This window comes from Geomicrobium sp. JCM 19038 (genome assembly GCF_000698125.1).
Classification (GTDB): domain Bacteria; phylum Bacillota; class Bacilli; order Bacillales; family Marinococcaceae; genus Geomicrobium_A.
The window spans coordinates 1-57,671 of record NZ_BAXA01000004.1 but is presented as its reverse complement, the minus strand read 5'-3'; the positions used below and the strand labels follow the sequence as shown (position 1 = coordinate 57,671).

The following is a 57,671-nucleotide window of genomic DNA, read 5'->3' as shown; positions in this document are numbered from 1 at the left end:
ATCTCCGTACCGACAGGGGATTGATCACTCCAGGCAACCTTTAACATCCCTAATGGATTCTTAGAATCTTCTAAATATTGACCTTCGAATAACGGGATTTGAAACGCCGCTTCTAGTTGAAATGTTTGCAATTCATCTAGAACCGCTGCACTGTCTCTCACTGAGCGACTCAAAACAAAGTCAATGGCAGCCCCTTGCCATTGTCTTCCTACACCAGGACCAACAGGGATTCTCCCTCTCGTTGGCTTTAGCCCTACGAGCCCTGTCCAAGATGCAGGAATTCGTATCGAACCACCGCCATCGCTCGCCGCTGCGATCGGAACAATCCCAGAAGCAACCGCTGCTGCTGCCCCACCACTAGACCCTCCGGGTGAATAGTCCTTGTTCCAAGGATTCCGTGTTGGACCATGAATCATAGGTTCAGTAATGTTCTTAATGCCAAGTTCAGGAGAGTTCGTGAAGCCAGTAAATAAAAACCCTGCGTTTCTTAAACGATTGACATAATAACTGTTTCGCTGTGCGACACGTTTTTTTAATAACGTCGATCCTGCATCAATGACTTCTCCCTCTAGCATATGTGAAAGATTTTTGAGCAGTAACGGCACTCCGGCAAAACGTGTGTCTCGCCTCGCATACTTTGCTTCCGCTCTCACTTTGTCATAACGTTCATGAACAATCGCATTTAATTCGCCATTCTGTTGCTTTGCACTCGCAATGCTCGCTTCTATAACTTCCTTAGCACTCCAATCACGACTTTTTAGCTTTTCACTCAATGCAATGGCATCCATTTGCCTAAACTCTTGCTCCATTCTTTGCCCCTCCCAACCGAATTCTTAACTTGTTATTCTTTACCCGAAAGCGTACAAGGGGGAACCTTTAACTTCTGTTGTTTTAAAGTTACCTACACAATTCGCCAATTGTTTACGTTATCCTCTGTCTTAGCTTCAGTCATAAAAAATAAGAACTCTACTCGAAATACATTCAAGTAGAGTTCTTATAATTATGCCGTGACTGCCTGACCTGGATCGGCTTGTTGGTCTTGTCGTTTCTTTCTCATCTTATTGATGATAATTAAGAGGACAAACAATCCAATTCCAAGTAAGTCTGTATAAACCGAAACGTGGATAAAGACAAGTGAAGACGTTAATGCAATGATCCACTCATACCAACGATAATTCGTGAATAGGTAACGCTGAATAACCGTTACGAATACAAGAATACCGATAAGCGCGGTAAAGATCGCCCATACAATTTCATACCATGTGTATAGACCTGCGTTTTCTGGAAGCAATAGAATAATTGTGTTTGTTGCAAAAATAAACGGCAGGAGCAAAGCACCTGTATCGTATTTGAAACCTTGCACCCCTGTAATGATTGGATCGCTTTTGCAATTCCAGATATTGCATATGCCGGTAAGTTTACAGGTGGTGTGTCATCGGCAAGAACGCCATAATAGAGTACGAATAAGTGAGCTGCCATAATCGGCACGTTCATCTCAATGAGTGCCGGCGCAACCATGGCGGCTAAGATGACATAGGTTGCAGTCGTTGGTAAACCAAGACCAACAATTAAACACGCAATAAATGTAAAGAACAGTGCAAGCAATAAGTTGTCCCCTGCAAAGCCTACAATGATTGTAGGAAGTTTACCAGACAACCCTGTAAGGTTAATAACCCCAATTAGGATACCTGCAGTCGCACACGCTGTCACAACAGTTAGTGATTTACGCGCTGACATTTCAAAACTTACAACGAGCTCACGCACACCGAATTTAACAGGTGCTGAATCAATTTTGTATCGCTTTTGGAACAGCACAAAGAAAATACATACAAAGATTCCAATTGCAATCATAATTGAGATTTCAATATGCCACCCGAGTAATACGTGCATAAGATAAGAGATTCCAGCGAGAACGGCTGCGATTAATAATCCTGCACCAAATCGCTCACGTAGACGATGTGCAAACACGGCAACGGTAAGCAACATAACAATTGAGAAGAATGCCGCATTAAAGACTGTATTTCCAACGAGAACAAAGAATACGAGTGCTAGAATCGGAAAAATTAAGTACCCTTGTTGCAATAAACTTCTCTTGGCTGGAACAAGCGTTGACTTATCTAAACCTCTAATGTCGTTTTTCACCGATTCAATGTGGACCATCCAAAGAATGGCTATATACGTTAATACGGCTGGGATTAAGGCTGATACCATAATCTGAGCATAACTATACGGTGTATACTCAATCATTAAAAATGCGGCTGCACCCATTACTGGTGGTAAAAGCTGTCCACTCGAGGATGATGCAACCTCAATCCCTCCGGCAACTTGCGGTTTAAATCCTACTTTCTTCATTAAAGGAATCGTAAACGTTCCTGTCGTTACAGCATTAGCTACGGAACTACCTGAAATCGAACCCATAAAACCAGAACCTACAACGGCAGCTTTGGCTGGTCCACCACGATAGTGACCGACCATTCGAAGCGCAAGGTCAATAAACATCTTACCTGCACCCGTTGCTTCTAAAATCGCACCAAACATAACGAAAATAAAAACGTAGTTCGCTGATACAGAAAGTGGAGTACCGAGAATACCTGTGCTTGTGTACATCATTTCATAAATGAACGTATCAAAGTTTGCACGGCTATGTGAGAAAGGTGGTGGTAATAGGTTTCCAAAGAAATAATATGCTATAAAACAGAGCGCAATAATAAGTAGTGGTTTACCGACAACTCGACGAGTTGCTTCAATAATTAAAAGAATCATGATGACCCCAGCGATCATATGAATCAGATCCATACGACCTGAAAGAATTGCTGGTGAAGTCTGACTGTACATAACAAACAGACCGACAACAAGCGCAACACCCGCTAATAAGAAGTCATACCATACGATGGTTTGCTGACTTAATCCTTTTTTCCGTGGGAAAATTAAGTATACGAGAACTAACCCTAAAATCAAGTGAATAAACAAATGTTGCCTTGTTCCTACAATTAGACCAAACCCTGCAGTATAAAGATGATAAGCGGCCATCCCAACACATATTACTAAGATTAGTAATGCTTTCCAGCCGAAGACTTTCCGGTCACTACCTTCGATCTCTTCTGTATCTGGAAGGTCTGCGGGGATTTCGACCTCTGTCGCATCAATATTGCCTTTGAATTTTTTCCTATCCAAATCTGACATGGTCATCCTCCTATAACCTCAATTGTTAACTTCCGTACATCCTCCGGCAATTCTGATAACACGATGATCTCTTCATCTTCATATTGAAAGGTATGCTCGTACATGTTCGAAGGCATTAAATGAATCGAATCAATCTCTCGACTTGAACTCGGAACGATAAAATAACCATCGACCATTTCCATTTGCTCTACTTCAGCATAAGGAATACCCGCACCAAAAGACTTCGTCCACGTTTCCTTCGGAACAATGATGTAGTCTTCATCAATCATAAAAATCTCGCGAATCGGTGTTTTCATGACAGAATGGATGTACTCATGATAAAACTGGGTACCCGGCGACACCTCATAGCTATAAAGCACTTCACCGGTTTCATTTGCAACAATTTGTAGCCTTGGTTCACGCTGACTTATCATCATATATAAAACGACAATAATCAGACTAGAAAAAACGAGGAGAAGAGCTAGTAATCGCCCTCCTCGTTTAGAAACCTTATTATTGATTTTCATCGTAGAACTGTTGTGCACCTGGGTGCAATTCAATCGACATTCCATCTTGAGCACTCTCTAAGCTGATGAAGTTACCGGCATTATGCGCATTTGAAAAGCTTTCTTCATTTTCAAAAATCGCAGTTAAAATGTCATAAACCACTTCATCTTCAAGTTCAGCTTGTGCAATTAACATTGCTTGTACTGCAAGCGTATTAACTGGAGCATCTAAGCCGTATGAATCTTCAATTGTATACTCTGTATAGAACGGATACTCATCAAGTAGACCTTGAGCTGCATCTGCTTCTACATCAACAAGTGTGATGTTGGCTTGTGCGGATAATGCTTCAATCGCTCCTGTTGGTGTACCGGCAACGATAATGGCTGCATCAATATTACCATCTTGTAAGCTGTCAGCTGCATCACCAAAGTCTTGGTATTCAACACTAAAGTCATCATACGTAACACCGTGTGCTTCTAGAATTTGGCTTGCTACGACCTCTGTACCTGATCCAACGTCACCAACAGCAACGCTCATTCCGGCTAGGTCGCTAACTGTTTCAATACCTGATGCTTCAGTTGCAACAATCTGAATGACTTCTGGATAAAGTGTTGCCAGACCAAGAACACCTTCAACTGGCTCTTCGAAGAAATCGTTTCCACCTTGTTCTGCATAATAAGCCGTATCATTTTGCGAAAAGGCAATGTGACCGTTTCCATCTGCAATGTCGTTAATGTTAACAACGGACGCACCTGTTGAGAAATGTGCGGCATCGTGACTATCCACATGGTCGTTAATCACTGTTGATACTTGAGCACCAAGTGGGTAATAAGCCCCTTGCTCTCCACCCGTGAGGATTTCCAGTTCATCTTCAAAGTCTCCACACGCTGCAAGTAATGCAACAGACGCGCCAGCGACTAAAGTCGTACCAAATAACTTTTTCACAATAATGACCCCCATCATGTAGTAATTCGGAATTTTTTCTAAATAGATACAAATAGATTCCTCATTAACCCTACCATGATCTTTATCTGCTTTTAATTAAGTATTTGTTATAGATTTATAACTCTTAATTATAAATATTGACTTGTTATACTAGAAAACTCATATTTAGCAATAGTGACAACTTCCCTTGTGACTTGAGGCGTATAGGGAGTATCTTCCCAGATCATTGTTATTGAGCTCATTAATGCCTGGTCTGAAAGTCTCACCGATTTAACCGACTCATTTCTAAGAAGTTGTACCATATCTTCTGGCATAAGCGTTACACCTAATCCATGGCTGATTAACGTTCCAATCGTCATAATCTCAGGGCCACTACAGATTGTATTCGGTACAAACCCAGCCTGTAGACAAGCTCTTTCTAATAAATAATAAAGCTCTGGTGAGTTTTTTGGGTGATAATGGATAAATGATTCGTCTTTTAGCTGTTTTAAATCCAGTATGTCATCATTTGCAAAACGATGGTCTTTTGAGACCACTGCCATTAATGGATGTTGACTTAACTCATAAGTACTTAGATTTTCTTGATCTAGCTCGCTCGATTCAGGTGACATGCGCACGAACGCGATATGGCTTTTTTGTTTCTTGATTGACTGAATTGCCACTTTAGAAGTTGTTTCATCTAAGTAAAGTTCAGCGTCAGCATTTGTCTCTCCTATCCGCTTCACGAGACTTGGTAACCAAAGGTTCGCAGCAGACGGTACTGTAGAGATATGAATGATCGCTTGTGGCACTTTTTTTAGTGTTGCAATTTCCTCAATCGTGTTCTCGATCTTATTAAAAGATGGCTTTAAATTTTCATAGAGAAAAGCACCTTCATCGGTTAAGGTTACACGTCTTGTCGTTCTTTTCAGTAATTTAAACCCTAACTCTTTCTCCAATGATGAGATCTGCTGGCTAAGCCCAGGTTGACTCACATGTAAATACCTCGATGCCTCACTGAAATTTAACGTACGAGCTACTTCAAGAAAATATCTAAATCCTAATAAGTTCATTTCCTTAATCACCCTTTATAACGATATCTCGGCAAGCCCCCATCCATCATTGTTACAAGACCTACTTGCTCTTGCCACGCTAGAGACTTTCCTACATTTACAATCATTGATGCGGTTGCCGTATCACCAAATATTCCATTAGGAATAAGTAATTGCACATGATCATTCCCTTCGACAAAAATTGCGTCTTGAGCCTCTAAACCTGCTGCCATTTTTAATTCTAGTTCGAGTGTTATTCCTTCTTCTGTGACTGCACTCATCTTCTGAAGCTGCCCTGCGACATCTCCAATTTCCAGGTCAATCCAAGGAAGAGACAGTTTTTGCTCAAGTAAAACAGGTTGTAATGATGCGTCAATGTCTTGGATCGTAACGCCAAGACTGCCGCCAACATTCTTAATGATTCTTCTAAGCCGACATGCCCAATCGCATTGTCTTTGGCAAGTTCTTCAAACGCTTTAACCGTCTTGCCGATCCCTACTTTCTGTTGAAGAGGTACGCGACGCTTACTCGCATCAACGTGACGTTTGATTTGAATACGTGTAATTCCATCGGTTACAGTACTCGCAACAAGCGGGAGTGTATCCATAACAAAACCAGGGTTAATACCAGTTCCAATGACTGCTTTCCCTTTACGTTGCGCATATTGATCAATTTCTGCACTAAGCTCTGGATAACGATGCCAAGGATAGAGAAGCTCTTCACACGTAGATACGACATGAAAACCGTGATCAAGAAGCTCTTTAATTTGAGGCCAAACTGAGGGGAGGTGCGAACCCGTAGCATGAACTGCAACTTTATGTTCGTAAGCACTTACAATATGTTGTAATTTCGAAATATTATCATGAATATGACGATTAGTAGGGGCTTCACTGACAAGTTCAGACAGTGGCAATTCTAATTTTTGTGGATCAACATCGACACCACCAACAACCTCTATATGTTCTTCCAGACTGCACTTCTTAAGAATTTCTACTCCAATCGGACCTAAACCAAATGAAACAACCGCAATCTTTGACATTTAACAAGCACCTCGTATTCTTTAAAGTAGTACGAGGATAGCATATATTAGTATTAAGTATAAATTACTATTAATTATAACTCTATAACAGAAATCATTTTGTTGCAAATGCTCACAAAACTACGAATGCTCAACTATATTTGTTAGAATTTGTTAATGGGGGTGATTCCATGACGATTACGAGACTGGATCATATCATTTTCTTAGCATCTGTGTTTTGCTTTTGGTTAGCAACTTACATATACGTTCCGATCTTTAGCTTGTATTTAGAACAGATCTCTTTTCCATATGCAGCGATCGGAATCATTCTCGGGAGCTATGGGATTTTGCAAGTTGCTTTGCGTTTTCCGTTAGGGGTTTTATCCGATCGGCTACGATCGATTCGTAAAGGGCTTTACGTTAGTGGATTTGTGATCGCTGCGATTAGTGGCTTAATTCTCGTCTTTTTTGATTCCTTCGTAATGGTGTTAATCGGTCGTCTGCTCTCTGGTGTTACCGCAGCAATGTGGGTGATGGCGACGATCCTTTATGCTCAATATGTTCATCAAGACCAATCAGGTAAAGCGATGGGGGCAATGCAACTTTTTACTGTTCTCCCACAGTTTGCGAGTATGCTAACGGCAGGCTTGCTCGTGGAATCTTTCGGTTGGCTCTCGCCATTTTGGGTGGGCGTGATCGTGTCAATCATTGGACTAGTTCTCTCATTATTCGTCAAAGTTGTAGACCATGATGCGACTCAAATTCAAACACTACAAACACATGAATATTTCACCCGCACGCTTAAAACAAAGTCTTTAATGCCTCTTGCAACCATTGCTCTTATTACACACGGTCTTATGTTTATTTCGATTTTTGGCTTCACGCCAAATTATGCTGCTACACTTGGAATCAATGAACAACAAATGGTACTTCTCATGACGGCTTTCTTTCTACCTCATGCACTTTCTTCGTTAATGGTAGCTACCATACAACTCACAAAAAAAGTAGAATTGGCCATTGTTATGAGCAGCCTTTTTCTGTCAGCGATTGCTTTTCTTACTGTTCCTCTGTCTACAGGTCTACTTTCCATTAGTATCGTTCATGCGATTATTGGACTTGCATTGGGGTTTGTATTACCAATCTGTTTGTCGCAAGCAGCCACCCTCGCTCCGCCATCGATGAAAACGACCATTATGGGGTTTTATCAGTCATACTATGCAGCTGGAATCTTCTTAGGCCCTTGGCTGGCAGGTCTCATTGCTGAACACTATTCATTACCAGCAGTCTTTGTCTTTGCAAGTTTCACAGCAGTTGTTGGTGGAATTCTTACGATCTATTTAATCGTTCAATCAAAACAAAACACGTGATTCGTTAGAATCACGTGAGTGTTAGTTGCGGATGCATCAACTTCAAATTCACTGTCTTTTTTAGGAAATACAGCGCATAGTCGAGTTGGCCAAGATCTTCATAGTACCTCGATATGAAAACGGTCGTATCATAATACACACGCTCAAGACCAGGTTCAGATAAGAGCTTAAGGCCTTCTTCTACATACGTATGATCTTTATAATCATGCAACCCACGCAAGATCAAACAAATCGCTAGTAGATTCTCATAATTGTTCGCTTTTGCCTCATATTCTGCATGATTTAATAACAAGCGAGCATGATGGTCTTGCTCTAAGAAGAAGTACGTTACAGCTAGAAGTATTTTTGATTGGACACCGTCAATCGTTGTTGCGTATTCATCATCGCTAATCGCACGTTCAAAATGCTTAAGAGCCTCTTCATAATTCATAGACTTCATCGCATGAAGACCTGAAACTCCTAATACCCTCGGTTTCAGATCACCTAAGTTCTCTTCAACTCGTAACACCTCATTGATTAACTGACTTGCTCTGTTTGTTTCTCCTAGCCAGTTTTCAACATCAGATAAATAAATCTTACAACTTGCTTGGGCACGCTCATACCCATATTGTTGCTCATAAAGCGTTAGCGCTTTTGTTAATTGGAGGTGCGCTTCTCCATACAAATGAAGGGAATAGCAGGCACGTCCAAACCGAAAGAAAAATTCTGCACGTTCAGCCGGATCATCAATTTCATTTATCATATCTTCTGCACGGGAGAAATATTTAAATGCATTTCGATAATCCTTGCTCTCCATAAGTGACTCCGCATGAAGATAATACGAGAAAAAATCTAAAAGACAATCCATTTCATCAGTTGGTTGAGGAGCATTGCTATAATACGGTAAGTTGAGCCAACGCTCATCGAGAAACTTATCGTGCTTAAACGAAACAAGCTGATAAAACGTGACAACCTTATGATCCGGGAGCATTTGCTCAAGCATTCCAGAAACTTTATCCTTCAGCTGGACCGCCAGTTCACGATGGTTATGCTTTACCGCTTCATACCAGAGGTTAATTTCACCCCCAACCGTTGCCGGTGAATATTCATGCAACATTGATGTACCCTCCATGCCACAAATGTTTAGAATATTATAACACAATGAGGAGATACACTCGCATTAAAACCTTGATTTATTTATTGCAATTGTTCGACATATCTTTTCAAAACTTTTACACCAGTAACACAATCAGCTAATGTCGTCCATTCATCCGGATGATGACTAATGCCTTTCACACTTCGCACGAAAATCATAGCCATAGACATTTGTGTTCCCATTAACATCGCATCATGTCCCGCACCACTAGGAATCTCAATCGATGTAAATCCTTCTGCTTCTATGACTGAGTGCAATCGCTCCTTCGTTTCTTGTGATACTGGTACTGGCGCCACATTAATTGTTTCTTCACACTCCAATGACACATTCCACTCTTGAGCAATTGTGTTAGCAACTTCTTTTATTTCTTCAAATAATACATCTCTTGTCGGAGCTGTAATATCTCTTACATCCACAACAAGTGTTACTTTACCAGGAATGACATTCGCACCGTTCGGTTCAACCGTTAATTTCCCAACAGTTGCTACCGCTGTCTCACTGTGCCGAATAGGTAAAGAAGCAATAGAATGTACGAGTTGTGATGCTGCGACGAGCGCATCTTGCCTTTGATTCATCGCTGTATTACCTGCGTGTCCTGCAACTCCTGTGAACGTCATTTTCCAATACCTCGGCCCTGCAATACCTGACACAACACCTACCGGAAGGTTATGCTCTTCTAATACTTTACCTTGCTCAATATGTAACTCAATGTAGTCACTTCCAGATAGGAATTCACGCTTTGCTTGTGTGAAGGTTTGTGCGTCCAGTTGAATGGCTGCCAACACTTCCTCAAACGAATCACCTGTTGCATCACGTAGAGCCATCTGTTGAGTAAGATCTACAACGCCTGTCATTGCACGGCTTCCTGTTAAACCACTATTAAATCGACTTCCTTCTTCATCAGTAAAAATCACCACTTCATATGCACGCTTTGGCGTATACCCTTCTGTTGCCCAAGCCTCAACGACTTCCAAAGAAGATAACACACCTAACGGACCATCAAAATGTCCTCCGTTCGGAACGCTATCAACGTGCGAACCACTAATTACGGGTGGTAACGATGGATCACTTCCTTCTAATCTAGCAATGACGTTTCCAGCCTCATCTGAGCGTACGCTCATGCCGGCATGTTCCATCCAACTTATGACAAGTTCTTTTGCTCGCTTTTCTCCTTCTGAAAAGCCGACGCGATCACTCCCACCATCAGCTGTTAAACCAATTTCGGCAATCTTACTAAGTCGTTTGGCAAGTCGTTCACCTTGAACACCGAGAGCATCTTGGCTCTCAGCGTATTCAGATAATAAACGGTTATACAGTTGATCGTACATTGTTACTTCAACTCCCTATCTTCTTCGTTATTGGCACTAGGTTATTCTGTAGGACGTGGTCCAGCATCAAGACCTTCAACACTCGCTAGACGAATAGGGTTTACAGTTAAATCAGACTCAACTCTAATCTGACAAGACAAACGTACGGATTCATCGTCTACTCCTCTTCGCTCACGAGCTTCCTTTTCAGGCTGCTCCATGAGACCTGGATCACCGCTAATAATTTCACAACGACATGTCGTGCATTTTGCGTTCCCACCGCAACGATGCAAAATATCCACGCCGTTATCTTTTAGAGCCAGTACTAACTTTGTTCCTGCTTCTACTTGAAAGCTCCCTTTATCTTTTACCGTAACTGTTGGCAATCAAATCATCCCCTTTTTATGTATAGGAAAAATTCTATCATTAGATCAAAACATTGTATAACCGTTCTTTACCCTTATTGCTCTAATTTCATATCACCAAATTTAATTAAACGCATCTTACGCATAAGTTCTGAAAGGAAAAATGCGAGCAAAGCTGGCAATACAAAGTGAAACAACAATATGAGAATAAACACATCCATTGTGAACCCCATTGATGTTAACGTCATGATTTGTCCTACAAAACCACTAGTCCCCATCCCAGCACCTTCTGCATTGTTAATCATCCCAAAATAAATGACAGCAATGGGTGCAAGTAGAATCCCTGTGACGGTTGGTGGCACTAGGATCCATGGGTTTTTAACGATGTTCGGTACTTGCAGCATCGACGTCCCAATTCCCATCGAAATAAGGCCGCTCGTTCGATTTTCTCGAAAACTACTTACGGCAAATCCAATCATCTGGCGCAACAACCAATCGTGGCAGCTCCAGCAGCAAGACCATTTAAGTCAATCATTATGGCTATTGCTGCACTAGAAACCGGTGCTGTTAGTGCCAATCCCATAAGCCCTGCCACGACCATACTCATAATTAACGGTTCCTGTTCTGTTGCCCAGTTAATGAGACCGCCAAACTCCCGCATAGCCGAGTCAATCGGCGGACCAATTAGCACAGCCACTGTATACCCGACCGCTACCGTCACAAAAGGCGTAAGTAAAATATCGAACTTCGTTTCCTTGCTTACGATCTTCCCGCACTCTACTGCAAGAACTGAAGCTAAAAACGCTCCGGCAGGACCTCCTAGTTCAACACCGGCGGCTCCACTAACAATCGCTGCAAACAATACCAGTGGCGGTGCACCAAGACCATAAGCGACTGCAGCACCAATTGCTGGACCTAACAGTCCCATCGCAAGCGTCCCCATATCAACGAGGAACTCAATGCCCAGTTGATTTCCGAGCGTCTGGATGATCAATCCAATCAATAATGACGCAAACAACCCGAGAGTCATATAACTAAAAGCTGTAATAATGTACGTACGCCAAGAAAGGTCAATTCCTTTTCTCTTTAAAAACGCCCGCATAATTCATTACTTCCTTTCCAAATAGCTATTCTTTCTCTATCATAACGAAAACTTCTAAAAACTATTATATAAATTTGTTAAATACTTCACAAAGTAGCTTATTAATCGTCGTTCGATGCACTTATGAGACTTGCGCATCCAACACATACTACGATTAAAAGCGCCTTAGTAAGCCTAAACATACGATTCATAACGGTTTATCTGTTATTGTCTACACCATAAGCATTACACGAGGAGGCTACAATAAATGATACACATTAAGCTAGATGACAACCATATAGAGGCCATGGATTGGGCAGAAGACGACCAATCGATCCACTTTACATTTCAAGTGCATTCAAATGACTATCATGCTGTAACAACGCTTTTATATCGCCAACGTTTTCTTGTTACAATTCCCGATCAAAATCGTTCATTTAATGGGAGCATCATCAATTATTCAACGTCAATTACGAACTTATACGAACCCGACCAAGTCGGTACATTTTCACTCACACTGCAGAAAGAAGGAGATGTTCATGAAGCTTAGCGTACTCGATAGCTCCCCAATCGCGGCTGGAAAATCGTCACAAGAAGCTCTGATAGACTCTGCCACGCTCGCACAAGCTGTCGAACAACTAGGGTATACACGTTTTTGGTTAACCGAGCACCATGATTTGAATGGACTAGCTTCTTCTACTCCTGAAGTGTTACTTGCCTGGATTGGCGGTAAAACCTCTCGCATCCGTTTAGGCACTGGCGCCATCCTCTTGCCACACTATAAGCCTTTAAAGTGGCAGAAATTCATCATACACTCGCTACGCTCTTTCCAGATCGAATTGATATCGGCCTTGGTCGCGCCCCAGGTGGGAGCGCCGAAGTAACCAATGCACTTAATGATAATTTCTTACAAGCCGTTTATAAAATGCCGGATCTTGTTCAAGAATTACTAGCATACATTGATCAAACGGTTTCACACATTCACGCATCCCCTGTTCCAAACACACCACCTTCAACTTGGCTTCTTGGGACGAGTAAAAAAAGTGCTGAACTGGCTGCTAAACTGGGGATGAGTTACGCCTTCGGTCAATGGATGAGTGATACAGATGGAACAGAAGCAATCACTCTTTATCACGACCAATTTACACCGAGAACAAAAGGATCACAGGCAAACTCAATGATGACCATTGCTGCCCTTTGTGCTGAAACGATCGAAAAAGCGATGCTCCTTGCAAAAAGCCTCTTCCTTTGGCAACAACAAGTCAATCACGGTCATGGAAACGACGGGATCCCTTCAATTCAAGTAGCAAGTCAATACACGCTCGAATCCGATGAGCAAAAAAAAGTTCGAAGAATATGTACAAAAGATGATTGTCGGTGACCCTGCTGTTGTCGCAAAAAAAATTGCTGAACTTCCTACTGAAGAAGTGATGATTCACACTCCTGCTCATAACGTTAACGATCGCATTCACTCCTATAAATTGATTGCAGATGCTATGAATGACTTATCCTTAGGCCGTCTAAACTAAGAACTATAGCCATATCATTAACAAAAGATATTCTGTGGCAAGGGGGATGAGATGAAAAAAACGTATTTAATTTTGGGGGCAATCATGGCAACGCTTGCCTTGTGTATCGCTGGATTTCTTTTCTATTCCTACGGTGCACTCACGAAAACGACTGACGACATTTACCGCCCCATTGAACGTACTCACCCTTCCGTCCACCGCCCAGAACCTGCTCTTGTTGAAGAGCATGACCCCATCTCGTTTCTACTCCTCGGCTTGGACGCTGAGGATGAAACGTTAGGTAGAACAGACACACTAATCGTTGCCACAGTCAATCAAACAACATCCTCCATTCAAATGCTTAGCATCCCAAGAGACACTCTCACAGAGATTATCGGTCACAACACCATCGATAAAATCAATCATGCTCATGCATTCGGCGGGCTGATATGACAGTTGAAACGGTTGAAAGCTTACTCGATATACCGATTGACTATGTCGTAACAATTAATATGCAAGGCTTTACAGATCTAATTGACGCAGTTGATGGGATCACGGTTACCAACTCATTTTCTTTTGAATATGGTGGATTTGAGTTTTTAGAAGGTCCAACTGAATTAAGCGGAGAAGAAGCTTTGGCATACGTTCGTATGCGCTACGAAGATCCTTTAGGTGATTCAGGGCGTAACATTCGTCAACGGCAAGTCATCGAGAGCTTTCTAAAAGAAATCGTTCAGTTTCCATCGATATCAAAAATAAATGAGATCTTCACTACCGTTCGCGATAACGTTGAAACGAATTTAACACTTAGTGATATGATTGATTTATTCGCCTATGAACCTTCTAGGCATCATATTGAACAGCATACATTACAAGGAACTGGGACGTATAAAGATGGGATTTACTATTTACTCGTCTCAGATGAAGAACTTGAAAAACAATCCAATAAACTAAAAAAACATTTAGAGCTTTGAAGCTTTTCTAGCTCCAAATCCCAGCAAGGTCACCCCCATACACAGATGATTCATGCTATAATACTTTTTAATATTTCCTTTGAGGCAGGTGAGTGAAGATCTAGAATAATGAGTTGCACGTTTTTACAGGGGTGATGTTCCTGTTTATTTGTGCATAACATAATTGTCTATTTTGCTGTTCATTATTCAACATCTACAACAACATACTGCATAACAGAGGAGAATGTTTCGTTGAGTATAGGGATTAGCGCGACGCTGTTTGTATTGTTATTAATCGCCACTGCTTTTTTTGTGGCGTCAGAATTCTCGATTGTTAGAATTCGAAACAGTCGTCTCGATCAAATGATTGATGAAGGAAGTAATGTAAAGGCTTCTTTAATGAAAGACACCGTAAAGAAGTTAGACGGATACCTTGCCGCATGTCAGCTTGGAATTACGATTACTGCACTCGGTCTAGGTTGGTTAGGTGAGCCGGTCGTCGAACGTATTTTACACCCTGTGTTTGAAGCAGTGGCGTCTCAGATACACTGATTACACCTTTATCTTTTGTTCTAGCTTTTGCAATTGTGACGTTTTTGCACGTCGTTTTCGGAGAATTGGCACCTAAAACCGCTGCCATTCAGAAGCCTGAAGCCATTGGCTTTTTCTTGTTACGACCACTAAGAATCTTTTATAAATTAGCTTATCCAATTATATTTGTACTCAATGGTGTCGCAAACCGATTTGTACGACTGTTCGGCATACAACCTGCTGCAGAGCGGGAAGAAGCACACTCCGAGGAAGAGTTACAAATTTTACTTACCGAAAGCTTAAAGCACGGTGAAATTAATCAAGCAGAATTTGGCTACGTAAATAATATTTTCGCCTTTGACGAACGAAAAGCACATGAGATTATGGTACCTAGGACAGATATGATCTGTTTGTCGGTCGATGATTCTTTCAAAGATTCAATGGCGATTATTCAAGATACAAGGTTCACCCGCTTCCCAATCATTGGTGAAAGCAAAGACGACATGATCGGCTTTATCAACACCAAGCAGTTTCTACTCTTGAACGTTGAAGAAAACCTTGTGAATCTAAATGAAATCATTCGTCCAGTCTTAACCGTCTCAGATCAAACACCAATTAAACGTCTACTACGTAAAATGCAATCAGAAGGTGCTCACTTAGCAGTTTTGATTGATGAGTATGGCGGTACTTCTGGGATGATTACCATTGAAGATATTCTTGAAGAAATCGTTGGGGACATTCGCGACGAGTTTGATGAAGAAGAGATTCCAGAGATTGAACAGATTGCTGACTCCCACATTCTTGTAGATGGAATTGCACTCATTGACGACGTAAATGAGTTTCTCCCAACAAAAATTGATGAGGATGAATTTGATACGATCGGGGGCTGGCTATTCGCTAAAAACCCTAACATCGAAGAAGGACAACGATGGCGCACCGAGGAGCTTGAAATAAAGGTTCTAAAACGGGACGAATATCGCTACCGCAAACTTGAAATCATCTTCACAGAACAATCCATCGAACAATCATAATCATACACAATGTAATAAGCTCCCTCCATTTGGAGGAAGCTTATTTTTTGTTACCCTATGAAAAAGCTATGCGAGTGACTCTGAAGGACAGTAATCTCCACATGCTCTGCCCGTTTTTATTTACAGGCGGTTGGACGTCTTTTCTAGTAATGTTTGTCTCTCACTACTTTGCATGAGCCGCTCTTGTTGCTCGAACCACACAGCAAACACGTAAATGACCCACAACTTCCTACTGTTATCCTTCTTGCCTAGTTGGTGTTCACGTAGAAGTTGCTCTATATAATGAATGTTTACATAATCACCTATATTCGATGCTACAATCCGTTCTACCATCTCCGTTCCTCGATTACCTTTCAGCCATTTGCGTAGCGGGACCGGAAAGCCAAGCTTCGGACGGTGAAGAACATGCGCAGGTACTATATCTGCAAATGCCTCGCGTAACAACCTTTTTGTTGTCCCTTTGTCGACCAGCCATTTTGTTGGTATTGCGCGAGCAACGTTGTACACTTCCTTGTCTAGAAAAGGAACACGCAACTCAAGGCTATTCGCCATAGACATCCGATCCCCTTTTACTAAAATATCTCCCGGTAACCAAAAGTTCATATCAATATGTTGCATCTTTTGAACGTCGTTCCAATTACTTGCTTCTTCATAAACGTTACACATTTCTTCATACACATCGTAATTAATCAAACGTTTGTTTAAAACAGATGATTTATCCCCTTGGAATACTTTCGCATTACCAACAAAACGCTCGTTAAGTGGCGTACACGCGCGTTGCAAATAATTGATCCCATACATCGCTGGTAGTTTAGACAAGACTTGGCGCAAAGGTCTTTTTAGCATACGAGGTAAACTCGCTATCGCTTTTAACGCTTCTGGCTCCTGGTAAATTCGATAACCTGCAAACAGCTCGTCCGCTCCTTCCCCTGATAATACGACGGTCACATTCTCCTTTGCCATTTTACAAAGGGCATATAAAGGAACTGCTGAAGGGTCAGCAATGGGTTGATTCAGCTTAGAGATCACTTCATCAACGAGTTCAAAGTACGTCTCCTCGGATAACGTTTGTTCATGATGAATGGTATCTAGTTGCTTTGCGGTTTCCCGAGAAATCTCACACTCATTCTGCTCACCTTCAAAACCAATCGAAAACGTATGCAGCGGACCATGCTGACGCATTAATGCGGTAATAATCGTCGAATCGATTCCACTTGAAAGGAAGCTACCAACAGGTACATCACTTTGCATATGTACATTCACCGAATCCTCCAAGCTTTCGCGAATTTTTGTTTTCCAATTCTCTCGATCGGTTTGCTCGACTGTTGAAGGTTGAGTGCTCCAATACGTCTTGGAGAGAACCTTCCCGCTAGTCTCTATACACAAATACGACCCTGGACGAACAGATTTAATCCCTTCAATCATCGTATTTACACCAGGAACATATTGTAAGGTTAAATAGTGCGCATAGCTTTTCGCATCAACCTTTGAACACTCTTTTCGTACCCTTACCAAACTAGAAATCTCAGAGGAAAGAAGTATCCTACCGTCATCGATACAATAATGTAGAGGCTTAATACCAAAAGGGTCGCGTCCTGCAATAAGACGCTTTTGATGCTCGTCCCATAAAAGAAATGCGAACATCCCTCGAAGCTCATAAATGAACGCTTCTCCTAATTCTTCATACAGGTGAAGAAGAACTTCTGCATCACTCTTCGTCGTAAACTGATGTCCACGAGCGATTAAATTCATACGTAATTCTTGATAGTTATAAATCTCACCATTACAGATGAGGCGAAGTGTTCCATCTTCATTCGTGAGCGGTTGCATGCCTGTTGAAGGATCGATAATCGCAAGTCTACAAAAACCAAGACCGATGTGATCATCACTCCAGATCGCTTGATCATCAGGTCCCCGATGAATCATTTGCTCATTCATATGTAGTAAATCTTCTTGTTTCATTGAATGAACGCTTGTGTTAACAATCCCGTTAATCCCACACATCTTACAATTCTCCTTTTCCAACAGCCTACGAATTTGACTTTCTAATCTTCGTAGTTTGCTACGCTTTGACGTAAAACATGTATAGAAAAAAGGAATTCCCATCTTTAATTCCACTCGATCACTTTTGAAAAACGAGATACTTTCCTGTAATAAGTTATGGTAAAATACTAATTATACTTTTTAGAAGATTAATACTTATACATAGAGGTGAAGGAACATGATGGAATTCGATCAGTATTATCAGCCTTACGCTTCAAAGCGAACGCCAGTATACAGCAACAAAAGGGATGGTAGGAACTTCTCAACCACTGGCAGCTGAAGCTGGCCTTACGATGCTCAAAAAAGGCGGCAATGCCGTTGATGCAGCAATTGCAACCGCTGCAGCCTTAACCGTTGTTGAGCCGACATCAAACGGGATTGGCGGCGATTCTTTCGCAATTTTATGGCTAGACGGAGAACTTTACGGCATGAATTCAAGTGGCCGTGCTCCTGAAGGCATTTCAATTGAAGCTGTAAAAGCGCTTGGACATGAGGATATGCCCCAAAAGGGATTAATTCCGGTCAATGTTCCTGGTGCACCTGGTGGTTGGGCAGCTCTTTCTGAGCGATTCGGAAAACTGCCACTCAGTGAAACCCTCGCTCCTGCCATTGATTATGCGGAGAATGGGTTCCCCGTCAGTCCAGTCGTAGCTCATCATTGGAAGAAAGCCGTTAACACGTATCCTGCTGAGGAAGCTGTCTTTAAGCCATGGCACGATACATTCACAAAAGACGGACGTGCTCCTGAGGCTGGTGAAATTTGGACATTACCTGGTCATGCAGAAACACTGAAGAAAATTGCAGATACGAACGGGAAAGCTTTTTACGAAGGTGAGTTGGCCGAAGCCATTGATGCCTTTTCTAGAGAGTACGGTGGATTTATCCGCAAAGAAGACTTGGCGAAATTCCAAACCGATTGGGTGACGCCACTTAGCGTAAACTACAAAGGCTATGATGTCTGGGAGTTGCCTCCGAACGGACAAGGGATTGTTCCTCTTATGGCGATGAACATTTTAAACGGGTTCGACTTACCAGCTAAGGAAACAGTAGAAACGTATCACACACATATCGAAGCTTTGAAACTCGCCTTTGCTGATGGTTTTGAATACATTACAGACCCTGAACACATGTCCATTGACCCGAAAGACTTGCTTACAGAAGAGTACGGAGCAGAACGTCGTGCCCTTATCACCGACCAAGCCATTGATCCTAAAGCGGGCGATCCTGCACGTGGTGGAACAGTCTACATGACCGCAGCTGATGGTGATGGCAACATGGTTTCATTAATTCAAAGCAACTATGCAGGCTTTGGATCAGGCGTTGTGATTCCAAACACAGGAATCTCATTACAAAATCGTGGTTGGGAATTCAAATTAGATGAAACGGCTGCTAACGCGCTAAAAGGTGGCAAACGTACGTATCATACGATTATTCCTGGATTTTTATCAAAAGACGGTGTCCCTGTCGGACCATTCGGTGTAATGGGCGGATACATGATGCCTCAAGGACATCTACAAGTATTAACCAATTGCATCGACTACGGCTTTAACCCACAAGCTGCTCTAGACGCCCCTCGTTGGAAATGGGTTGGAGGAAAAACTGTTGAAGTTGAAGCAAGTTTTCCAGCTGAAATCGCTCGACAGTTAGAACGCAAAGGGCATACAATTAAACCGACGCTCGAATCTGGAAGTTTCGGAAGAGGGCAAATCATTTGGCGTGATCCAGATACAGGTGTACTTGTCGGTGGTACTGAACCACGCGCAGACGGACACATCGCAATTTGGTAATTTAAAGGGCAAGGGGCCATCCCCTTGCTTTTCCTCGTTTATTACTAACATGGAGGCTACTCATGAACGCACAAACACAGCTCAACATCTTTATTGCGATGTTTCGAGCGAATATCCTCGGTTACGGAGGCGGTCCTCCAACGATCCCTCTCGTACATAAAGAAGTAGTAGATAAATACAAATGGATGAGTGATGAAGAATTTAGTGATGCAGTAGCGCTAGGCAACACGCTTCCTGGACCAATCATTACGAAGCTTTGTGGATACATCGGTTATCAAATCGGGGGCACGCTAGGTCTCATCAATGCAATTATCGCAGCAATCATGCCTACGGCAATCTTAACGATTATTCTCGTTGGAACATTATCATCGTTTCGGGACATTCCCTTTGTACAAGGAATGACGTATGCCATTGCCCCTGTTGTCGGGGTATTGCTAATCATCATGACGTTTAACTTCTTGAAGCAATCGAACAAAAAAGCAGGGTTTCTAGGAACAGTACTCTTAACATTCATTAGTTTGATTGTACTCGAGTGGTTAAACGTACACCCTGCAATTCTTATCGTCACTTTAATCGCCATTGCACTGATCCGCAAACCAAAAGAAGAAAAGCAACAAGAAAGGGGCGATCACTAATGCTAGAGTTATGGCACTTATTCCTCGCCTTTTTCATTCCTGGAATTGTCGGTTACGGTGGGGGACCTGCTTCCATTCCCCTTATCGAACATGAAGTTGTCAATCGCTACGGTTGGATGAGCACGCAAGAATTCGGTGAAGTCCTTGCTCTTGCCAATGCATTACCTGGACCTATTGCGACGAAGATGGCTGCATTTGTCGGTTGGGAAGTTGCCGGTGTACCTGGTGTCATCGCCACACTATTTGCTACAGTAGGACCAAGTCTAGCAGCGATGTTACTTCTAATGTCCGTCTTACTAAAGTACAAAGATCACCCACGCATGAAAAAAATGACGTCTTACATTCAAGCACCCATTGCTGTATTACTAGGTGTACTTGCTTTTCAATTCTTCTTTATGTCTTGGGAAGATGCCGGATTGATTCAGACACTGTTTATTGCAATCGCTGCTTTACTTCTATTAGAGAAGTTCAAAGTACATCCTGTCATCGTTATTATTGGCTCTCTTATATACGGGGCTATCTTCCTATCATAACTGACATAAGACGCAGTTAATTAGAATTATATTTTTATATTTAATGGAATATAATGCATGCGGAATTCTTTTTGATTTTCTGACTTTTTTATGGTTTAATAAGTATTAGTAAGCCATTCTTGAATATATTTTTTTATTCACTAGGGGGGCCATTCGGCTGAGAGAAGCGTTGCTTTAACCCTTTGAACCTGATCTGGTTCGTACCAGCGTAGGAAAGTGAAGCTTGTTACGAGAACGCTCTGTGCAATGCATCAGGGCTTTTTTTTAGGTTCAAGAGTAGTTCTTTAAAACTAAAACCCTCCATTTGAACATTATCAAATGAAGGGTTTAATTTGACCTATTTCTTTTTCCTTCTATATAACCAAAACCAGACAATGATCCCAATAGATACTGGTACAAGAACTGGCGATAATCCCACAACCGTTACAACAATAAATGAGACGACAGACAGTAATGCATTAATTGTACCCGTAAACAAGTTCGTCGCATTTTGCCACGTATTCAAGGTGCTTTGATCTTGTAGTGCGGTTGAACTTTGCTCGTAGATATATAAATTCACCGTAGCAAAATCCACTTGGTTTTCTAAAAAACTCATCCTTCCTTCAATCGTTTCGATTTCTTGTTGAACATTAGCCAAATCATCAGAAATCGTTAATAAATCTTCTGTGTTCTCAGCGGCTTCTAGAAAGGTGAGCAATCTCTCTTCAACAACCTCTTGAGAACGAATCCGAGATTCGAGATCGATATATTCTTCGGTCACGTCATTTCCATACGTTGAGCGATGCACTAATTCTGTGCTCATTGATACGACTTCATCCAAAAACGATTGGAAACCATCTTCTGGAATTCGTACGAGTAATGAACACTGCGCTCGCCTTCCTCGCTTCCTTGAACACTCGTTTCAACAACATAGCCATCCAAATTCATCACTTTATTTTCAATTTCATACATCATCTCATCAAATTCTTCGACGACAACTTCAAGATTGCCATTTTGCACGACCATACGCTCCGTTGCTTCTACACCGCTCTCTGTCTGATCAGTCTCTTCTTCAATATCTAGAGCATCTTCTTCAACTTCTACAGCTTGGTCTGCCATTTCATTTGTCCCGCTCATCTGTCGAGCTGAATCCGTTGATTGACTTTGATTGCAACCTGCAATAATTAAGAGAATAAACAGTAACGATATCATTCTTAGTTTCAAGACGACCCCTCCTTCTCTCTACCTTTGTAGTCGTGATTCGCGCTTATATGTTTCATATTTCTGAAAATAATAATAAAAACATCATAATGCGTGCTACTTACCTTTCTGAACATAAAAAAACTGAGTAGAACGATCAACTACTCAGTTTATACTTATCAACTTATGGTGCTGGGAAACGTAGGAGACGGTCATCTTCTTCAATTGGGTTCACTCAACCATTTGTGTTATTCGTGATCACATACAACATGTCCTCTGACTCATCGTACGCAATATCACGCCAACGCCCTCATCTTCCAAAACGGTCGTTATCGTGTTGTCGTCCACGGAAAATTGCATAAGTTGCTAACCAGCCAAAGCTGCTACAAACCATTCATCTTCTCCTTTAAACGCAGCTCCAGATGGCGCCCGCGTATCATCACCAGAATTAAAGACAGCTGTTTTCTATGCCTTCTTCTGCTTCATCACTAAACAGCTATCCCCCCTGTAGAGAATAGTAGACGATAGAAAGGGGCGGTCGAATGAAGAAATACGCATATGTTTTGGACGGTCTTAATCTAATGAACCTATTGATAATAGTACCAACGCCCTTGATTTTCTCTGCGTTTAATTTCACCCTTATGACGCAAGTATTCAAGGTGAGCAAGCGTCTCACCGATCGCAAACCTAGACTCGTGTACGGTTAACACTTTAGGGAACAACAAATCACACACTTCAAATACCGTCTGATCGCTCTTCACATGGGTTAATACTTTTTCAAGACGCTCATCATGGTGTTCACGAATTTCTTGGATTCTCGTATTCGCATCATAAAATGGCTTGCCATGAGAAGGAATCACATACTCAGCATTTAATGCTTCAATCTTCTTTAACGATTGTAAGTAATCATGCAATGGATCTTTACGCCCATGGAACCAATAAGAGATGTTCGGCGTAATCTTCGGTAAAATGTGATCGGTTCCAAGCAATACCCGCTTTGATTTATTAAATAAAACGATTAAGCCATCTGAATGGCCAGGTGTAAAGATCGCTTCATACTCTTCCTTTCCAAACTGGAATGTTTGCCCTTCTTCAATGTAATGATCAATCGTCGGTAATGGACTGATTCTTGGCACAAAGGAGGCCGTATTGTCTCTCATTTCCCGTGCTTGCTTTTCTGGAATACCTGCAAATTGATAATTTCGATACATCTCGTCTAAGAATTCAGCAGTCCAAGCTCTCAACCCCGCTTCTGCATCCGTCTTTGTCATCCATACTTTCGCATTTGTCTTCTGTTGCAAACCACCCGAATAACCAAAATGATCAGGATGGTAATGGGTAATGATGATATTTTTCACATCTTTGCCCTTTAAGGCACTGTCCCAAGCTGCAACCGTATCTTCTTTGTGTAAGCCCGCGTCAATTACAGACCATCCGGTCTCCCCTTCTGCGTAAAACACATTCACATGATTCAATCGAAAAGGTAATTCCAATCGAATCGTTTCAATGCCTAATTCTTCAAGCATATCATCAACGTCCTCTCATCAATTCTATAGATTGAGCGCTTGCTCAGATTCTTAACTAACAGAAAGGCTCAAAGAGTGTCACTTTGAGCTTCAATGCTTGTCGTTCCTCATTTGTAAACACCCGAGAACGTACGAGAAAACGTCTCCCTGTGGGGTTTTCAAGTGAAAACATTCCACCACGCCCTTTGACAACATCAATAATGAGCTGTGTATGCTTCCAATAGTCATATTGATCTTTAGAAATATAAAACGGTGCGTGCCCAAGATCCCCTAAATAGTAGTCGTGTTTTCCTGGTTTAAACTCTGACTGCGAGAAGCACATCGGTGAACTTCCGTCACAACAACCACCTGACTGATGAAAAATAACAGGTCCATGCTTCCTTTCCAGCTGACCAATCAATGCAACGGTCGCATCCGTTGCAATCACTTTATGAATATCCACGAGCAAACAACTCCTTGCTTTAGAATAAGCCAGCAGGTGCTTCACTATAGCTCACGAGCAAGTTTTTCGTTTGCTGATAATGCTCGAGCATCATTTGATGATTTTCCCTTCCAATTCCAGATTTCTTATACCCTCCAAATGCCGCATGAGCAGGATACACATGATAGCAATTCGTCCAAACACGTCCAGCTTGTATTGCACGTCCAAACCGATACGCAGTATTCATATCACGAGACCAAACCCCTGCCCCGAGGCCGTATAGCGTGTCATTTGCAATTTCTAGAGCTTCTTCTTTCGTCTTAAACGTCGTTACAGAAACGACAGGTCCAAAGATTTCCTCTTGGAAAATCCTCATGTTGTTCTTACCTTTGTAGATAGTCGGTTCAACATAATACCCACCATGATCTGCGCTTTTACGGCGCTTTCCACCCGTAATAAGCTCCGCACCTTCTTGCTCTGCAATATCAAAGTAAGACATGATCTTCTCAAGTTGCTCTTCTGACGCTTGCGCTCCAATCATTGTATTCGTATCTAACGGATCACCAGCAACGATTTCCTTTACTCTCTTTAATGCCCGTTCCATAAATTCATCATAAATCGATTCTTGAATTAACGCTCTTGAAGGCACGTACACACTTCACCTTGATTGAGCGCAAACATCACAAAACCTTCAACTGCCTTATCTAGAAATCCATCTTCCTTATCCATGACGTCTTCGAAGAAGATATTTGGTGATTTCCCTCCAAGCTCTAAAGTAACGGGAATAATATTCTCAGATGCATATTGCATAATTAAACGCCCAGTTGTCGTTTCACCAGTAAAAGCGATTTTATCGATTCGATCACTCTGCGCTAATGGCTTTCCTGCTTCAAGACCAAAACCTTGAACGACATTCAACACACCTTTTGGTAATAGATCTTGAACGATCTCTAACCAAATCGTAATGGATGCAGGCGTTTGTTCTGCAGGCTTTAAAACGACACAATTTCCCGCTGCAAGTGCCGGTGCTACTTTCCATGTCATCATTAACAGCGGGAAATTCCATGGAATGATTTGCCCAACAACACCTAACGGTTCATGAAAGTGATAAGCTACAGTGTCTTCATCAATTTGTGAGATGCCACCTTCTTGCGATCGAATTGCACTTGCAAAATACCGGAAATGATCAATCGCAAGTGGCAAATCAGCGGCTAATGTTTCTCGAACAGGCTTACCGTTGTCCCACGTTTCGGCAACCGCGAGCTTCTCGAGATTCTCTTCCATACGATCGGCGATTTTCGTGAGTACAAGCGCACGGTCTGCAACAGACGTTTGCGACCAAGATGCTTTTGCTTCATGCGCAGCATCAATTGCTCGTTCAACATCAGCTTCAGTAGAACGAGCAATCTGAGTAAACGCCTCACCAGTTACTGGTGAAATCGATTCAAAGTACTCACCTTCCACAGGTGCCGTCCATTCTCCCCCAATAAAATTGTCGTACTTGGATTTAAACGCAACTACAGCTCCATCTTGACCTGGTTGAACATAACGCATGAAAAAACCTCCCTATATTGTAATCGCTTCCATTTTCCTATTACATTACTTCTTCTTTCATTACTAGATTCCTGCACGTAGATAAAAATCTATATATTTATCTGTTAATGTTCGTCTCAAATGACCAAGTGATTTACGCTTTCCTTCTCTATTGACCTAGTTTTTGCTAAAGTAGATATATATTCTACCCTGATTTCGAACCGTTTTCGCACATTATGAAGACGCAATTAACCCTAAACGATCGGAAAGCTTGGGTAACACCGGTGATTACAACAATAGAAAACACACGAAGGTGAGGTGAGACTGTTACTAATCACAAGCGATGATTGCCTATAACCTCTAAAGAATTCCAAGACTTACACCGCATTTGTGCGGTTTATTTAGAAGGTACAGGTTCGTTGTGGCAAGAAGAGATTAGTAACAGCGTTGGACGATGGTTAGCTTATTATTAGAAGGAGGAGGAAGCCGAGGCGTTTATACGTCTGGTGTTTTGCGCTATTTCATGGAGAATAATGTGCAATTCCCCTATGTTATTGGCGTTTCCGCTGGTGCATGCAGCGGCTCTTCTTATATTTCAAATCAAATCGACCGCAATCACACCGTAAACGTTACGTATGCTTCCCACCCGGAATACCTTTCACTACGTAACTATGTAAAAAATCGACAGTTGTTCGGGATGGATTTTCTGTTTGATCGCTTGCCCAATGAATTAGTGCCTTTTAATTTCGGTGCATACGAAGATTCGAGCCAAGAGTTTGTCATCGTAACAACCGACGTGTCAACGGGAGAAGCCGTCTACTATCGTAAATCACACTTCCCTAAAGACGTATTAACCCTGTTACGAGCGTCAAGCTCCTTGCACTCGTTGCACCCGCTGTCTCATTTCAAGATCGCCTATTAATGGATGGCGGCATTGTCGACCCAATCCCAATTGCTAAGTCCATTCAAGATGGCAACAAAAAGCATGTCGTTATTCTTACCCAAAAGCGAGGGTACTTTAAGAAGCGACAATCATTCTTATGGTACATAAAAAGCAAATACAAACACTACCCTCACCTGTTACGGGCGATTGAAAAGCGACATGATGTTTATAATCAATCGTTACAACAACTAAAGACAGAAGAAGAAAAAGGAAATGTTCTCGTCATTAGTCCGTCAAGGGATTTAGACATTGGGCGTGTAGAGAAGTCCGTAACCAAGTTGCAGTCCGTCTATGATCTTGGTCTTAAGGACGCCAAAGGCTTGCACAAGAAGTTAGAAGATTTTATAGCTTACTCTTAAGCTTTTACGTAGATCACGAGAGTTGTTTGTCTTTTGTTTAATGGTTTGAGTCTAGAATTAGGATGGAAATGATTATGGACGTTGCAACGATTACACTCACGATCTCGATGATGGGTATCATTATTTTATTCGGGGCGCTCGTTTCTTGGAGGAAAACCGTGACACCTTCTTCCAAGAAATTAGTCATGAGCCTCGTCATTAATATCGCTGTTCCGTTTATCATTTTGAATGGCGTGTTTAATACGCCCATCACTGACGATGTCTTACAACTTATTTTTCTCGTTTTTGTTATAAGTCTAGGATTTAATTCAACTGCGATCGTTCTGAGCATCTTGATTGCTCGACTTCTTGGATTTCAACCAACAACCGCTAAGAAGTTATCGTTACTTTCCGCCATCGGCAATACTGGATTTATTGCCATTCCTTTGTGTGCGGCTGTATTTGGTCCCATTGGGGGGTTACTCGCGGCGATCTTTGACGCTGGTCTTGATGTGGTCTTGTTCACACTTGGCGTTGCCATTTTACAAAGTGGCCACCAACGCTTCACCATGAAAAGCTTAACTGCACTCATTAACATGCCATTAATTGCAATCGGTGTTGGACTGACCTTTGCCGTTAGTGGTTTACAAGCTCCATTGCTTTTACAAGAATTATCTGCAATGCTTGCTGGATTAGCTGCACCATTGGCAATGCTTTACATCGGGCTATTGTTACCACCATTTTTCAAAGAACAAAAAACCTTTTTTTACCGATCCATTGGTTTTCCGCTCACAATGCGACTGCTCATTTTTCCAATGACAACAATTCTTATTGTCGGATTCTTACCTATTGATCTTTTTTTGAAACAGTTTTTAGTCATCGTAACGGCCATGCCAACATTCCTCGTTGCACCGGTTATTTACGGTAGTTACACAGATTTTGAAGATGAAGCAGCCATTACGACAATTAGCTCTACGTTGTTATCATTACTGACGATCCCACTCGTATCTAGTTTTGCAAGTTTTTGGTTTACGTAATCAAACCGAACAAAATCAGCTCGAAACAATCGTTTCGCGATGGATTGATGGGTCGCTAAAAGGAGGAAACGTGTGGCTAAGCGAAGTCTTAACAACGAGGAAATTTATGAAGCTGCTGAAGCGGTCTTACTTCAAGAAGGCTACAAAGCCTTTCACTTTAAATTATTGGCGGATCGCCTACAAGTTGGCCGTAGTACGATTTACGAATATTTCACGAACAAAGAAGAGCTTGTAACCTCCTATATGGTTCATAAAATGTCTCGCTTTTATGAAGAAATAAAGAGCATCAACGTGCATGGTCACGCTTCTGAACGCTTAGAAGAAATCATTCGACTGCTGATGAAGTTTACACAAATTCATTTGATTATTGAAACGACACCCCACGTGAATGCAAACATCTCAGAAAAAGTAAAAAAGAATCTAATGATGTTATGGCGTGCACGAAATGATATTTTCCAATTAATCGAAACAGCAATTGTTGAAGGTCAAGAAGCTGGTGAAATCAAACAAGAATTGTCTGCTACGATGATTACAGATTTAATCTTTAATGCCGTGAGGCTAAACCAGCGTTACTACGACCACCCTTTAGAGGTTGGTACATTGCTGTATCACGTCATCTTTAATGGGATTGGCACAGAGAAGTAGCCACTTGTTTGGCTGCTTTTTTAATTTATTCATAACGTGCACGTTAACGACATACAATGCCTATGGTGTCTCAAAAGGAGGGATTGTTATGTCCGCTTTTTTCTATTGATGGAAGAAATGGTGATGTTGTACATCATGCTTGCCATTGGCTTTATAGCTGTACGCTTTAACCTCATACCCTTAACAAGCAAAACCATTCTCACCCGATTGCTACTTTATCTCACATTACCCGCTTTAATTGTTTCTTCGATGCATATTCCATTTCAATATGAACGAGCGCTAGCTTTCATCGTGCTAATGCTTCTTTCATTTTCCTTTCTATCTTTAACACTGTTATACGGAAAAGTAATGACCCGCAGATTAGCTGTTTCTTCAACACAAAGTGGTGTTTTTCAGAACTTATTACTCTTTGGAAACCAAGGCTTTATCGGCGTGTCGGTCGTCTTCTTGCTATTCGGACACGAAGGGTTGTTCTATGCCGTTGCGTTTAACTTACTTTACTTCATCCTCATTTGGACTTATGGCATTGCAATCATGAAAACAAAGCCACCAAAGCTATACCTTAATCCAGGGTTATTGGCGACATCAATTGGAGTAATTCTATTTTTATCACCTATAAAATTACCAGATTTAATGATGACTCCAATCAATACGATCGGACAAATGACGATCCCATTATCGATGATTCTTATCGGAATCTTACTTTCAGAAAATACACTGCACGGGTTACGTAAATTACTGACGTTACCACTCACATGGTTTGTCATGGCACATCGCTTATTTTTACTTCCTCTTATTATTTTTGTACCGTTTTTATTTCTACCGATTCCATTTGAGTGGCTTGCAATTGCAGTAATTCTCTCTGCGACGCCTTGTGCACCTACAGTTAGCTTTTACAGTGAACAATATGGTGGAGACACAGCCTTCGCCTCAGTTTCTGTCATCTTATCTACATTTCTCGCCATGTTCAGCCTGCCATTACTTTATAGCTTATTTTCCACCATTTCAGCAATGACAGGCTTAATGTTGTAGAAAAGCGGGTAATAAATAGACAAATTACACGCTATACCCTTACCCCCTTATCCTAGAAAGAAGGTTATGTATCTTGGCGATCTTAATATCCGTTACGCTAGGAGCCTTTCTTACCTTTGGTTTACTACTTGTCTTAAGAAATGCATTACGTTCGAGAACGGTACCTAAACATAAGAAAAGCTCTCTAGCAACACTTCTGCTTCCTATCTTAACTTTTGGTTTTATCGGACCAGTTATGTTATTAAGCGTGTGGTTGTTTGGTCTTGATGAAGATGCTTCTTCTAGTCAAAGACCCCTACAGCATGATACTCAAGCTTCTAACAACTCCCTTTTCAGCAACGATTCTGCATACAGCGAAGAAGTTGCCAGCCGCTTCACCCCAGCAGAAGCTGGTGAGACGGTGAGAGTCATTACGGCTCATTCACTGTATGGTGAACTTACAACGGAGATAACTTTACTTTCCGTTGAACGAGGCGACCGAGCATTCCAACGAGTTTTAGATAAAGATCGTGATTTCACCTTACACGAAGATATGGAATTACTACTCGCTCACGTTCACATCTATACTGAGGACATAGAGAACAAAGAGCTTTTTACGATTAGCCCGGATTATTTTCAAATGGTTACTTCTACAGGGAAGACACATCAACCTGTTGATCTTTCGTTAGCCCAACCGCTTTGGCATGAAATGGAAGCGGATACGAATGCAAATGGTTGGCTTGCTTTTTTAATCAATAAAGATGATTCACACCCTTCACTCGTTTACATGCCTGATTATGATGGACCTTGGCACTCCTTATCAGAGTAAAACAAACGCTCCTCGCACTGCTGTTGCGAGGAGCGTTTGTTTATAATCGACTTATTGATAATCGTACAAGGTCTTTTAACTGTATGCCATGTTCATAAATTGGTTCATCATAGTGTTCAACAAAGTAATCTTGCTCAATTGACATCATTCTAAACCCACACTTTTGATAAAGGTACAATTGCTGCGTCCCTGTGCTCCCCGTAGCAATATCTATTCGGTGATATCCTTCACTAAATGATCGCTTGATCGCATCTCTGACGAGCATTTCACCGTAGCCATTCCCTTGCGCATCTTCTTGAACAGCTACATTCATGATCTCCACTGTTTGAGGTCCTGTTTCAAGAAGAACGTATTCCCCCACCCATTGATCTTGATCACGTAAGCCATAAATAAAGCCTCGCTCGACATACTTCTTAACGAGACTAAGATTAGGATCTGCTAATAGAAGCAACGCCATCAACGACTCATCAACCACCTCTACTTGAACAATCCTCACGTCTTCTTTATCTGTATACATAAATCTTACACAACTCCACATTACGTACAATTATTAATCGGTTTCTTCTCTACGTTCATCTCTTAGAAGTACGTGCAAGAAGCGGATATTGCATATCGTACCCTGCCCGTTCAAACACGCCAGTCTCATCAATATTCCCCGCTACAATGATCGTAAACAATTCATGCTCAACACGATACTGTTCAATTGCATCTAAAATACTTTCTAACAAATTGCGGTCACGATATTCCTTTTTTAAATAAGCGGTTGTTATGATACCAATAATACGAGGTTCACGATCTGGCTCAGGGAATCCCTTAAGTATTTTCAAAGACATATGAGCGACAATCTCTTTGTCATCAATGGCTACCCATAGATGGTGATCATTACTAAAAATCAGCTCAAATAAGTAGTTGTAACACTCTTCTTTGAATACTGCATAACTCTCTTCATTGAGCTCGCCGTCTTCTTCTTTGGCTTTACTCCAAAGAAGACTAACCAAGTCATTCAAATCTTCCAAAGTCGCAAATCGTATCTCCATTATTTCACACCCCGTATCCTATTTATAATCGTGTCTGGAGTGGCACACAGCGTGAGACACGTGAAGTCGTATTGTTGTTCATCATTCATCCGATTATCTGACATTATTTTTTTAGCCAAAAGTGATTTTCTTCTAAATTCACTGAATACGTAAATTCTTTTCAGGCATTCTCTGTCGCCTACTTTTCATCTTACTTACTCTTGGTTCATAAGTCTACCGTTGCAAGCATAAAAACATTACATTCGAAAACAATTTCCAGAATCAAGTAAAAAGGTTATAGGTGATCCGATTGAAAAATGAAAAAAGTTCCATTCCAATCTTGCATATCTCCCACAGCCATGATATTATATTCCTGTGACGTAAGAATACTACATATTCCGCAGTAGCTCAGTGGTAGAGCAACCGGCTGTTAACCGGTAGGTCGCTGGTTCGAATCCTGCCTGCGGAGCCATTTTTTTGCTTCCTTAGCTCAGCTGGTAGAGCGCATCCATGGTAAGGATGAGGTCACCGGTTCAAGCCCGGTAGGAAGCTCCATAATTATTTGCAACCAAACCCTCACTACGATAGGGTTTTTTATTTTGTTTTTTCTTGATCATTTCCTCTCTAAAACTTGCTTCAACACTTCAACTGACCACGAATTGACCACATCATAACCCTTTCCTAACATAGCCGATCAACTTACAATCAGACCATTCCGATTATTCGTTTATCACCTTACCTTCCCACTTTATACTAACTAATGGAGGTGTTTATGTATGTTGACTGAAAACGTTATGCAGGTCATCGATTATACAGTTATCACCATTTCCGTCATTGTCTTTTTATTATTGTTTTTAACAAAGAGGGCAACTACGTTGATTATAAGTGGAATCATCTTATTTGTATTAGGAACGGGGTCATATGTTTTATTCCTGTTTGCAGAAGGAGACTCCTTTGGCTATGCTGTTGCAGGATTTACTATGATTTCAATTGCTTACATTGTAGCTAAGATTGTTGTCATCGTCGGTGCTATTAAAATTAACAAAACATAAGTGTTAATTTTAATAGGATCTATACCACCGTGAATTTACTCGCTTTTAAACTGTTGTGCATAAAACAAGATGATTGCTTTTGCGTTTTAAAATATCAAAACCCTTATTGTAAAAAGTAATGCACCTTACTTTTTACAATAAGGTGCATTACTTTTGCGAATTTCTTCTCCTTACTATAAAACCAACAAGCAATGTAATCATAATGATCACCGACAAAATGGCAATCCACCATTGCCCATCATCTGAATTTACTTGCGCAATAAGAATGATGCAAGCTGCTAGTAAAATTATTACTTCATATACATTTCACCGCATCGGAAACGCTCCTATTATATTGAAAATTGCATACAACTGTAACCCTTATGTACTCATTACCCTCTTATGCTGATTCTATCACTTGAATTTAATTGGTGACTAAGAATTTATAAATCATTGATAATCAATCATAAAAGAGAAGGTTGCCATAAAAGGCAACCTAAACCCTATTAATGAATTGTTAATCTACCTTCAGCTGTTTCTCTCGTTTCGTTGCCATATTGATCGGTTACCTTCACTTCAATTTCTGCATCTTGTACGGATAGATTCCGGATGGCTGTCCAGTACCCTACATAGTTCCCCGGTGAACTTTCCCACATCGGCAATTCGGTCGGTGATTGACTTGTAAGTGGAAGACGTATGGAGAAAACAGCATCTAACCCCGGCTCACTATCAAACGATATTTTGACTGATTGACCGGCAGTAAGAGAAACATCCTCTGATGGTAACAAGTTCGTAATGAGTCCTTCTTCTGGTGGTTCAACAGGGTCACCTAGATGGTCGTCATCAGCATGCGGCGCACGCTTCCCACCTACTCCTACTCCAATGTATGCGAATTCATTCATCGCACCTGGTGTGTTATGAGAGAACCCTACTTTCCCTCCATACATTGTGTTTTCTGTTGTTACAACGTGCCAATTACTTGGCTCTTCTTCACCATCTGGCCATACTTTGAGCTGCAATGCCGCTGCGTCACGTTGTAATAAGACACGATACCACTCGCCTTCAGCCACTTCAAAGTCTGGCTCTGCAATACCAAGCGTTGTGTTCGCACCGCCACGACGTTGCATAATACGGACCGTACCATTTTCAAATTCATCGTTTGGAAGTTGTGCATCTGCATAGATTCCATTTTCACTACCTGGTGAACCTGACATATGGAAACCCAGTTCAAACACTTTATTCTGAATATGTTCTCCGCGAACCAATCCAAAGACTTCTGTACTTCCGTATAGTTCACCAACGATGTCCGAAGTAAATCCACGCACACCTGAACGAACAGAGTGTTGCAAACGTAGTGGATCATCTAAAATGGTTAATTGATCCTCTTCACCTTGCCACATCGTAGACCACTGTTGTGGCATTTCACCGACAGGATCACCTGTAAAGTCAAACTCATGCTCAGTAGGATCACTAACTGGAGGTGTGTCTGGCCAGTACTTAGGAATATCGTAAAAGGCATCGCCATCCATCTCATGAACGGAACCATCTGTCATAGATTCTGCAATCCCCCATAGTCCTGCAGTGACTTTATCGATAAGTTCTTGATCGTAAGGCACTTGAGGTTGTTGTCCAGCCATTTCGAATAGAACCGCCCCACTTCCATTTAAGCCAAATGCACCAAGAGCGATTCCAGACAAATCAAACGTTGACGGATATGAATAACGTGCAAGACCTGCCTCATGTCCATCTTCAGCGTGACCATGAATCCCTTCTGCTGCTGCTAAATTGTAACGACGGGATTTGTCTTGATCCCATTCTGGATAGTCATCCACATATTTCGGGTTGTTATCTGGTCCTAACGGGGGATGACTCAGTGCAATGGATACATCTTGATCTGTACCTTCAAGCTTTGGCGTACCCATATGGTGAAGATTAACGTACGCTTCAACGATTCCGAATTCCCCTTGTAGTTCTTGATATAAATCAGCAAGCGCACGAGCTTCATTCGTTAAGTAAAAACCATAATGAGCGCTTGTTCCTGGAAGATCCGATGCTTCTGCCTCAAAATCCAAGTCTGGATGGAAATCACGGTTAATATCAAAACCATTACGACTCTCATTGTGATACCATGCAGGTTCTGCTTCTTCTAAATGTGGATGGTATTCAAGGACTTCTTCCCAAGAAATATCATTTTGGCGTTTAACGAGCTCTGCACCATCTGGATTTAATTTAGGGACTGCTACAATCGTTACTTCTTCTAAAATATGATCTCTTTGTCCATTTGCAAGTTCATCTAACATATCAATAACCGCTTCTGTTCCAGCTTTCTCGTTCCCATGTATTTCACTATCAATAAGTAAGACTTGATCACCCTCACCAATTCTAGCTGAATAAATATCACGCCCATGATGAGACTCTCCGATGACCTCTAAATCTAGTTGACCATTACTCAATTCCTCAATTCTAAGAAGCTCTTCTACCATTTCTTCATAATTTGTCCAACGATCATCAAGCTCTTCAATCGACTGTGCACTAGGTAACTCATCTTCTTCCTCTTCTAATAAAGCGAATATTTCTTTAGGCTGAATAAGTACTGAAAAAATCAAAATAATAAATAAAAACTTCCCAATAATTGCTTTCAAATGAATACCCTCCCAAATGAATTTAGTTTGAAACTGTAATCAATTTGAATGGTAGCATAAGATCCGAACAAATTTACCTTATTATTTAGAATATACAGAAATATAATGAATACATCTTATCTTTTCGATAAGATCGACGTAGGTCGTTGTTTTTCAGTTAGTTCATTGCTCATGTTGGTTATTACAAAAACATCCAACCAAAAAACCAATTTCATCATAATGAAATCTTTAAAAAGAAATGATATTAGATTAATTTTTCTAAATTTATTGATTAGACTTAAAAATTAACTTACTATTAAACTACTTAAACATTGGGAGGTGCGACCTCATGGAAGAACATGGGAAGAAACGTTCAATTTTCACAGATTCTGGCATTATTCTATTGATCGTCATGCTCCTTCTTGCTGCATTTATCTTTATTTGGTGGCCAACTGATATTTTTGTTGGGGGTGTATCGCTTGTAGCCTGGCTTTTATTCAGTTCTCACTTCATATTATGCGGACTTTGTATTATCTACGTCGTTTGGATGGAAAAGTTAGAGAAGAGGTCATCTGTTCACGAATCAAAAAAGGATGACGTACCTCTATAGAAAGGGGTGGACCTATGCAAGTCACTGAATCCATCATTATTGGAATCTTTCTTATTGTTATGATTGTCATGGGCTTTTACTTTTCAAAACGGGCGCTAAAGTCAGAAGACGACTACTGGACAGCTGGACGGAACATTAATAGTTTTGTTGGTGCCATTGCTTTGTTCGCTGCACTCACAAGTGCCAGTTCATTAATGGGCGCGGTCGGTTCTGGTGTAGAGATGGGACTTCCCTTCCTATTCGTTTACGGGTTTGGTGTAACTTGTACATTACCTTTCACGCTCTTTCTTGTCTCTGGACAAATCCGACGATCTGGTGTTCGAACTGTACCCGAGTTCTTTTTGAAGCGGTATGGAATGAGCGTCTCCATTCTTGCTGCATTAATTGTCGTGATTGGTATGACATTTTATATGGTCCCTCAACTGACGGCCTCTGGATTAATCGGCAGTTACGTTCTTGGCATTGATTACGCAACTGCGGTCATTGTTCTTGGATTAGGGTTTACAATTTATGCAGCTCTTGGTGGCATGTGGGCCATTACATATACCGATTTGATTCAAGGGATGATCATTCTCGTTGGCCTTGCAATCCTTGCCATTGTCATTCTCTTTGAACATGACGGTATCGGCAATTTATTATCAGCAGCTCTCGCTGTGGACCCTGAGTTCGGTGAAGTTACTCAACCGTGGTTATCGTATTTCGGACTATTTATTGCTTTTCTATGGTTTGGCGTTGTATCACCCTCTGCGGTTATGCGGAACTTTGCTTCCAAAGACGCTCGAACCGCAAGACGTTCTGCAATGGGTGCTTGCTTCTTGTATGCGAGTGTATTCGTATTCGGCTTCGTCATTGCATCTGCAGGTGCTAACTTAGACATGATTGGTTCCCTCGACAACTCGGATATGATCTTTATATCTGTTGTTGAATACTACTTACCGCCAATTCTTGCTGGTATTATGTTTGCTGCCCTGATTAGTGCGATTATGTCTTCGGCAGACGCGATGCTTCTCGCCATTTCAGCTGGAGTTGCTCAAGATATTTACAAAGGTTTCATTAATAAAGAAGCAAGAGAGAAAACCGTCACCCGGCTCGGTTTAGTCGTGATGTTTGTCGCCTCAATCATTGGAATCGTAATTGCCTCGATCCCCCGCAATTAATCGCGATTATGGTCGGTTGGGTCGGTGGGGGTCTATTATCTGCCTTCGGTTTTCCAATCGTTCTTGGAATTTGGTGGAAACGCGCGAATAAAGCGGGGGCATTAGCGGGTATGCTTAGCGGGTCTATTACATTCTTAGTACTCGTAATCACACAACCGTTTGCTTTAGTCGCTGAACCGATTATTGCTGCTCCAGTCTCTCTCGTTTTTATGGTTGTCGTAAGCTTACTCACTGAACCACCTTCTAAAGAAATTCAACAAGAAGTCGAACGCAATCACACAAACGTAAAAGACGTATTGTAAAAGAAAGAGGATTCTATGACTACCAAGACTTCAATTCGGATTATTGGTGATGCCAATGACAACCCGGACCTGACAAAACCACTGCTTAAACAAGGCCGTAAATGGCTGAAACGTAAAGTAACCATGAATGAGCTAGAACAAAGAATCGTTTCAAAAAAGAAAATCTATCATCCGATGTGGGTCGCAAAAATGCTTGTCATTGCCGAACGCAAACCTTTTCCTCCAAGGATTACCCCTAACATGGGCTTTGTCGATGCCGTTTCAGGGTACCGGGGGTTGTTTACGAATGTCCCACCCTTTCAATCGGTGAACAGTGACGGTCTAGTTGCACGACCCATTTTACAATCTGAAGATCAACTACTGCCTTATATTCAAGACTTACAATCTCAAATAAATAAAAAATATTTACTAAAGAAACCAAAACATGAAATTCGCGAAGTTTTCTTATCGTACCTTCCTATGTGGGAATATACAATTACAACCGAACTTCGTGACAAAACATTCTATTTGAATGCAAACACCGGTGAGTCTGAAGAATTCCTTTCTAATTTATGGGAAGAAGACAGTTGGTTACTCAACGATAAACGTAAACAGCCCAATCCTTAAGGATGGGCTGTTTACGTTTATCGCTTTTCTAATTCATACAGCTTTTCAAACACTTGAATCACTTCTTCTTTTGTCCACGGCACTGGCGCCATCGTAATGAAATAATCGTCCATCGCCTGTTCCGCTAAACGCTCAAGGTCTTCAACCCTTGCCCCAACTTCTCTTAACGTCGGAATCTCAATTCGACTTAAAAGTTCACGAACGGCACGGACAGCACGCGTACCATCCTGACTTCCATCTTCTTCAGCCCCAAGGGCATCGGCAATTCGTTCCATTAATTCAGGAATGTGCTTTCGCTCACGTTCCATCGTTTCTGCTAATACGAGACCGATCGTCAAACCGTGTGGCAAATGATACATTCCACCAAGTGCTTGCCCGATGGAGTGTTCAGCTGTGCAATTTGCAATGTTCATCGACAGTCCTGCCATCAAGCTCGCACAAGCCATATTTGAACGAGCTTCATAGTCGGTGCCATCTGCAACAACTTTAATTAACGCGTCACTCGCAAGACGAATCGCCTCAAGAGCAATGGCATTCCCAATGGGTGTTCTCACGTTAGACATGACTGCGGCAATCGCTTGCGCCACTGCATCAATTCCTGTATAAGCGGTAATCGTTCTTGGTAAATTGTACGTAAGTACCGGATCAACAATCGCATGTTGTGCACGCAATAAGGAGTCCGCAATGCCAACTTTCACATCACGATCCTCGTCAGTAATCACCGCTCCTCCTGAAACTTCAGAACCGGTTCCCGCTGTTGTAGGAACGGTAATGAGTGCGATCTCTGGGTTTCGCACTGTTTGTTCTGACTGTATAAACGTCCGTAACGATTGATCTTGTGAGACGACTAAGCGCGCAGCTTTTGCACTATCCATCACCGAGCCACCACCGATTGCAACGATCACATCCGCTCCGGAAGCTTTTAATTGTTGTGCAACGTCTTCAACGTTTGAAATGGTCGGTTCACCTGGTTCTTTCTCAGAGATGACTGCATGTAAGTTCCGTGTCGCTTCAGCAACTTGCGGAATGATTTCCATGAGCCCCGATCAATTAAGATGAACGTACGCTCCCAGCCATTCGTCGTTATGATCTTCTCAAGCTCTTGAATTTTGTCTTCCCCAAACGCGACCTGTACAGGAAGATGGTTCGTAAATGCATGTATCTTCTCCATTATTTTCACAACCTTTCTGGCTCATCATGCTTTTCATTTCCAAACGAAAGCGCGAAGGAACTGATGACTTGAACACCTGTAAAAATCGCCCCTTCACCAAATTCAATCCGTGAACTATGTAACGATTGTTTCGTATTTTCATTGTGTTCAACATTCGTTCCAAGGCGAAAAACACACCTGGTTTTTCCGCCAAATAATAAGCAAAATCTTCACTACCAAGTGAGGGCTCTTCAAGTCGTACTACCCGTTCTTTTCCTAAAACGCGCGTCGCGCAATCAAAAAAATGTTCGGTCATTTCTGGATCGTTACTCACTGTTGATGTCGCTTGCTTCACTTCTACCGATGCACGACCATTAAACGTTTTTGCCGTATGTTCACAAATCCGCTTCGTTGATCGAATAATCTTAGCTCGACTCTCTTCATCAAGCGAGCGAATCATTCCAGACAACTCCACTCGTTCAGGAATACTATTTGGCGCTTGTCCTCCGTTAATTCTCCCAATTGTCAATACCGCTGGTCTTAAAGGAGAAAGTTCTCTTGATACAATCGTTTGCAATGCCGATAACAGATGACCGGCAATGACGATTGGATCAACAGTATCTTCAGGGTGAGCAGCATGACCGGACTTTCCCTTCACTTCAATGGTGATAAAATCTGAAGCCGCCGTCATGGCACCTCGCTTTAAACCAACAGTTCCTACGGGTAAATCTGGCCACGTATGCACACCCATAAGCGCATCGACTTCAGGGCTGCTTAACACACCAGCAGCAATGAGCGATTTTGCCCCTTCTAGAATTTCTTCTGCTGGTTGGAAAAGAAACTTGATTGTTCCAGACATCTGTTCTCTTAATCCTTGTAACACAATTGCACTACCTAAAACGACAGTCGCATGAATATCGTGTCCACAGGCGTGCATCACATCTTTATGTTGTGATCTGTATGGCAATCCAGTTTCTTCTTGTATTGGCAGTGCATCGAGATCAGCACGGATTGCTAACGTTTTACCCGGCTTCTTGCGTGAATCGTCGCCACGACGCCGGTGCCGAACGTTTCATAGGGAATGTCGTAGCGATTTAGCACCTCACAAACATAGCTTGACGTCTCAATTTCTTTGAAACTCAACTCAGGAAACTGATGAAGGTGACGCCTAATTAAGATCAGTTCGTCCTTTAAGTCCTCATTTAGCTCTAGGATCATCACCACATCCTCTCGTCTACTAACATTGTTCAAAGTTTCGCTTAATCTCAAATTCAGATACATATCTGTTATGTTGTTCTTGCTCAACAACGGCTGTGTGTAAATAATGCAAAGTAACATCTTCACCTAATACTTCATGAACGACGGTACTGTTCTTCCAACAATCAATCGCTTCATACAAAGTAGCAGGGATTCGGGGAACTTCTTCCGATTGATATGCATTGCCAATATGCTCTTTACTTAATGGCAATTTCTGCTCAAGACCCTTCAGTCCAGCACCTAGCATTGCTGAATACGCCAAGTACGGGTTAAAATCGGCACCTGGAATTCGATTCTCAATACGCATACCTTTGCCTTCTCCGACAATGCGGTAACCAGACGAGCGGTTGTCTTTACTCCAGACGATATTCGTAGGCGCCCAACTATCAGGGACGAACCGTTTGTATGAATTGACATAAGGCGCATAAAACAACGAAAAATCTTTCGTATACGCTAGAATTCCAGCTAAAAAATGTTGCATCGTTTCGGACATTCCATTCGTTTCATGTTCATCATAGAAGTAATTCGTGTTGCCCGACTCATCACTCAAACTCAAATGAATATGGCCGCTTGAGCCTGTCCAGTCATGATGCGGTTTCGCCATAAAGGTTAGTGCATAGTCTTGTTGAATAGCCATCTCTTTCATTCCGTGCTTCAAAAGAATATGACGGTCAGCAGATGTTAACGCATCCCCATACTTTAGATTAATTTCGTGTTGCCCAATATGGGCTTCACCTTTTGACGATTCAATCGGAACCCCTGCTTTTGTCATCATGTTACGAATGTGACGATAAAACGGTTCATTCTTCGAGCCCTGGAGCAAACTGTAATCTTCATTAAATTGACCGGCAACTTGTAAATCTCGATAGTCTTTCTTAAACGCTGACTCAAACTTTCGTTAAACAAATAAAACTCTAGTTCACTCACCATTTTTGGGAACAGACCTTTATCATTTGCCCGTTCAATTTGCTTTTTCAAAATTGACCGTGGTGAGATTGGCACATCTTTATGTTCTTCGTTAATCACATCTGCAAACACTAATGCCGTCTTCTCTTGCCAAGGCAATACATTTAACGTTGCCCAATCAGGTTCTGCAATCCAATCCCCATAACCTGTCTCCCAACTCATATAGGAGTACCCTTCAATCGTATTCAAATCAAGGTCCGTACCGAGTAAGTACGTACAAAACTTGGAGCCGTGCACCAATTCGGTCTCTAAACAATAGTCTGCAGTTAATCGCTTCCCCATTAACCTCCCCTGAATGTCAACAAAGCCAACGATCAATGTATCCAGCTCACCCGTTTTCATCATTTCAAATAATTGTTGCCGGTCGATAGGACCATATGTACCTGCTACATCTACGTTATTCAAAGATTAACGCCTCCTCGTTTTTTAGCACCTTTATGCTTTTCTAGTAGTTCTTCATAGAATAGGAGACAACCTCTAATTATTTAAATAATCTTTCAATTTAGCTTCACAAAAAACCTGTAGTAAACGACCCTTTTCGTTCACTACAGGTTTTACCTTACGTTACATTCAATTGCCACGAGACACCAAACCGATCATTCAACCAAGCAAATCTCGTGCTGAACCCATAGTTGTCTGGAGGCATCATCGTAAACCCATCTTCACTCAACTTATTGTACAGTTGATCAAACTCTTCTAGAGATTCACATGTGATATAAATGGAAAACGACGGTGTAAAATCAAACCCGTGAGAGATGTCACTATCAATACACATAAACTCTTGATCTTTAATACGAAACGTCGCTTGCATGACTGTACCTTCTCGAGCGGGTTGATCTGAACCGTAACGTGTAATCGTTTGAATTTCTGCATCATCAAAGCAATCCACATACTGATTCATCGCTCGTTCTGCGACCCCACCTTGAAACATTAAGAACGGTGTTGCTTTTTTCATGTCAAACACCTTCCTCTCTCGATAAATAATTCAGATTAACGCACATCACCTTCATCCGCTTATTTATAAGTATACTTTATTAGGTGCTATGATAAACACGCATTACACCAATGAATACTAATTCGGTATACTAAGTTTATGTAACGAATGACTGGGGGGCTTCTATGTTTTTTTCTATCATACATCTGTCATCTTGCCGATTTTACTGCTTGTGCTGATCGGTGCTTTTCTTCAGAAGAAGTTTTCCATGAACTTATCACACTTATCCAAGTTGCTTACGTATTGTTTAATGCCGGCTGCTGTTTTTCTAAACCTTTACCTCGTTGAACTTGATGCACAGTTACTGACGCAAATGATCGTCTATTTACTTCTTTTTTCACTCATAACAGTTATGCTTAGTCAACTATTATCGAAACTGCTACACTTAAAAGCAGGAGAGAAAGCCGCTTTAAACAACAGTATTACGCTCATGAATTCGGGCAACTACGGACTTCCAGTCAGTCAGCTCGTCTTTAGCGGACAGCCAATTGGAATCACCGTTCAAATTTTCGTGCTCGTCTTTCAAAATATTATGACCTATTCGTACGGTTTATACAATCTACTCGCTGCTTCCAAATCACTTTTAGAAATTTTGAAGGCCTTTATAAGAATGCCTGTAATTTATGCCGTACTATTAGGGTTATTCCTGCAATATTTGAACGTTACTCTTCCTAATTTTCTAATGGTTCCTATTGAACACCTTGCAAATGGATTTGTTGCACTCGCACTTTTGCTGCTTGGCGCACAATTATCTGCAATTTCCATACGTTATTTCCATCGCGTCATCACATGGGCACTCTTAGGGAGCTGATTGCCGGTCCTGTTATTGGCTTTTTACTTATTTCCATTCTTGGAATTAGCGGCGTGATTGCTCAGTCTTTATTTATTGCAAGCTCGTTCCCAACGTCAAGGAATACATCATCACTTGCTTTAGAGTATAACGTCGAGCCTGAGCTCCATGCTCAAATTGTACTCTATTCCACGTTACTAAGTATTTTGACTGTAACGTTTACGATCTATCTTTCAACCATACTTTTTTGATTACTCATATGCCAATTGGTGAACAATAAATCAAAGACTTGTCTGCCAGATCTTCACAATCCACTTGCAACAATGATTAATGTCAGCATGACTTACCAGCTACTAGAAAAGGGGCCTAAACATGAACTTTCATAATGAAGCTACGATTCACGTTTCACACGTATCCTTAAATGTAACAAACCTTGATCGTTCACTCTCGTTTTATGAGAAGGTTATCGGATTACATACGCTAAATCGACAAGACAACGTTGCGCAACTAAGCGCAAACGGAAAAACTCCTCTTCTCGACCTTTATCAGCCTACCGATGCACAGCCCAAAGAGTCTCGAACGACTGGCTTGTATCATTTCGCTTTATTACTTCCGACTCGCAAAGACCTTGCACACATTGTTCAACACTTTCAACGCATTGGTTTGCCGATTGCTTCCTCTGATCATCTCGTTAGCGAAGCAATTTATTTTAATGACCCTGACGGAAATGGTATTGAGATTTATGCAGATCGAGATGCAAAAGACTGGACGTGGAACGACGGTCTCGTCCATATGACAGTTGATCCACTTGATTTCGATGATTTAATCGAAGATGTAGAAGCCTCTACTTGGAGCGCTGTTCCTTCTAACACGGTGATGGGCCACCTTCACTTACACGTTGCCAACTTGCCAGAAACGGAAACCTTTTACACCGAAGGATTAGGGCTAGACGTAGTCTCTCGTTTCTCGAACCAAGCACTTTTTATTTCTGACAATGGGTACCATCACCATCTAGGCTTAAATGTCTGGAATGGCGTTGGTGCGAAGCCGCCAAGCTCTCACAGTGCTGGGCTTCGATTTTACACACTTACCCTTCCTAATGAACAAACACGCCAGGACATGATCACACGTCTACAACGATTACAGGTTACGGTAAGTGATGATTTTATGGTTGCTGATCCTTCTAACAACCAATTCCTCCTGCACGTTCCATCTTAAAAAAACGCACACCGTCAAAGGACGGTGTACGTTTCTAAATTATCGATAGAACTTCTCAGTAAAATACGGTTGATTGTCTTCGTTTATCGCAACGCCAACACCTAACCGTTCAAACTGAGATTCTACAATATTTTCCCGGTGACCGAGAGAGTTCATCAACCCTTCGTGTGCAAAAATACTACTCGCTTGACCGTACGCAAGATTCTCACCAGCTCGTGTGAAGGAAATGTTATCTTCCTCCATTCGATCAAATGGCGTTTGTCCCGCTTGATTATTGTGATCAAAATACCCATTCTGAGCCATATCCTCACTATGTTCCCGAGCCGTAAACCGTACTTCCTCACTCCACGTTAGCACACTTAGCCCATGTTGCACTCGGGCAGCATTCGTTAAGTCAAACAGCTGGTACTCGAAGCCTTCGATTAGCTCTTGGCTTTCATCCGCATAGAACTCACTTCTTTGTTGTTCTAAGCTTTCATCAATAATCTGGATAGCTGTTACAGTCTGATCTTGATGTTGATCATAAAAAATTGTGACATAGGATCCGTCAAGTTCATAAACATCGTATTCACCGTTACTATTAATCTGATAACGCATGAGCCCCTTTGTCATCACTTCAAGCGGTTCACCTAACGCATCTTGGACACTTTGTCTCGAACTTCCGTGTTCAATCCCAAATTCCGAAGTGACAAGTTCTTGGTTCGTGAACAGCGCTCTCACTTGATCTTGCTCGTCGTAAGAAACCATGATGAATTGATGATAATCTTCATGATAGGCTTCCCAATCAACACCATACTCATTTAACGTTGCACGCTGACCTTCCCCTACCTCTGCTTGCACATCGTCTCTTACATCACCAAGTTCGATATTATGAATGGCAAATTGTTGAGTACCTGGCTCATCTAATTCAGGAAGGCTAGGCTCCGTTAGTTCCTGTTCCTCCGGTTCAATATCAAACGGCAAAATCGTCGTTAACCAGTCATTAAATGATTCCATCGCTTCATACAAGTTCAACTCACCGATCCATGATTCAATGACCGCATCTAGCCGTTGCCATATCGACTCATCCTCTTGTGTCGATGTAGCGATTAAATTGCTAGTTAGCACACTCATACAAAGAATTGCGGTACTTAGCATTTTATTCAATGCAACACGCTCCATACATCCTGACGTCGTATCTTACATCGTAGCCTTACTCTATTTATTTTAAAATACGATGGACAAAAAATTAAGTGACACATCTTGTAAAATCGATTCCCTACATCGAAAGGGTTTTACTTTTTCATCTAGAATCTTTGAAAAAGACACCGTTTCAATGACTAGCAAGTGGATGTAAAGGAAACACTATAAAGGAGATTGGAGAAATAACCGTTGACCAGTTTGAGAACAGGACTCTTCCCTACAAATCGTTACAACTTTTCATAAGTACTCCTACATTCACTTGATAAAGAACATACGTTCGTATATAATGAAGAACGAAGACGTCCATCCGGAGGTGGTTTGGTGTTATATGCAGAGCCTAAAGTAAGCGCAAAGGAATGGAGAATCATTGCTAAAACGCTTGTTAGCGGAAGAGCGCAACAGGTCGATACGAAATTGACCTATTATGATGGCGTGAAACAAACGGTTACTGGAAAGGTGATCGATTGTAACAATACTGATCAAGTCGTCATTATCGACGATGGCGACCGATTTCATATCATTCCTTACCGCCACATTATGTTGGCAGCCTTAACCGTCAATGAAGAATGACAGTAACTTCAGCGGACTTACTGTCATTCTTTGTGTTAACGTTTCTAAGAAACAGCCTTTAAGCCTGTCACTCCAATGACGATGATCACAACACTTATGATTCTCCCCATGCTTTTTGATTCATTAAAGAACGCCATATTTACAATGACTGCCGCTGCCGTACCAATGCCAATCCACACGGCATAAGCGACACTCATCTGTAAATAGTTAAATGATGCATATAAGAAGATAAATGAGCCGCCAAACCCGCCGAAGAATAGCAAGGCATTTTGAAAGGTTTTGTTCGAACTAAACTTCTTTAATCCTATAACTCCAGCCACTTCAAGCATAGCTGCAATACTTACGTATAACCAACCCATGTTACGCCACCCCTTCTGCTTCAGAACTTTGATCTGCAAGCTTCAACGCAATGACCCCAATAACGAGCAACCCCATAAACAATCCTTTTAATAAGCTAAACGCACCACCGAATATAAATAGATCCATAAGTGCTGTACCTACAGTTCCCGCTGCTGCGAAAATTGCATAAACCGTTCCTGTCGGTAATCCTTCACACGCTTTAGCTAAAAAGTAAAAATCTACGATAATGATTGGAATGATAATGGCCCAATGCCACCATTCACTTGCCACATTAAACCCAAACACCCAAAGCAACTCAAAGATACATGTTAAGATGACATACATCCAAGATTTACTCATTTGATATTCCCCCTTTAGAAATGAATGACTGTCAGTCATTTTTATAATAAATAAAAAACCGTTTAAAACAGCTTAGGCAACTGGTTACATTTAATCAGTGACTGAATGTCATTCATATCTAGCATACCTCAAAGATAAACTACTGTCAACTCCCGTCACCGACTTTAAAAGTAAGAGAACGAGCTGAATGATTTGCTCATTCTCCTTTTATACTTACTCTTCTTCAAGACGCTTTATAACGGTTGCTTGCTGCGCTCTCGTTAATGGATGATTAGGATTCTGGCCATTAAAAATCCCACGGTTCGTTAATTCTTCCCAAGCGTCGCGATGAGTTTCTGGTACGGTTTGACTCGGTTGTGCAAGAATTGCTTTTGCAAGTACCCCCATCGCATCACTAACATTCAATGTGTTGTTCTGGTAGGCTTCTTGCTCTCGTTGATTTCCAAAACGACGTAATACCGTTTCGAAGCGTTCTTTTCCTGAAGCCCATTGGAAATCTTCCGCTCTCACAATCATCAACCCCTCTTCAATCGGTTTGCCATTAGGGTTCGAACGTTTCACTAATTGGAATTCTGCAGCAATGCCTAGTACATGCCCTCTCGCAATGGCATCAATCACTTCTGGTCTTTTTAATAAAGCAGCATCTCGCTGACTATCAACAAACAATGACTCGGTTAACGCAGTTCTCATGTGTTGATATGTGCCACGTAACACTGCAAAGTTCGCAGACTTTAACCCTCGATCTGTTACACTTCCGAACGCTCTAATCTCACGTAATATATTTTGTTGCAAGTGATTTCGTAGACCCGGAAGGTTTGAGCTCGAATGCATAAACGTTTCTGTTCCATTTGAAGAACCATTATGTGCATTCAAATGAATGGAGACAAAGGCATCCGCTCCCCATGCAACAGCTAACCTTGCTCGTTCATTCAAAGCAATAAACGTATCGTTCGTACGGCTCATACTCACTTGGACATTTTCATAGTCTTGTCTTAAAAGGTCCCGCACTTTCAATCCAATTTGTAAGACGAGATCCTTTTCACGCAAACCGTTTCCTTGCGCCCCTGGATCATGACCTCCGTGTCCTGGATCAATAAAAATTCTGGGCATAAGAAAACCTCCTCTTGATTACTGTACGCTAAATGTCATTTGCTGTACGTGCTAGTGTCATAGGGCATTCGCTCATTTTTTATGATCTGGCACTAAGACTTTTTAACGTTCTGCCCCTTTGTATACGACCAGAGGCAGCATACACTAGAGGCACTAACAGAAATGAAGGGGGCTTCCTTTGACATGAATGCGATTCGCAACGAAAAACTAACCGTTTCTGATCAAACACAAGTCAAGACGTTCATTACAAAAGCACGAATTGGACATTTAGGAGTAACTGACGGTGATGTTCCTTACGTAGTACCGCTGAATTATGCTTATTATAATGACCAACTGTATTTCCATGGTGCGAACGAAGGGAAAAAGGTTCGTATTATAAAAGAAAACAATCAAGCATGCTTTTCAATTTGTGAGGAGTACGGCACGATGGTCGATCCAGTTCCTGCCAAGACCGATACGGCTTATATGAGCGTGATGATTTTTGGAGAGATTGAAGAAGTCACAGATCTTGATGAGGCTACTCAAGCGATGCAAATGATGATTGATAAATACGTACCAGGGTATTACGAGCGAGCGGTTCGTAAATCACACGTGCAAAACTATCGATCTTCTGTAGGTGCTTCCACTGCTGTCTATCGCATCGATCCACAAACGATAACGGCTAAAGCTAATCCCCTCGACGAAGCCATTGCCTTTTATCCTGGCCGACGAATACATAAAGACGAAGCGACAGAATAAAGCGAGTCGAAGAGTTGTTTCGACTCGCTTTATTCTGCGTGTTTCTCATTTGAAATGTTTGCGTAGATACACGTATTTCTTAATTCATCCGTTTTATGAAGAGCAACATCGTCGTTTTGTAAAACTCCTTCTAGCGTAAACCCTAAACGTTCTGGAACAGCGCGGCTTTTTCGGTTCAATTCATCACAGCGAATCTCGATGCGATTCGCCTTTAACTCCTGAAAAGCAAACGTTGTAATGCCTTGGACCGCTTCAGTGATATATCCTTGCCGCTCGTGACGTTGATCAACCCAATAACCAATTTCAAATCGTCTCACATTCCAATTGATTCGATGTAATCCTGTAGATCCTACAAACTGACCATTTTCACGATGGAAAATATGCAATCGTAGATCTTCCCTCGTTAAAAATCTCACATGTGCTTGACGAACTTCCTCTTCGACTTTTTCCATTATTGGCACTTCTTGAGCGAATGGCATCCACAGTTTTAGCGCTTCATGCGAGTGCTTTAATGCCTCATACACAACTTTCCCGTCACCAAAACGTGGTGCTCTTATGTACAATCGTTCTGTATAGATCTCATCAGGAAATTCAATCATAATCGGATTCAACTTTGACACCCTCCTTTAGAAAAATAAGAAAGGAGCGAAATGCATTTCTCACGCTCCCTCAACTTGCTATTCATTCTATCACACGAACGATTGATCCCACACTTGATTAATTTCACGTAAACGAACATAAATGACATCGCCACTTCCATAACCATCGTTCACTTCTAGTCCAATATATTCGCTCGTGACAGTAATAAGCATGCCTTCAATAAAGTTGTTATCTGTCGTTACTTCAATACGGGTACCTAACTTTGAGTAAAGTTCTTTTTTAATCGATAAAAAAACATCTTCTTCCCTCCTTTTATGAAACGCTCTGGATCGTTTCAATTTTTCGGATTGCAATTAACACTTGTCGTTCACTATTTTCAATGACGACTATATAGTCTTTTCGTACAGCAACTAACGTGCCTGATGTCACCCCAAATGGCGTTGTTACTTCAACACTTTGTTCTTTTAAACGTTTTAATAAACGACGAAACGAGCCTTTACACAACCAGTTGAGCCAACGTCTCCAAAAATTAATAATAATCACAGCACAGTCCTCCTTTTCATTAACGCTCTTACATAGTAGATTCAACTGCACTGCTTTCGACTGTAGTACAACCTAATTTAATGCCCGTTTTCTTAAGAAACCACATACGCCTACTAAGATAAACTCTAGATTTAATAAAACGTTTGTTTAAAAAAGCTGTGAAGCCATAAATGAAGAAGAATTTGAGATTCATAATCCTTAACGTTTTTTGTCTACTATTCATGGGTACACTATAGATAGGTCAACTACTTCCATAAGAAAAAAGGTGCTTGATTATGCTAGATGCAGAGGAACGTTTTCTAATGACCCGTGAATTAGAGCGTTTACGCCAACAAGCAGCCGCCCTAAAGAATCTCCAAATGACAACTCCAATTACAGCGATCGATGAACAAATTGACTTACTCGAGCTTGTACTCAAAGAATATTAATCAAAAAAAAATAACAAGCAGGAATTCCTGCTTGTTATTTTTGCTTGATAACGATGAAAAGAAACAGTATATAACTAATCATTAAGATTGTACCGCCGATAATAAATGAAATCATCGTAAGTGTTGAACCGACTGTGTTGTACACCCACATGCCGATGACTAAACCAGTCGTTCCGATAATCGCTGTCCACGTATGGACCTTTGATAACCAGCCTTGTGATCCGAAGATTTGATAATAGATGCCCCAACTAAATAGAGACAACCACCCAACGACAAGTGCATGTGCGTGCACCGCGCGTAATGAATAATCTCCAGCTCCTGCAAGATGGCCACCCATAAATACGCCGAGAATACCAAACAAAGCAGACATTACGAGTAATGGCTTTACGTTCTCTTTCAACACAATTGCCCCCTCTAACCTATTCTCTACTCAGTGTAGCATGGCTCCTTGAGGGACGCACAACAGACGGTTCTGTTGATGTGTCTAGAGTCTAACAATTAGACATGTGCTGCTGGCGTTGTTTTCTTCCAAAACCCAATCATCAAACCGCTCACCACTGCTCCGATGATAATGGCAACTGCATACAAAAGGGTATTCGTTACCGCTGGAGTTAACATCGTAAGCACGCCCCCGTGACCGGCCATAAGTGTCACATTAAAGAGCATCGATAAACCACCTGCAATTGATGAACCGACGATAATTGATGGAATGACCCGACCAGGATCAGCAGCTGCAAATGGAATCGCCCCTTCTGTGACGAAAAACGAACCGAGTATATAATTCGTTTTCCCTGCGTCCCGTTGCTCTTGTGTAAATTTGCCTTTAAACAGTGTCGTTGCGAGTGCAATTCCAAGAGGTGGCACCATTCCCCCTGCCATAATCGCCGCGTGTGGCCCGAACTGGCCAGCGTCAATCATCGCAATTCCAAACGTAAACGCTGCTTTGTTTACTGGACCTCCCATATCAACGGCCATCATTCCGCCAAGAATAATGCCGAGGATAACAATATTACCTGTCTGCATGTTGTTCAGCCAATTCTCTAATACGGAATTAAACGCATTTAACGGATCAATTAAGACGAAATGCATGATCATTCCTACAATAAGAATCCCAAACAACGGATAAAGTAGAATCGTTTTAATGCCATCGAACGTTGAAGGTAACTTCTGGAATAACTTACGCAATCCTAAAATGACATACCCCGCAAGAAAACCTGCAATCAAGCCTCCTAAAAAACCTGCATCCCCAGTTGTCGCCATGAACCCACCAATCATACCTGGAGCAAATCCAGGTCGATCCGCGATGCTCATCGCAATGAATCCTGCTAGTACGGCTACCATCAGTCCAAATGCATGATCGCCACCAATTGAACTTAAAGCTTCCGCAATCGGATGATAACTTGGGTCATTAGGGTCCGCTGCATTAATTCCAAATAAAAACGATAATGCAATAAGAATTCCTCCACCTACGACAAACGGGAGCATATTCGAAACACCGTTCATTAGGTGGCGGTAAAATCCAAAGCCTGTTTTTTTATTCGCTGAGCCGCCCGATTCAGCTTGGTCATTTCGATGATCGGACCGGTAATATACGGGTGCATCTTGATGTAACGCTTTCTTAAGTAATTCGTTTGGCTTTCGAATCCCCGCTGCAACGGGGGCCTCAATGAGACGTTTTCCATGAAAACGATCTTTTTCGATTTTCGTATCTGCAGCAATGATGACTGCACTAGCCTGCTCAATATCCTCAGCTGTTAAGGAATTGCGTACCCCGTCCGATCCATTGGTTTCAACTTTGATCGTAATGCCTTGTCGTTTCGCCTCATCCTTTAAACCGTCTGCTGCCATATACGTATGCGCAATGCCTGTAGGGCAACCTGTAACCGCAACGATTTGCGGAGCATCTTCTGTTACCTTTTCATCATGATTAGATTCATCATGATCTTGTGCATCAATCATGGATAGAATTTCTTCCTCACTACTCGCATGCAAAAGTGAATCACGGAACTCTGCATCCATTAATAGTGAAGCAAGACGAGATAACGTTTGTAAATGATCACTGTGAGCACCTTCACTCGCTGCAATCATGAAAAACAAATGTGCAGGTTGACCATCTAATGAATCGTAATCGATGCCAGCAGAAGATCGACCAAAAGCAATCGCAGGCGATGTCACCGCTTTGCTTTTCGCATGAGGAATAGCAACACCTTCACCAATGCCTGTTGAACCTTCGCGTTCACGTTGAAGAATCGCTTCTTTAAACAAATCCGTATCTTCAATTGCCCCAGCGTCATTCAACGTCTGAATCAATTCTTCAATGACCTCTTGCTTGGACTGGCTATTCACATCAAGAACAATTGTCGTTTGCTTAAGTAGCTCAGTAATCCTCATGACGACATTCCTCCCAATTCTTCATTGTCGTTTTACGATACATCTCCAACACATCTTGTTTATTACAAAACCCCATTTGAAATGCACTTGCTGAACCACAAGCAACAGCAAAGCGTACAGCGTCTAAATCGCCATCATTCACGTGCTTTGCATAAATAAAACCAGCTACTACTGAATCTCCTGCGCCTACGGAGTTTAAGACGTTTCCACGAGGTGGCTGATAGTGGTATACGCGTTGATCCTCTGCAAAATATAATGCTCCCCGACTTGCCATTGAAACGATTACGTGTGGAATGTTGTATTCTTGTTTGAGCAGTGAACCATATTGATAAACATCTTCTAAACTTACAATCGAACGATTGTACAATTCTGAAAGCTCATGATGATTGGGTTTCACAAAGTACGGCTTCGCCGCTAACGCTTCCTTTAATGAAGAGCCGTTTGCGTCTAAATAACACCGTACCCCTCGTTCACTTAATAACTTAATCCATTTATGATAGATAGACTGATCAACAGATTCAGGTACACTGCCTGCAAAAACAACGGTATCCTCTTTGGTTAACCCTAGTAATAAGACTTCTAGATTGGCAAGATCTTTCTGAGTAATTACCGGAGAACGTCCATTAATTTCTGTCTCTTCAAGTGTCTTTAATTTTATATTGAGTCTCGTATCGCCATCTACTGACACGAAACGTTCCGCTATGCCTTCACTCGTGAGTACACTTCGAATGTACTCACCAGTAAACCCTCCAACAAAGCCTGTCGCCGTAGATGCAATGCCTAACCTTTGCAATACTCTCGATACGTTAATTCCTTTCCCACCAGGTTGCTTATCATCAGCCTCTGATCGATTCAAACGAGCCGTTTCGAAGTTTGTGACGTTCACGATGTAATCAATGGCGGGATTTAACGTCACTGTATAAATCATGAACTCACCTCGATTGTCGTTAATTTCTCTAACGATTTCACCTTACTCTGATCCGTATTCGGTGACGTGATGATAATTGCTTGTTCAACCGCTTGAACATATGCAAACGAAACTTGATCAAACTTCGTATGATCTGCTAAAACAAAGGATGTTGCGCTATTGTCCATTGCTGTTTGTTTGACATTTGCTTCCTCAGGATCAGGTGTGGTGTACCCATCTAGCGCAACCCCGTTCATTCCGAGAAATGCATAATCAAATCGATAGAAACGCAAACTTTCCACCGCTTTCGTTCCAACTAAAGCGCCAGTTTGTGGCTTTACTTTTCCGCCAATGATGTACGTCTCAATTCCATATTCCATTAACGTTTGAACGTGTTGGATTCCATTCGTAACGACAAGAAGATCGCGATCAGCTAAATACGGAATCATTTCATACGTTGTAGACCCTGCATCAAGGTAAATACACGAGCCTGGTTGCACTGCCTTTGCTGCATACATCGCAATTCCTTGCTTCTCTTCTTTGTTACGTGTCGTCTTTTCAATCATGCTCGGCTCGTCATGACGACGTTTTTGCAATGAAGCACCACCATGAACACGTGTTAACTGTTCTTCTTTCTCTAATTCAATTAAGTCACGTCGAATTGTTGATTCGGATGCGCCTACTGCATCAATTAATTGCTGGATTGTAACAACATCCTGTTTCTTTATAACTTCTAAAATCGCTTCTTTTCGCTTAATTGATAACATCATTTCACCTTCTTTTAGAAACCGCTTACAAACAGTTTATAATCAAAACTATTCACAGTCAATCAATTTCATTCATAAACATTCAATTTCTTTCAACAAAAAAAGTACCAGCTTAAGCTGATACTTTTCTTCGTTTATGAGAATTCTTTCATAAGAACAGGAGCGATTTGCTTTTTACGGGATACGACTCCTTTTAATAATGCACAATTGTCATCCAGCTTCGTCTCAAACGCACGCTCTACTTTATCAAGATCCGTACCTGAGGCAAGAATCGTTGAATCGTTGTTCAGAATATCTGTAATGACGAACAAGAAAATTTTCAATCCTTTTTCTTGAACGATTACATCTAATCGCTCTTCAATTGCAGCCTTCTGCTTGAGGACATCTTTAACATCAACCGTATTAACTTGAGCGATTTCTAAACGGTGAACCCCGACTTCAAATTCCTTTGCATCAAGTGTAACGAGTTCATTCACGGTCTTCTCACTAAGATCTGCGCCGGCTTTTAGCATGTTTAGACCATATTCTTGTGCATCAACATCCGCAAGTTGAGCTAACTCTTCTGCCGCATCAATATCTTCATCTGTACACGTAGGTGATTTGAATAAGAGAGAATCAGAAATGATTGCCGATAACATAAGACCTGCAATATTCTTTGGAATCTCTATTTGATGTTCTTTGAAGATTTTAAGAAGAATTGTCGCTGTACAGCCAACAGGCTCAGCACGATAATAGAGCGGGTCCATCGTTTCAAAGTTCGCGATTCGATGGTGGTCGATCACTTCAGTAATCTTAAAACGCTCGATATTCTCAATGCTTTGTTGGAATTCATTATGATCCACGAGAATGACTTCTTCTCGTCCTTCAACCACATCATCTGAAGCAAGCACTGGGGCTTCCGTATTAAATTGCGTTAATGCATATTCCGTTTCTTTATTAATCTCTCCAAGTCGAACGGCAATCGCATCAGCACCTCTTTGCTGCTTAAAATATGCATAAGCAATCGCAGAAGTAATGGAATCTGTATCTGGATTACGATGTCCCGTAACAATAGCTTTTGACAATGGTAGAACCTCCTAGTTTTATCTCTATATAAGATCATTCATCGATTTGTTCACACCTTTGAGAATAACATTTTTTGTAGTAACCATTCAAATGAATTTATAAAACTTCTTCCACCTCACCTAGGTAAAAAGCATGAGAGTTTATACAATTCAAGTTTCAGAGTTGGCGTCCGGGGTATATATAGAATAACGGAGGTGAAGCCATGAATCGTTTCACCCAATTCATAATTGGGCTAAACAGTTTCTTAACTCTACTACTTGTCACAGCAGTACTTCTATCAATTTTTGATGTGTACAGCGTCATGCTACAAATCGAATTATGGCCCAATACAGCAGAGTTGTTCTGGGTATTAATCGGTATTCTTTCTTTCATTGCTCTCGTTAACTTAATCTTGTTCTTTAGCAGCTTTAGAATAGGTGGACCTCCACGTTCTCGGGGACAACTAGATGTTCGTACGCAAAACGGGACATTGTCGATTTCACAACAAACCATTGATTCTACAATCTATCGTTCGGTCAAACGTTTTGAAGGAATTCGGGCGATTACAATACGCTCTCGTATTCACTCAGAAGAAGAATCGCTCGAGATTGCGATCAGTTTTTCAGTCATCGGAAATGAGCCTATTCAACAACTAGCATCTAAAGTGCAACGTGCAGTAAAGGAAGATGTTGAACACTTCTTAGAAGTTGCTGTCTCCACGGTCCAAGTGAACATTAAGGAACCTGAGCCTGACAATAGTCAAAAACAACGAGTAGTTTAAGGAGGGAGGGAATATGGACAATAAGGAAGTATTCGCTCGGTATAGAGGACGAATCATCGGCATTTTTGCCGCAATTCTGTTTAGCTTACTTTACTTTTTTGTAGGACTCTCAGTCGCAATAACCGTTTTCATCTTCTTATTTGTCGGTTACATACTCGGAAAATGGTTTGATGGAGACATCGATGTTGCTGGGTATGTAAATGCATTATTTCAACGCAGACGTTAATCTTTAATTCTAATAAAGGAGAGATTGTCCATGGCTGAAGCAACGAAAACTGAAAGAACTGAACCTAAGAAGGAAAGTATCAAAGTTCAAGAACAACGAGAGCAGGAACTTCAAGAAGTGAACCGATTCAAGCTAACATTTGATGACGAAGTGATTAAGAAGGTAACCGCAATCGCAACTAGACAAACCGACGGTATTCTTGGAATGAGTGGGAGCGTTTTTGAAGGTTTATCTGAACGATTTGGTGCTACACAGAACATTTCAAAGGGCATCTCTGCTGAAGTTGGAGAAAAGCAAGTCGCCCTCGATATTGATGTTATTATTGAATACGGCAAGAGCATTCCAACCATCTATCAAACCGTACAAGACAATGTAAGTAACGCCATTCGAGAAATGACTGGACTTGAAGTTATTGAATTTAATATGCACGTTGAAGATGTACTCACACGCAAAGAATACGAGGAGAAAGAAAACCGCAGCAACCAAACCTCTACGACAGATCGCGTCGAATAATCATGAAAGCCCAAAAGAAGGTGTTCCCACCTTCTTTTGGGCTTTTTTTAATAGCATGTAGAGATCAACATGTCGTCTCTATGTTAGACCCTACGCGTCTATATACAAAGTCTCCTTTACTAATCATTCCTACGACTATAGTTGGCCAATAAAAATAGCTCCTCTGCACCTAATGTTACGTCGTTAACTATGTTACATTTTGGTAAACGCATCAATATGGAGGTTTATTCTATGATAGAACATGTCGTTGACGATGTTCGCTTTCATTTACATGAAAAGCATGATTTCCGTTGGATCAAGAAATTTGGAAAGGTTTTTGCTGTATATCCAGACAAAAACGATGGTTACCTCTGTTTCGGTATTAATCGTAACGGTGTAAAACGATATATTAAATATGCAGGAGCAAAGACAGCGCTCTACTTTGGCAAACCCGAAGACGCTGTTGAACAGCTAGAAAAGGCAAAACTTCGCTATGAGTTCCTAAAACACCCATCTCTCGTTAAGTTAACACACCATGAAGATGTAGGCCCGGGCTATATGCTTGAGTATGAATGGATAGAAGGTGAAAACCTTTGGCGCTACCCTTTTGAACATCTAGAGCTACAAGAACGTTTACAGATGCTCGAAACGATCTTTACTTTTCACGAGAAAGTAGAACAGAAGAGCTTTGTAGCCATTGGCTTTAACAATGCGAGTATGATTTTTGACGAGACGAACAAACGATTAAAAATCGTCAACATCGATCATTATGAAAAAAACGAGCACATAAACAAGATGGAAAATGTCCTTCCTTCATCCCCTTTTGTTAGCCCAGAAGAATTAACATTAAACACGAAGCTAAATACGCGAACAAACGTATACCGTATGGGTGCAATAGCCTTCTCTGTATTAGGGAAAGATCAGAACTTAGCGGGTAGTCCGATGCACAAGGTAGCGAAACGCGCCATGAGTAAAGACTCGACAGAGCGATTTGAATCTGTACAAGACTTTCATCAGATTTGGAAAAAAGCTGTAGAAGTCAGTTTAGCTGTACAAGGTTATTAAATAAAGGAT

59 protein-coding genes, 2 tRNA genes, 8 pseudogenes and 1 riboswitch (1 of these 70 running past the window's edge) are annotated in these 57,671 nt (G+C 41.5%); of the genes and pseudogenes, 31 read left to right on the top strand and 38 right to left on the bottom strand.

Annotated elements, in window-relative coordinates; translation table 11 throughout:
* The 7 genes and pseudogenes from JCM19038_RS06590 to JCM19038_RS23380 all read right to left on the bottom strand — a co-directional run.
* A protein-coding gene (locus tag JCM19038_RS06590) for an amidase family protein (protein WP_042415920.1) crosses the window boundary here: on the bottom strand, positions 1 to 809 show its 5' portion. 670 nt of this gene lie to the left of the window's left edge; the window shows 809 of its 1,479 coding nt (coding positions 1–809); it begins with the start codon at positions 807 to 809; its stop codon lies beyond the left edge, outside the window.
* 191 nt (positions 810 to 1,000) lie between these two features.
* Positions 1,001 to 1,291: a hypothetical protein gene (locus tag JCM19038_RS23385; RefSeq protein ID WP_238554304.1), complete on the bottom strand. Its 291-nt coding sequence runs from the start codon at positions 1,289 to 1,291 to the stop codon at positions 1,001 to 1,003.
* Complete coding sequence (locus JCM19038_RS06585; protein ID WP_052361168.1) at positions 1,204 to 3,183, bottom strand: TRAP transporter fused permease subunit; 1,980 nt, start codon at positions 3,181 to 3,183, stop codon at positions 1,204 to 1,206. Before JCM19038_RS06585 ends, JCM19038_RS23385 begins: the two co-directional genes overlap by 88 nt.
* Before the next feature lie 2 nt (positions 3,184 to 3,185).
* Positions 3,186 to 3,689, bottom strand: a complete 504-nt coding sequence (locus JCM19038_RS06580; RefSeq protein WP_042415917.1) for a DUF1850 domain-containing protein — start codon at positions 3,687 to 3,689, stop codon at positions 3,186 to 3,188.
* Positions 3,676 to 4,614, bottom strand: a complete 939-nt coding sequence (locus tag JCM19038_RS06575) for a TAXI family TRAP transporter solute-binding subunit (protein ID WP_052361167.1) — start codon at positions 4,612 to 4,614, stop codon at positions 3,676 to 3,678. The genes JCM19038_RS06580 and JCM19038_RS06575 overlap by 14 nt, the downstream gene beginning before the upstream one ends.
* 128 nt (positions 4,615 to 4,742) lie before the next feature.
* Positions 4,743 to 5,666, bottom strand: a complete 924-nt coding sequence (locus JCM19038_RS06570) for a LysR family transcriptional regulator (protein ID WP_052361163.1) — start codon at positions 5,664 to 5,666, stop codon at positions 4,743 to 4,745.
* A gap of 8 nt (positions 5,667 to 5,674) precedes the next feature.
* Positions 5,675 to 6,252 (bottom strand): annotated as a pseudogene (locus tag JCM19038_RS23380) (hypothetical protein).
* 602 nt (positions 6,253 to 6,854) lie between these two features.
* Here JCM19038_RS23380 and JCM19038_RS06555 point away from each other — a divergent pair.
* Positions 6,855 to 8,030: an MFS transporter gene (locus JCM19038_RS06555; RefSeq protein WP_042415911.1), complete on the top strand. Its 1,176-nt coding sequence runs from the start codon at positions 6,855 to 6,857 to the stop codon at positions 8,028 to 8,030.
* 10 nt (positions 8,031 to 8,040) lie between these two features.
* On the opposite strand, the gene JCM19038_RS06550 is transcribed toward JCM19038_RS06555, so the two are convergent.
* The 4 genes and pseudogenes from JCM19038_RS06550 to JCM19038_RS06535 all read right to left on the bottom strand — a co-directional run bounded on the left by JCM19038_RS06550 (position 8,041) and on the right by JCM19038_RS06535 (position 11,939).
* A complete protein-coding gene (locus JCM19038_RS06550; protein ID WP_042415908.1) occupies positions 8,041 to 9,126 on the bottom strand; it encodes a tetratricopeptide repeat protein in 1,086 nt (361 codons plus the stop codon).
* Positions 9,127 to 9,206: 80 nt separating this feature from the next.
* Positions 9,207 to 10,493 carry a Zn-dependent hydrolase gene (locus JCM19038_RS06545; RefSeq protein ID WP_042415905.1) on the bottom strand — a complete coding sequence of 429 codons (1,287 nt, stop codon included), beginning with the start codon at positions 10,491 to 10,493 and terminating at the stop codon, positions 9,207 to 9,209.
* Between the two features lie 41 nt (positions 10,494 to 10,534).
* Entirely contained in the window at positions 10,535 to 10,858 is a 324-nt protein-coding gene (locus tag JCM19038_RS06540; RefSeq protein ID WP_042415903.1) for a 2Fe-2S iron-sulfur cluster-binding protein, read from the bottom strand.
* A 74-nt stretch (positions 10,859 to 10,932) separates the two neighbouring features.
* Positions 10,933 to 11,939 (bottom strand): annotated as a pseudogene (locus JCM19038_RS06535) (PTS transporter subunit IIC).
* Between the two features lie 247 nt (positions 11,940 to 12,186).
* Between JCM19038_RS06535 and JCM19038_RS06530 the strand changes: the two are divergent.
* The 6 genes and pseudogenes from JCM19038_RS06530 (at position 12,187) to JCM19038_RS06515 (ending at position 15,941) form a co-directional block, all read left to right on the top strand.
* Positions 12,187 to 12,468 carry a DUF3219 family protein gene (locus JCM19038_RS06530; RefSeq protein WP_042358850.1) on the top strand — a complete coding sequence of 94 codons (282 nt, stop codon included), beginning with the start codon at positions 12,187 to 12,189 and terminating at the stop codon, positions 12,466 to 12,468.
* Positions 12,359 to 13,299: pseudogene (locus JCM19038_RS25375) on the top strand (MsnO8 family LLM class oxidoreductase). The gene JCM19038_RS06530 and the pseudogene JCM19038_RS25375 overlap by 110 nt, the downstream one beginning before the upstream one ends.
* The gene (locus JCM19038_RS24915) at positions 13,286 to 13,447 is read left to right on the top strand and encodes a hypothetical protein (RefSeq protein WP_307189976.1); all 162 of its coding nucleotides are present in this window, start codon (positions 13,286 to 13,288) and stop codon (positions 13,445 to 13,447) included. The pseudogene JCM19038_RS25375 and the gene JCM19038_RS24915 overlap by 14 nt, the downstream one beginning before the upstream one ends.
* Before the next feature lie 51 nt (positions 13,448 to 13,498).
* Positions 13,499 to 14,400, top strand: a pseudogene (locus JCM19038_RS20465) (LCP family protein).
* A 231-nt stretch (positions 14,401 to 14,631) separates the two neighbouring features.
* Positions 14,632 to 14,931, top strand: coding sequence for a CNNM domain-containing protein (locus JCM19038_RS24910; protein ID WP_307189975.1), 300 nt, complete (start codon positions 14,632 to 14,634; stop codon positions 14,929 to 14,931).
* 35 nt (positions 14,932 to 14,966) lie between these two features.
* On the top strand, positions 14,967 to 15,941 hold the full coding sequence (locus JCM19038_RS06515; RefSeq protein ID WP_307189974.1) for a hemolysin family protein: 975 nt from the start codon (positions 14,967 to 14,969) through the stop codon (positions 15,939 to 15,941).
* A 120-nt stretch (positions 15,942 to 16,061) separates the two neighbouring features.
* Here JCM19038_RS06515 and asnB read toward each other — a convergent pair whose 3' ends face one another.
* The gene (asnB, locus tag JCM19038_RS06510) at positions 16,062 to 17,945 is read right to left on the bottom strand and encodes an asparagine synthase (glutamine-hydrolyzing) (RefSeq protein WP_042415900.1); all 1,884 of its coding nucleotides are present in this window, start codon (positions 17,943 to 17,945) and stop codon (positions 16,062 to 16,064) included.
* A gap of 217 nt (positions 17,946 to 18,162) precedes the next feature.
* Between asnB and JCM19038_RS06505 the strand changes: the two are divergent.
* The 3 genes and pseudogenes from JCM19038_RS06505 (at position 18,163) to JCM19038_RS06495 (ending at position 20,939) form a co-directional block, all read left to right on the top strand.
* A pseudogene (locus JCM19038_RS06505) lies at positions 18,163 to 19,771 on the top strand (gamma-glutamyltransferase family protein).
* 62 nt (positions 19,772 to 19,833) lie between these two features.
* Complete coding sequence (locus JCM19038_RS06500; RefSeq protein WP_042415897.1) at positions 19,834 to 20,406, top strand: chromate transporter; 573 nt, start codon at positions 19,834 to 19,836, stop codon at positions 20,404 to 20,406.
* Positions 20,406 to 20,939, top strand: a complete 534-nt coding sequence (locus tag JCM19038_RS06495) for a chromate transporter (protein ID WP_042415895.1) — start codon at positions 20,406 to 20,408, stop codon at positions 20,937 to 20,939. The genes JCM19038_RS06500 and JCM19038_RS06495 overlap by 1 nt, the downstream gene beginning before the upstream one ends.
* A 132-nt stretch (positions 20,940 to 21,071) precedes the next feature.
* Positions 21,072 to 21,171: riboswitch (TPP riboswitch) on the top strand.
* A gap of 105 nt (positions 21,172 to 21,276) precedes the next feature.
* On the opposite strand, the gene JCM19038_RS06490 is transcribed toward JCM19038_RS06495, so the two are convergent.
* The 5 genes and pseudogenes from JCM19038_RS06490 to JCM19038_RS06475 form a co-directional block, all read right to left on the bottom strand.
* Positions 21,277 to 21,786 (bottom strand): DUF4349 domain-containing protein, encoded by a 510-nt coding sequence (locus tag JCM19038_RS06490; protein ID WP_081831685.1) that lies wholly within the window; start codon positions 21,784 to 21,786, stop codon positions 21,277 to 21,279.
* Entirely contained in the window at positions 21,738 to 22,142 is a 405-nt protein-coding gene (locus JCM19038_RS20460; protein ID WP_052361159.1) for a DUF4349 domain-containing protein, read from the bottom strand. The genes JCM19038_RS06490 and JCM19038_RS20460 overlap by 49 nt, the downstream gene beginning before the upstream one ends.
* Positions 22,143 to 22,705: 563 nt before the next feature.
* Entirely contained in the window at positions 22,706 to 23,644 is a 939-nt protein-coding gene (locus tag JCM19038_RS06485; protein ID WP_042415892.1) for an MBL fold metallo-hydrolase, read from the bottom strand.
* 55 nt (positions 23,645 to 23,699) lie between these two features.
* Entirely contained in the window at positions 23,700 to 24,086 is a 387-nt protein-coding gene (locus JCM19038_RS06480; protein WP_238554303.1) for a DUF779 domain-containing protein, read from the bottom strand.
* Positions 24,087 to 24,105: 19 nt separating this feature from the next.
* A pseudogene (locus tag JCM19038_RS06475) lies at positions 24,106 to 25,619 on the bottom strand (aldehyde dehydrogenase family protein).
* Positions 25,620 to 26,052: 433 nt separating this feature from the next.
* On the opposite strand from JCM19038_RS06475, the gene JCM19038_RS24905 reads away from it, so the two are divergent.
* From JCM19038_RS24905 to JCM19038_RS06450, 6 genes are all read left to right on the top strand, one after another.
* Positions 26,053 to 26,520, top strand: a complete 468-nt coding sequence (locus JCM19038_RS24905) for a patatin family protein (protein WP_307189973.1) — start codon at positions 26,053 to 26,055, stop codon at positions 26,518 to 26,520.
* Complete coding sequence (locus tag JCM19038_RS24900; protein ID WP_307189972.1) at positions 26,520 to 26,900, top strand: DUF6363 domain-containing protein; 381 nt, start codon at positions 26,520 to 26,522, stop codon at positions 26,898 to 26,900. Before JCM19038_RS24905 ends, JCM19038_RS24900 begins: the two co-directional genes overlap by 1 nt.
* 74 nt (positions 26,901 to 26,974) lie before the next feature.
* Complete coding sequence (locus JCM19038_RS06465) at positions 26,975 to 27,916, top strand: AEC family transporter (RefSeq protein WP_042415887.1); 942 nt, start codon at positions 26,975 to 26,977, stop codon at positions 27,914 to 27,916.
* 72 nt (positions 27,917 to 27,988) lie between these two features.
* Positions 27,989 to 28,561, top strand: coding sequence for a TetR/AcrR family transcriptional regulator (locus JCM19038_RS20455; RefSeq protein WP_052361155.1), 573 nt, complete (start codon positions 27,989 to 27,991; stop codon positions 28,559 to 28,561).
* A 108-nt stretch (positions 28,562 to 28,669) separates the two neighbouring features.
* Complete coding sequence (locus JCM19038_RS06455; protein WP_042415884.1) at positions 28,670 to 29,593, top strand: AEC family transporter; 924 nt, start codon at positions 28,670 to 28,672, stop codon at positions 29,591 to 29,593.
* A 73-nt stretch (positions 29,594 to 29,666) separates the two neighbouring features.
* Positions 29,667 to 30,401, top strand: coding sequence for a hypothetical protein (locus JCM19038_RS06450; RefSeq protein ID WP_042415879.1), 735 nt, complete (start codon positions 29,667 to 29,669; stop codon positions 30,399 to 30,401).
* Positions 30,402 to 30,441: 40 nt separating this feature from the next.
* On the opposite strand, the gene JCM19038_RS06445 is transcribed toward JCM19038_RS06450, so the two are convergent.
* Positions 30,442 to 30,918 carry an N-acetyltransferase gene (locus JCM19038_RS06445; protein ID WP_238554302.1) on the bottom strand — a complete coding sequence of 159 codons (477 nt, stop codon included), beginning with the start codon at positions 30,916 to 30,918 and terminating at the stop codon, positions 30,442 to 30,444.
* Positions 30,919 to 30,973: 55 nt separating this feature from the next.
* Positions 30,974 to 31,438 carry a GNAT family N-acetyltransferase gene (locus tag JCM19038_RS06440; RefSeq protein WP_042415876.1) on the bottom strand — a complete coding sequence of 155 codons (465 nt, stop codon included), beginning with the start codon at positions 31,436 to 31,438 and terminating at the stop codon, positions 30,974 to 30,976.
* Between the two features lie 376 nt (positions 31,439 to 31,814).
* Here JCM19038_RS06440 and JCM19038_RS06435 point away from each other — a divergent pair.
* From JCM19038_RS06435 to JCM19038_RS06425, 3 genes are all read left to right on the top strand, one after another.
* Positions 31,815 to 31,889: transfer RNA gene (locus JCM19038_RS06435), tRNA-Asn, on the top strand.
* Between the two features lie 7 nt (positions 31,890 to 31,896).
* A tRNA-Thr gene (locus JCM19038_RS06430) sits at positions 31,897 to 31,972 on the top strand.
* A 221-nt stretch (positions 31,973 to 32,193) separates the two neighbouring features.
* Positions 32,194 to 32,469, top strand: coding sequence for a hypothetical protein (locus JCM19038_RS06425; protein ID WP_042415873.1), 276 nt, complete (start codon positions 32,194 to 32,196; stop codon positions 32,467 to 32,469).
* Positions 32,470 to 32,954: 485 nt separating this feature from the next.
* Here JCM19038_RS06425 and JCM19038_RS20450 read toward each other — a convergent pair whose 3' ends face one another.
* Complete coding sequence (locus tag JCM19038_RS20450; protein WP_052361153.1) at positions 32,955 to 35,090, bottom strand: M14 family zinc carboxypeptidase; 2,136 nt, start codon at positions 35,088 to 35,090, stop codon at positions 32,955 to 32,957.
* A 328-nt stretch (positions 35,091 to 35,418) separates the two neighbouring features.
* Between JCM19038_RS20450 and JCM19038_RS06415 the strand changes: the two genes are divergently transcribed.
* The 3 genes and pseudogenes from JCM19038_RS06415 to JCM19038_RS06405 all read left to right on the top strand — a co-directional run bounded on the left by JCM19038_RS06415 (position 35,419) and on the right by JCM19038_RS06405 (position 37,744).
* Positions 35,419 to 35,679: a hypothetical protein gene (locus JCM19038_RS06415; RefSeq protein ID WP_042415870.1), complete on the top strand. Its 261-nt coding sequence runs from the start codon at positions 35,419 to 35,421 to the stop codon at positions 35,677 to 35,679.
* 14 nt (positions 35,680 to 35,693) lie between these two features.
* Positions 35,694 to 37,138 (top strand): annotated as a pseudogene (locus tag JCM19038_RS06410) (sodium:solute symporter).
* 15 nt (positions 37,139 to 37,153) lie between these two features.
* Complete coding sequence (locus tag JCM19038_RS06405) at positions 37,154 to 37,744, top strand: hypothetical protein (protein WP_042415867.1); 591 nt, start codon at positions 37,154 to 37,156, stop codon at positions 37,742 to 37,744.
* 17 nt (positions 37,745 to 37,761) lie between these two features.
* On the opposite strand, the gene JCM19038_RS06400 is transcribed toward JCM19038_RS06405, so the two are convergent.
* The 6 genes from JCM19038_RS06400 to JCM19038_RS06385 all read right to left on the bottom strand — a co-directional run bounded on the left by JCM19038_RS06400 (position 37,762) and on the right by JCM19038_RS06385 (position 42,072).
* Positions 37,762 to 38,781: an iron-containing alcohol dehydrogenase family protein gene (locus JCM19038_RS06400; protein WP_202963042.1), complete on the bottom strand. Its 1,020-nt coding sequence runs from the start codon at positions 38,779 to 38,781 to the stop codon at positions 37,762 to 37,764.
* Positions 38,782 to 38,838: 57 nt separating this feature from the next.
* Positions 38,839 to 39,906 (bottom strand): M20 family metallopeptidase, encoded by a 1,068-nt coding sequence (locus tag JCM19038_RS06395; protein WP_081831651.1) that lies wholly within the window; start codon positions 39,904 to 39,906, stop codon positions 38,839 to 38,841.
* 2 nt (positions 39,907 to 39,908) lie between these two features.
* On the bottom strand, positions 39,909 to 40,112 hold the full coding sequence (locus JCM19038_RS20445; protein ID WP_052361150.1) for a hypothetical protein: 204 nt from the start codon (positions 40,110 to 40,112) through the stop codon (positions 39,909 to 39,911).
* 19 nt (positions 40,113 to 40,131) lie between these two features.
* The gene (locus JCM19038_RS06390; RefSeq protein ID WP_255343352.1) at positions 40,132 to 40,974 is read right to left on the bottom strand and encodes a glutamine synthetase family protein; all 843 of its coding nucleotides are present in this window, start codon (positions 40,972 to 40,974) and stop codon (positions 40,132 to 40,134) included.
* Complete coding sequence (locus tag JCM19038_RS24290) at positions 40,923 to 41,522, bottom strand: hypothetical protein (RefSeq protein WP_255343351.1); 600 nt, start codon at positions 41,520 to 41,522, stop codon at positions 40,923 to 40,925. The genes JCM19038_RS06390 and JCM19038_RS24290 overlap by 52 nt, the downstream gene beginning before the upstream one ends.
* Before the next feature lie 154 nt (positions 41,523 to 41,676).
* Complete coding sequence (locus JCM19038_RS06385; protein ID WP_042415864.1) at positions 41,677 to 42,072, bottom strand: VOC family protein; 396 nt, start codon at positions 42,070 to 42,072, stop codon at positions 41,677 to 41,679.
* A gap of 151 nt (positions 42,073 to 42,223) precedes the next feature.
* On the opposite strand from JCM19038_RS06385, the pseudogene JCM19038_RS06380 reads away from it, so the two are divergent.
* Together JCM19038_RS06380 and JCM19038_RS06375 are read left to right on the top strand one after the other, a co-directional pair.
* Positions 42,224 to 43,152, top strand: a pseudogene (locus JCM19038_RS06380) (AEC family transporter).
* Positions 43,153 to 43,273: 121 nt separating this feature from the next.
* Positions 43,274 to 44,119, top strand: coding sequence for a VOC family protein (locus JCM19038_RS06375; protein WP_042415861.1), 846 nt, complete (start codon positions 43,274 to 43,276; stop codon positions 44,117 to 44,119).
* A 39-nt stretch (positions 44,120 to 44,158) separates the two neighbouring features.
* Here JCM19038_RS06375 and JCM19038_RS06370 read toward each other — a convergent pair whose 3' ends face one another.
* Positions 44,159 to 45,256: a CAP-associated domain-containing protein gene (locus tag JCM19038_RS06370; RefSeq protein WP_238554323.1), complete on the bottom strand. Its 1,098-nt coding sequence runs from the start codon at positions 45,254 to 45,256 to the stop codon at positions 44,159 to 44,161.
* A gap of 366 nt (positions 45,257 to 45,622) precedes the next feature.
* On the opposite strand from JCM19038_RS06370, the gene JCM19038_RS06365 reads away from it, so the two are divergent.
* Positions 45,623 to 45,871 carry a hypothetical protein gene (locus JCM19038_RS06365; RefSeq protein WP_042415858.1) on the top strand — a complete coding sequence of 83 codons (249 nt, stop codon included), beginning with the start codon at positions 45,623 to 45,625 and terminating at the stop codon, positions 45,869 to 45,871.
* Between the two features lie 44 nt (positions 45,872 to 45,915).
* Here JCM19038_RS06365 and JCM19038_RS06360 read toward each other — a convergent pair whose 3' ends face one another.
* The 3 genes from JCM19038_RS06360 to JCM19038_RS06350 all read right to left on the bottom strand — a co-directional run bounded on the left by JCM19038_RS06360 (position 45,916) and on the right by JCM19038_RS06350 (position 47,680).
* Entirely contained in the window at positions 45,916 to 46,230 is a 315-nt protein-coding gene (locus tag JCM19038_RS06360; RefSeq protein WP_042415856.1) for a multidrug efflux SMR transporter, read from the bottom strand.
* Position 46,231: 1 nt separating this feature from the next.
* Positions 46,232 to 46,570, bottom strand: coding sequence for a multidrug efflux SMR transporter (locus JCM19038_RS06355; RefSeq protein ID WP_042415853.1), 339 nt, complete (start codon positions 46,568 to 46,570; stop codon positions 46,232 to 46,234).
* A 213-nt stretch (positions 46,571 to 46,783) separates the two neighbouring features.
* The gene (locus tag JCM19038_RS06350) at positions 46,784 to 47,680 is read right to left on the bottom strand and encodes an N-acetylmuramoyl-L-alanine amidase (protein ID WP_052361149.1); all 897 of its coding nucleotides are present in this window, start codon (positions 47,678 to 47,680) and stop codon (positions 46,784 to 46,786) included.
* Positions 47,681 to 47,863: 183 nt separating this feature from the next.
* Between JCM19038_RS06350 and JCM19038_RS06345 the strand changes: the two genes are divergently transcribed.
* Entirely contained in the window at positions 47,864 to 48,418 is a 555-nt protein-coding gene (locus JCM19038_RS06345; RefSeq protein WP_042415851.1) for a pyridoxamine 5'-phosphate oxidase family protein, read from the top strand.
* A gap of 29 nt (positions 48,419 to 48,447) precedes the next feature.
* On the opposite strand, the gene JCM19038_RS06340 is transcribed toward JCM19038_RS06345, so the two are convergent.
* The 3 genes from JCM19038_RS06340 to JCM19038_RS06330 all read right to left on the bottom strand — a co-directional run bounded on the left by JCM19038_RS06340 (position 48,448) and on the right by JCM19038_RS06330 (position 49,561).
* Positions 48,448 to 49,029: a GNAT family N-acetyltransferase gene (locus JCM19038_RS06340; RefSeq protein WP_042415850.1), complete on the bottom strand. Its 582-nt coding sequence runs from the start codon at positions 49,027 to 49,029 to the stop codon at positions 48,448 to 48,450.
* Between the two features lie 78 nt (positions 49,030 to 49,107).
* Positions 49,108 to 49,356 carry a DUF2642 domain-containing protein gene (locus JCM19038_RS06335; protein ID WP_042415847.1) on the bottom strand — a complete coding sequence of 83 codons (249 nt, stop codon included), beginning with the start codon at positions 49,354 to 49,356 and terminating at the stop codon, positions 49,108 to 49,110.
* The gene (locus tag JCM19038_RS06330) at positions 49,331 to 49,561 is read right to left on the bottom strand and encodes a DUF2642 domain-containing protein (RefSeq protein WP_052361147.1); all 231 of its coding nucleotides are present in this window, start codon (positions 49,559 to 49,561) and stop codon (positions 49,331 to 49,333) included. Before JCM19038_RS06330 ends, JCM19038_RS06335 begins: the two co-directional genes overlap by 26 nt.
* A gap of 275 nt (positions 49,562 to 49,836) precedes the next feature.
* On the opposite strand from JCM19038_RS06330, the gene JCM19038_RS22665 reads away from it, so the two are divergent.
* On the top strand, positions 49,837 to 49,989 hold the full coding sequence (locus JCM19038_RS22665) for a hypothetical protein (protein WP_193745059.1): 153 nt from the start codon (positions 49,837 to 49,839) through the stop codon (positions 49,987 to 49,989).
* A 34-nt stretch (positions 49,990 to 50,023) separates the two neighbouring features.
* Here the strand turns inward: JCM19038_RS22665 and JCM19038_RS06325 are convergent, their stop codons facing one another.
* From JCM19038_RS06325 to JCM19038_RS06305, 5 genes are all read right to left on the bottom strand, one after another.
* Entirely contained in the window at positions 50,024 to 50,389 is a 366-nt protein-coding gene (locus JCM19038_RS06325) for a hypothetical protein (protein WP_373902540.1), read from the bottom strand.
* 98 nt (positions 50,390 to 50,487) lie between these two features.
* Positions 50,488 to 52,380 (bottom strand): PTS fructose transporter subunit IIABC, encoded by a 1,893-nt coding sequence (locus tag JCM19038_RS06320; RefSeq protein ID WP_042415845.1) that lies wholly within the window; start codon positions 52,378 to 52,380, stop codon positions 50,488 to 50,490.
* Complete coding sequence (pfkB, locus tag JCM19038_RS06315; RefSeq protein WP_042415843.1) at positions 52,367 to 53,308, bottom strand: 1-phosphofructokinase; 942 nt, start codon at positions 53,306 to 53,308, stop codon at positions 52,367 to 52,369. The genes JCM19038_RS06320 and pfkB overlap by 14 nt, the downstream gene beginning before the upstream one ends.
* Positions 53,305 to 54,054, bottom strand: a complete 750-nt coding sequence (locus JCM19038_RS06310; protein ID WP_042415840.1) for a DeoR/GlpR family DNA-binding transcription regulator — start codon at positions 54,052 to 54,054, stop codon at positions 53,305 to 53,307. Before JCM19038_RS06310 ends, pfkB begins: the two co-directional genes overlap by 4 nt.
* Positions 54,055 to 54,188: 134 nt before the next feature.
* Entirely contained in the window at positions 54,189 to 55,118 is a 930-nt protein-coding gene (locus JCM19038_RS06305; RefSeq protein WP_042415837.1) for a manganese-dependent inorganic pyrophosphatase, read from the bottom strand.
* A 203-nt stretch (positions 55,119 to 55,321) separates the two neighbouring features.
* Between JCM19038_RS06305 and amaP the strand changes: the two genes are divergently transcribed.
* The 4 genes from amaP to JCM19038_RS06285 all read left to right on the top strand — a co-directional run bounded on the left by amaP (position 55,322) and on the right by JCM19038_RS06285 (position 57,662).
* Positions 55,322 to 55,879 carry an alkaline shock response membrane anchor protein AmaP gene (gene amaP, locus JCM19038_RS06300; protein WP_042415835.1) on the top strand — a complete coding sequence of 186 codons (558 nt, stop codon included), beginning with the start codon at positions 55,322 to 55,324 and terminating at the stop codon, positions 55,877 to 55,879.
* A gap of 13 nt (positions 55,880 to 55,892) precedes the next feature.
* Positions 55,893 to 56,105: a DUF2273 domain-containing protein gene (locus JCM19038_RS06295; protein WP_042415832.1), complete on the top strand. Its 213-nt coding sequence runs from the start codon at positions 55,893 to 55,895 to the stop codon at positions 56,103 to 56,105.
* Positions 56,106 to 56,135: 30 nt separating this feature from the next.
* A complete protein-coding gene (locus JCM19038_RS06290) occupies positions 56,136 to 56,618 on the top strand; it encodes an Asp23/Gls24 family envelope stress response protein (RefSeq protein ID WP_042358881.1) in 483 nt (160 codons plus the stop codon).
* A gap of 231 nt (positions 56,619 to 56,849) precedes the next feature.
* Positions 56,850 to 57,662 (top strand): hypothetical protein, encoded by an 813-nt coding sequence (locus JCM19038_RS06285; RefSeq protein ID WP_042415830.1) that lies wholly within the window; start codon positions 56,850 to 56,852, stop codon positions 57,660 to 57,662.
* Positions 57,663 to 57,671 lie beyond the last annotated feature (9 nt).

Coding starts and splice junctions, on each gene's coding strand:
- JCM19038_RS06285 (WP_042415830.1), top strand. CDS start 56,850: ATGATAGAACATGTCGTTGACGATGTTCGCTTTCATTTACATGAAAAG.
- JCM19038_RS06545 (WP_042415905.1), bottom strand. CDS start 10,493: ATGTACGATCAACTGTATAACCGTTTATTATCTGAATACGCTGAGAGC.
- JCM19038_RS06295 (WP_042415832.1), top strand. CDS start 55,893: ATGGACAATAAGGAAGTATTCGCTCGGTATAGAGGACGAATCATCGGC.
- JCM19038_RS20445 (WP_052361150.1), bottom strand. CDS start 40,112: ATGATCCTAGAGCTAAATGAGGACTTAAAGGACGAACTGATCTTAATT.
- JCM19038_RS24905 (WP_307189973.1), top strand. CDS start 26,053: ATGGTTAGCTTATTATTAGAAGGAGGAGGAAGCCGAGGCGTTTATACG.
- pfkB (WP_042415843.1), bottom strand. CDS start 53,308: ATGATTTATACAGTGACGTTAAATCCCGCCATTGATTACATCGTGAAC.
- JCM19038_RS06355 (WP_042415853.1), bottom strand. CDS start 46,570: ATGAGTAAATCTTGGATGTATGTCATCTTAACATGTATCTTTGAGTTG.
- JCM19038_RS06350 (WP_052361149.1), bottom strand. CDS start 47,680: ATGCCCAGAATTTTTATTGATCCAGGACACGGAGGTCATGATCCAGGG.
- JCM19038_RS06455 (WP_042415884.1), top strand. CDS start 28,670: ATGGAAGAAATGGTGATGTTGTACATCATGCTTGCCATTGGCTTTATA.
- JCM19038_RS06425 (WP_042415873.1), top strand. CDS start 32,194: ATGTTGACTGAAAACGTTATGCAGGTCATCGATTATACAGTTATCACC.
- JCM19038_RS06385 (WP_042415864.1), bottom strand. CDS start 42,072: ATGAAAAAAGCAACACCGTTCTTAATGTTTCAAGGTGGGGTCGCAGAA.
- JCM19038_RS06360 (WP_042415856.1), bottom strand. CDS start 46,230: ATGGGTTGGTTATACGTAAGTATTGCAGCTATGCTTGAAGTGGCTGGA.
- JCM19038_RS06530 (WP_042358850.1), top strand. CDS start 12,187: ATGATACACATTAAGCTAGATGACAACCATATAGAGGCCATGGATTGG.
- JCM19038_RS06580 (WP_042415917.1), bottom strand. CDS start 3,689: ATGAAAATCAATAATAAGGTTTCTAAACGAGGAGGGCGATTACTAGCT.
- JCM19038_RS06555 (WP_042415911.1), top strand. CDS start 6,855: ATGACGATTACGAGACTGGATCATATCATTTTCTTAGCATCTGTGTTT.
- JCM19038_RS06370 (WP_238554323.1), bottom strand. CDS start 45,256: ATGCTAAGTACCGCAATTCTTTGTATGAGTGTGCTAACTAGCAATTTA.
- JCM19038_RS06400 (WP_202963042.1), bottom strand. CDS start 38,781: ATGGAAATCATTCCGCAAGTTGCTGAAGCGACACGGAACTTACATGCA.
- JCM19038_RS06445 (WP_238554302.1), bottom strand. CDS start 30,918: ATGTATACAGATAAAGAAGACGTGAGGATTGTTCAAGTAGAGGTGGTT.
- JCM19038_RS06310 (WP_042415840.1), bottom strand. CDS start 54,054: ATGTTATCAATTAAGCGAAAAGAAGCGATTTTAGAAGTTATAAAGAAA.
- asnB (WP_042415900.1), bottom strand. CDS start 17,945: ATGTGTGGGATTAACGGGATTGTTAACACAAGCGTTCATTCAATGAAA.
- JCM19038_RS24915 (WP_307189976.1), top strand. CDS start 13,286: ATGATTGTCGGTGACCCTGCTGTTGTCGCAAAAAAAATTGCTGAACTT.
- JCM19038_RS06345 (WP_042415851.1), top strand. CDS start 47,864: ATGAATGCGATTCGCAACGAAAAACTAACCGTTTCTGATCAAACACAA.
- JCM19038_RS06585 (WP_052361168.1), bottom strand. CDS start 3,183: ATGTCAGATTTGGATAGGAAAAAATTCAAAGGCAATATTGATGCGACA.
- JCM19038_RS06405 (WP_042415867.1), top strand. CDS start 37,154: ATGACTACCAAGACTTCAATTCGGATTATTGGTGATGCCAATGACAAC.
- JCM19038_RS22665 (WP_193745059.1), top strand. CDS start 49,837: ATGCTAGATGCAGAGGAACGTTTTCTAATGACCCGTGAATTAGAGCGT.
- JCM19038_RS06550 (WP_042415908.1), bottom strand. CDS start 9,126: ATGTTGCATGAATATTCACCGGCAACGGTTGGGGGTGAAATTAACCTC.
- JCM19038_RS06320 (WP_042415845.1), bottom strand. CDS start 52,380: ATGAGGATTACTGAGCTACTTAAGCAAACGACAATTGTTCTTGATGTG.
- amaP (WP_042415835.1), top strand. CDS start 55,322: ATGAATCGTTTCACCCAATTCATAATTGGGCTAAACAGTTTCTTAACT.
- JCM19038_RS06485 (WP_042415892.1), bottom strand. CDS start 23,644: ATGCTTGAAGAATTAGGCATTGAAACGATTCGATTGGAATTACCTTTT.
- JCM19038_RS06465 (WP_042415887.1), top strand. CDS start 26,975: ATGGACGTTGCAACGATTACACTCACGATCTCGATGATGGGTATCATT.
- JCM19038_RS06495 (WP_042415895.1), top strand. CDS start 20,406: ATGCTAGAGTTATGGCACTTATTCCTCGCCTTTTTCATTCCTGGAATT.
- JCM19038_RS06415 (WP_042415870.1), top strand. CDS start 35,419: ATGGAAGAACATGGGAAGAAACGTTCAATTTTCACAGATTCTGGCATT.
- JCM19038_RS06500 (WP_042415897.1), top strand. CDS start 19,834: ATGAACGCACAAACACAGCTCAACATCTTTATTGCGATGTTTCGAGCG.
- JCM19038_RS06290 (WP_042358881.1), top strand. CDS start 56,136: ATGGCTGAAGCAACGAAAACTGAAAGAACTGAACCTAAGAAGGAAAGT.
- JCM19038_RS06375 (WP_042415861.1), top strand. CDS start 43,274: ATGAACTTTCATAATGAAGCTACGATTCACGTTTCACACGTATCCTTA.
- JCM19038_RS24900 (WP_307189972.1), top strand. CDS start 26,520: ATGGATGGCGGCATTGTCGACCCAATCCCAATTGCTAAGTCCATTCAA.
- JCM19038_RS06440 (WP_042415876.1), bottom strand. CDS start 31,438: ATGGAGATACGATTTGCGACTTTGGAAGATTTGAATGACTTGGTTAGT.
- JCM19038_RS06570 (WP_052361163.1), bottom strand. CDS start 5,666: ATGAACTTATTAGGATTTAGATATTTTCTTGAAGTAGCTCGTACGTTA.